Source organism: Streptomyces sp. LaBMicrA B280 (assembly GCF_049222185.1).
In the GTDB taxonomy this organism is placed as follows: domain Bacteria; phylum Actinomycetota; class Actinomycetes; order Streptomycetales; family Streptomycetaceae; genus Streptomyces; species Streptomyces murinus.
Window position 1 is genome coordinate 114879 of the sequence record NZ_JBMJCT010000002.1, and the last position, 56735, is coordinate 171613.

Sequence of the window (56735 nt, forward strand, 5' to 3'; positions counted from 1 at the left end):
CCGCTCGGCCGGGTACCTCGGGTCCAGCGGCACATAGCAGGAACCGGCGCGCAGTACGGCCAGGACGGCGACGAGGAGGACGGGCGTGCGCTCGACGCAGACGCCGACCGGGACCCCGGGCCCCGCGCCCTCGGCGACCAGCCGCTCGGCCAACTCCCGGGATTGTTCGTCCAGTTCGCGGTAGGTCAGCACCCCGGCGTCGGAGTGGACCGCGGTGGCGTCCGGGGTCTTCCCGGCCTGTTCGATGAACCTGGTGTGCAGGGTCTGGGTCACTGGTCCGTCCCCTTGGCCCGGTCGCCCGGCGCGATGTCGTCGAGTGCCAGGTCGGGGTGGGCGATCGAGTCGAAGAGCACGGTGCGGTAGAGCGCGAGCAGTGCCGTCACGGTCCGCTTCTCCAGGTAGCTCGGTTTGTACTGGACGTGGCCGACAACCTCGCCGCCGATCTCCGCCATCGAGATCTCCAGGTCGAACTTGGCGAGGTGCCTGCGTACCGGCAGCGGCTCCAGAGGCAGCGCGCCCTCGGGCGCGATGGTGTCGCCGATGCCGTGGAAGAGCTTCACGGAACGCGGGAAGGCGTCCGCGGAGAGCCAGTTGAGGACGACGTCGAACCACGGCGAGCGGCCCTCGGCCCGCGGGGGCTTCAGCTCGGACGCCAGCAGGTCGAGCGGGTAGTTCATGTGCTCGAGCAGGCCGAGCGAGAACGCGTGCACCTCGCGCAGCAGCTCCCGAAAGCCCCGGTCACCGGCCGGTTTCGCCCGTACCAGCACCGTGTTCAGGTAGTAGCCGATGGCGGACTCCCAGCCGGGCTCCGCGCGTTGGGCGATGGCGGTGGCAAGCACGGAGTCCTCGACACCGGCCGCGCGGTTGAGCGTCGCGAAGAATCCGGCCAGCACCACGGTGCTGATCGACACCCCCTCGCGCACCGCGAACTCCCGCAGCGTCCGCGTCTCTTCGGCGCTCCAGCGGAACGTGAGGTCGCGGCCCTCGTAGGTGACGCCGGGCGGGCGCTCGACGGGGGACAGGTCGAGATGGGCGGGCGGGTCGGCGAGCCGCCGCGACCACCAGTCCAGTGCCGCCTCGGCCGCCGGACCGGCCAGCCACTGCCGCTCCCACGCCACGAACTCCGTGTAGGGGGCGACCGGTTCGGCGGCCGCCGGATCGACGCCCTCGTAGAACTCCTGGAGTTCGCGGATCATCACATCGGCCGACGCCGCGTCCGAGGCGATGTGGTGCACGAGGACCAGCAGATAGTGGTCGGCGGGCCCGCGGGTCATCAGGACGACCCGCACCAGCGGCCCGTTGTCCAGGTCAAGCGGCATATGGCCGTACACGGCGAGTTCCTCGCGGGCCTGCTCGTCGTCCAGGTGGGTGCTGTCCGTGACCAGGAACTCGTACTCCGGTTCGTCGAGGATGACCTGGTACGGGCTGCCGCCCGCCTCCACGAAGATCGTGCGCAGCGCGGGATGCCGCCGCAGCACGGCCGCCACGGCACGCTCCAGGGCCGGTGCGTCGACCTCGGCCCGGACCCGGGCGGCCACCATGAAGTTGTACGGCACGGCGTCCGGGTCGATCTGCTGCATGAACCACAGCGAGGACTGGCCGTGCGACGCCGGTGCCAGCTCGAACCCGAGCCCCTCGGCGCGGAGTTGATCGAGGGCGGGGGCGTCGGTGGGTTCGAGGAGACCGCGGGCGGCCAGCTCCTCCAGAAGCTCCTCGGCGTCCAGTTCGGACAGGCCGGACAGGCCGGACAGGCCGGAGAGGCCGGAGAGGCCGGAGAGGTTGTCGAGGGGGGTGCGGGCCGGGCCGGGGGAGGCGGCGGGCGAGGGGGAGGGTGAGAGTGAGGCTGGCGCGGGCAGTGGTGTCGCGGGCGGGGCCTGGGTGGGCCGGGCCTGGGCGGGCGGTCCCTGGGTGACCGGTGCCGTCCCGGCCGCCGCGCCCGCGTCCGTCCCCGCGCTCTGCCCGCCGACCATCTCACCGAGGTGGCCGACGATCTCGGAGATGGTCCGCCCGTCCAGGAACACCACCGGCGACACCCGCTGCCCGAAGAGCGACTGCACCCGGTTGACCAGCCGGATCGCCAGCATCGAGTCGAGCCCGAAGTCCCGCAGGCTCGACCCCGCGTCGAACCGGTCCTCCGGCACGCCCAGCACCTCGGCGATCTCACCGAGGACCAGCTCCTCCACCGACCTGCCCGGCACGGCCGTACCCACCGGCTCGGCCGCGGCCTCCGCGGCCTCCGCGACCGCCACGGGCGACGTGGCTGACGCGGTTGACACGGACGGCACACCCGATGCGGCGGCCCCGGCCTGTACGACCGTGGTCGCCAGGGCACCGTCGACGCGCGGCGCCGCATCCAGCCAGTAGCGCTCCTTCTGCCACTGCACGAGCGGGGTCTCCACGACCTCGACGTCGTCCGCGAACAGCGCCTCGAAGGTCAAGGGCACGCCCCTGACGTGCAGCGAAGCGGCCGCCTCCAGCAGACACCGCAGATCGCTCGCGCCGCGCCGCAGGGAGTTGACCGCGTGCACCCAGGCGCCCCGGGTCAGCGCGATCTCCTCGACCGCGCCGCGCAGCGTCTCGTGCGGGCCGATCTCCACGAAGGTGCCGATGCCGTCCTCGACCAGCGCGCCGATCGTCTCGGCGAACCGGACCTGATCGCGCAGGTTGCGCACCCAGTAGTCGACGTCCACGACCGGGTTCACCGCGCCGGGCAGTGCCGTCGAGTGGAAGTCGATGCTTCCGGTCAACGGGCTGATGCCGTCGATGAGTTCACGCAGCGGCCCGGTCAGCGGATCCATGCCGGGGCTGTGCACCGGCCGTTCGACCCGGATGTTCCTGGTCGAGATCCCGGCCGCCCGCAGGTCCGCCTCCAGGGCGCGGACCGCCTCCGGCGAGCCCGAGACCGCCGCGCTGGTGGGGCTGTTGACCACGGCGACGGCCGCGTGCTCGGCGTACGGCGCGAGCCACGGCAGCAGCTCCCGCTCCGGCAGGTCCACCGAGATCATGGCGCCGGGGGCCGCCTCGCGTTCGAGCAGCCGCGACCGCGCCACGACGACACGCGCGGCGTCCTCCAGCGACAGCGCCCCCGCGACACATGCCGCCGCGACCTCGCCCAGGCTGTGCCCGACGACGGCGGCCGGCTGGATGCCGAGCCCCAGCCAGACCCGCGCCAGCGACACCTGGAGGGCGAACAGGACCGGCTGCTGGAAGTCCATCTCCTCAAGGCGGGCCTCGGCCTCCGGGGCGTCGAGCTGTTCGAGCACCGAGCAGCCGCCGGCCGCGCGCACGGCGGTGTCGCAGGCGTGCATCCAGGTGCGGAACCCGGTGTGCGTGCGCAGCAACTCCCGTCCCATGCCCACCCATTGGGTTCCGCCGCCGGAGAAGACCAGTGCCACGCGCCGGTCGGCGTTGCCCGAGACCGTGCCGGTGACGACCTCGGGGTGCGGTCGCCCGGCGGCGACCCGGGCGAGCCCGTCCAGCACGTCCTGACGGCTGGTGGCGAGCAGCGCCACCCGGTGGTTCTGATGGGTGCGCCGGGTAGCGAGGGTGTAGGCGAGGTCGGACACCCGCAGACCCGCGTCGCGTTCGACATGGTTGGACAGCGCACGGCAGGTGTCGGCCAGCGCCGCCGCCGAGTGCGCGGACACCGGTACGAGACGCGGGACTTCGTCGTCCGCGGGGGCGCCCCGACCGGGTGCGAGGTGGCGTCCCCGGTCACCCATGAGGAACGGGGACGCCGTCACCGGGTGACCGGCGGCGTACAGCGCGCCGAGTGAGCCCAGCAGGGTCTGGGCCTCGTCGGCGCCGCGCCGCAGTGAGGGCAGGGTGGCCGCGTCCAGGAGCTGCGAGGCGGCCTTGAGCAGGAGCGGATGCGGGGAGAGTTCGACCACCGCGTCGATGTCGTGGGCGCGCAGCGCCGTCAGGGCCTTGACCATCTGGATCTCGTGCCGCAGGTTGTCCGCCCAGTAGTCGGGCCCGAGTTCCGCGCCGTCCACGCGCTCGCCGGTGACCGTCGAGATCATCGGGACGCGGGTCGTCCGGGGCCTGATGCCGTCGAGTTCGGCCCGCAGCGGGGCGAGGACATGGTCGACCAGGGGCGAGTGGGGCGCGTGGCCCATCCGTACCCGATGGGTCGTGATCCCCTCCTCGGTCAGCCGCTGGACGAGCGCGTCGATCTCCTGCGGGGTGCCGGTGACCAGCGTGGAGTCCGGGCCGTTGTGGCCGGACACCGTGAGCCGCCCGGTCAGATACGGCCGGACGGCGGCCGCGTCGGTGGTGACCACGATGCCTTCGCCGCGGCCGACGGCCAGCTGCTGGAGCAGTCGGCCGTGGCAGGCGGCCAGCCGGGCGGCGTCCTCGAAGTCCAGCGCCCCGGCGATGTGCGAGGCGGCGAACTCGCCGACGCTCTGGCCCACGACGACATCCGGCTCCACCCCCAGCGAGCGCCAGGCGTCGGCGAGCGCGACCTGGAGGCAGAACAGCAGCGGCTGGAAGACGTCCATGTCGTCCAGGCGGCCGTCGGCCGCGAGGAGTTGATCGACCAGGGAGAAGCCCAGCAGCTCCCGCATCCGCCGGTCGGAGCGCAGCACGGAGCGCCGGAACACGGGCATCCCGGCGAGCAACTGCCGCCCCATGCCCACCCATTGGGATCCGTTGCCGGAGAAGAGGAACGCCACTCGCGGCCTGCGCCCGTCCACCTCTCCGGCGCTGAGCCCCGAGACCGTCGTACCGGCGGCGAACGTGTCCAGCTGGAAGCGGAGTTCGCCCATGTCACGGGCGGCGGCCGCGAGCCGGAACCTTCCCTCACCGGGCTGGTGCCCGCAGACCTCCCGCAGATCGTGCTCGTCCCGCAGGGCCCGGGCCCGGTCGGCCAGCGCCTCGGGGGAGTTCTCGGCCAGCAGCAGGAGTCTGCCCTCGGGGCGCGGCAGTTCCTCGACGGCGACATGGCAGATCGCGCCGCCGAACCCGAACGAGCTGACGCCCCCGCGGCGCGCGTCGGACCGGCGCGGCCACGCGGTGAGCCGGTCCTGCACGGTGAGCCCGTACTCGTCGAAGAGGATCTGCGGGTTCGGCGCGGCGTAGTGCAGGCTCGGCGGCAGCACCCCGTTGCGGATCGACAGCGCCAGTTTGACCAGGCCGACGATCCCGGCCGCCGCCTCCAGATGGCCGACGTTGGACTTGACGGACCCGAGCCGCAGCGGCGCGGGCCGGTCGCCGCCCAGGACCGCGCCGATGGCGTTGGCCTCGATCGGGTCGCCGAGCGGCGTCGCGGAGCCGTGGCACTCGATGTAGTCCACGAGGGACGGCGCGATCCCGGCCCGCCGGTACGCGGTGCGCAGCATCAGCTCCTGCGCCTGGGGGTTGGGCGCGGTCATGCCGTTGCTCAGGCCGTCGTTATTGGCCGAACTGCCCTTGATCAGGCAGTACACCGGCAGCTCACGCTCCAGCGCCACGCTGAGCGGGGCGAGTACGACGACCCCGGCGCCCTCACCGCGGACGTAGCCGTCGGCGCGCGCGTCGAACGTCTTGCAGCGGCCGTCCGGGGCGAGCGCGCCCATCTGGTCCATGGCCGTGTAGTAGTCGGAGACGAAGCTCAGATTCACGCCACCGGCCAGCACCAGCTCGCTCTCGCCCATCCAGATCGACTGGCAGCCCAGATGCACCGAGACCAGCGAACCGGCGCAGGCGGCGTCGACGGCCATGCTCGGGCCCTGGAGGCCGAGGACGTAGGAGACGCGGTTGGCGATGATGCCGTCGTGCATTCCGGTCGCGGTGTGCGGGGTGATCTGGCTGTCGGGGCCCCGGTAGTGCGCGAGCGCCGCGTAGTCGCCCCAGCAGGAGGCCATGAACACCCCGGTGTCGCTGCCGACCAGGCCGAGCGGCGGTACCCCCGCGTCCTCCAGCGCCTCCCAGGCCAGCTCCAGGATCAGCCGCTGCTGCGGATCCATCTGGACGGCTTCCCGGGGCGAGATGCCGAAGAACAGCGGGTCGAACCGGTCGATGCCGTCGATGAACCCGCCCCAGCGCACCGTGTCGCCGAGCAGCTCGCGGCGCGCGGCCGGCACCGGGCCCACGGCATCGCGTCCCTCGGCCAGCAGTCGCCAGAACGCGGCGGGATCGGGGCCGCCGGGGAACCGGCAGCCGATGCCCACGATCGCGACGGGCTCGTACGAGGGCCCGCGGCGATCCCGGCCGGGGGCAGCCGCCTTCGGTGCGGCGGGCGGGCCCTCCACCAGGGCCCGGGACAGCTCGTCGACGGTCGGATATTGCCACATCCAGGTGACCGGAACCGGGCGGCCGAGGAATTCGGCCAACGCGGCGGCAAGGGTGGCCGCCTTGGCCGAATCCAGACCGTACTGGTGCATCGGCGCCCAGCGGTCCACCGCGTCCCTGGAAACGTCCAGCAGCTCCACGAAGCGAGAAAGCAGAAAATCTGTGACGGCGCGCACATCGCGCGCCCCGCGCTCTTGGGGCATTTCGCCTCCTCGGCAAGGCGGATGAAATGGGCCGGTCGCCGGCCCGAAAGCGGGAGAGGGTTCACGGACACAGAGGTACGTTCAGCCGCGCCGGGTACTCCGACGCGTCACCACACACGCGAAAGCGGCCAAGAGACGCTGATGAAAGAGGAGTTGGAGGAATGTCCGAGCGATCGAGCGTCCGTGGTCAGCGGATGCCTACCGGCTCGTGCTCGACGGATCGTGCGGCCCCGTGGTCAAAGGCGGAGCCGCCGCATACCGAAATGACTGCACTGAACCATGACTGCACTGAACCGCCCTCGTTGAGTCACCCGACAGAATCAGCTCACGGTCAGTTGCGTTGACTGTGGCGACGCACACGCGAAACCCCTCGCCCGCACGGCCACCGCCGATGGGAGTCACGGTCCGCTTTACCCGGACGGACCGTATGACGAGGTGCTCACCCCGATCGGCGAATGTCAGCCTGCCATCCGGTGATTGGTGGGGCAAGAGTGCCTGCTGGCCGGAACCCGCACTGGCAAGATTTGACTCCCGGGTGGCTGGTTCGCCGACTTGCGCGACGGCCGGACCATATGAACTGAGCCTTGTTTCAAGCCACTTGGAAGACGGGCGATTGACCTGGGTGGGGCGCGGTGATCGTCTTAGGGGGTTCGTGTCCCGGGGAGAGGAAGCAGCACCGCGATGCTCAACACATCAGCACAGGGGCGGGCCTTGTCGCAGCGGCCGGGCCTGGCGCTCGGGGTGCTGGCCGGGGCACTCGCACTGGATCTCAGCGGCATGGCCGTACTGAACGCGGCCCTGCCCTCCGTCGGGGCACGCTTCGATCTGCGCGACACCACGCTCCAGTGGGTCATGACGGCCTACTCCGTCACCTTCGCCGGATTCCTGCTGGTGGGCGGGCGGCTGGCCGATGTGTTCGGCAGGCGCCGGGTCTTCGAGGCCGGCGTCGCGCTGTTCACGCTGGCCGCGCTGGTCGGGGCGCTGGCGCCGGACGGCGCGGTGCTGCTCGGCGCGCGGGCGGTCCAGGGCATCGGCGCGGCCCTGTCCGGACCGGCGGCGCTCGCCCTGCTCACCGAGGTGTTCCCGGAGGGCCCGAGCCGGGGCCGGGCGCTGGGCGTGTACGCGGCGGTCGGCGCGGCCAGCTTCAGCGGCGGGATGCTGCTGGGCGGCGTACTGACCGAGTTCCTCGGCTGGCGGTCGGTGCTGTGGTTCTCGGTGGCGCTCGGCGCGATCGTGCTCGCGATCACCCGGTCCGGACTGCCCGACGGGGTGGGCACCAGGGTCCCGCTGGACATGGCGGGCGCCATATCCGGCACCCTCGGGCTCGCGCTGCTCGTCATCGGAGTGAGCCTCGGCGGGGTGTGGGCCTGGGCGCTCATCGCCGCGGCGGTGGTCTTCCTGGTGCTCTTCGCCGTCCGCGAACAGCGCACGCCCGACCCGCTGCTGCCGCTGTCCCTCTTCCGGATGTCCTCGGTACGGCTCGCCACCGCGGCGGCGTTCCTCCAGTACACCGCGTCGGTCGCGATCGTCTTCTTCGCGCCGCTGTACCTCCAGGGCATGCTGGGCTACTCACCCGTCGAATCCGGCCTCTCCCTCGTCCCGATGTCCCTGACGGTCTTCCTCACCGCCAACTTCGCCACCGGACGCCTGCTGGCCAGGTACGGCCCGCGCGCCCTGATGGTCACCGGACTGCTCCTGATCGGCGCCGGAACGGCCCTGTGGATCACCACCCCGGCCCACGGCGACTATCTGCTGCATGTGCTGCCCGGCCTGGTGATCAGCGGTTTCGGCCAGGGCCTGAACTTCCCCGCCATGACCACCTCCGGCCTCTCGGACGTCCCCCCGAAGCAGCACGCCGTCGCCGGTGCGGTCAACGTCGTCGCCCAGCAGATCGGCTCCAGCGCGGGCGTGGCCGCCCTGGTCCTCCTCGCCGCGACCTCCGGCGACCGGCTCAGCGGCTACCACCTGGCGTACCTGGTGGCGGGCATCGCCTGCGCGATCGGCGCCGGGGGCATCGCACTGGCCCGCCGACGGGACTGAGTGCCCGGGGGCCTTGGGCCACCACGTGAGAAATGCCGCGGGAATTCCGAGGCATGGAGTCCGGGGCCCGGGGTATGGGCGGCCACGTGAACGCAGCGCCAACGATCCGCACGGCGCCCCGGCCCCGTACCGGCGGCCGACGGCCCGTGCCCGCCGAACCGCCTGCCGCCGTCGCGGAGTTCGACGGAGACCTCGGATGCATCGCCCAGGCACGGCACCGGGCGGCAGGGTTCCTGAACCGCGCCCGGGCCGAACACGGCGTCGCCGTCTCCGCGCGCGCCCTCGACCTCACGCGGCTCGTCGTCAGCGAAATGGTCACCAACGCATGCAAGTACGCCCCGGGTCCGATCCGCATGGACCTGCGGCTCACCGGTGCCCGGACGGAAGACCCCGGGATCGAGATCTCGGTGCGGGACTCCGTCCCCCTTCCTCCGGTGGTCCGGGCCGCCGAACCCCGCCGGGTGGGGCAGCACGGGCTGGAGATCGTCCTGGCCGTCGCCGAGTCGTTCGAGATGCGGCCCGAGCCGCCGGGCAAGACGATCACCGTCCGGATCGCCCTCGCGGACGGCGGGGACGCCGGACGGGGCGCGGGCGCGGACCGGCGGTGCGCGCGGACCCGGCGCCCCGCACCGCGTCGTCGGCCACGCGCCGCCGACTGAGCCGCCGCTTTGAGCGGCCCCGCCGCCCGGTCACAGCCGCTGCCACCGCGCGCTGCACCACGAGAAGACCCCGAACGCCGCCAGGCCCAGCGCGATGAGGGCGAGCAGCCAGGGTCCGGCCGGCAGATCGCGGAAGGAACGCAGCGTGTCGTCCACGCCCTTGGCCTCGCCGGGCCGGTGCCGGGCGGCCGCGACGACGGCGAACCCGCCCGCCACGGCGAAGACGACACCCTGCGCCGTGCCGCCGACCACACCGAAGAAGTCCGTGATCCGCCTCGCCGGCGGCGACATGGCGTCGATCCGCAGGTCCGCGCGGAACTCCTTGCGCAGCGCCCGGACCGCCATCCACACCCCGATGACCACCACGGCGGCGCCGCCGACGCCCACGAGCCACTGCCCGCCCGGCCAGCGCAGGGCCGTCGCGGTGACATCCTGCGTGTCCCGGTCGGAGGATCCGCTGCCGCTGCCCCGGGAGCCGACCGCGTAGGCCAGCACCGAGAAGGACAGGAAGACGTAGAAGACGCACTGGGCCGCCGCCCCCGCCCGCTTCGACGGCTTGCCCGCCCGCGGTCCCGCCCCGCCGAACACCGCCTCCGACAGCCGCCACAGCGCCATACCGGCGAGCGCGGCCCCGACGACCCAGAGCAGCGCCACCCCGAGCGGCCTCTCGGCCAGTTCCTCCAGGGCGCCGCCCCGGTCGGCCTGCTGCCGCCCGCCGTCGCCGCCAAAGGCGATCCGCAGCGCGATGACGCCCACCAGGACGTGGATCAGCCCACGAGCGGCGAAGCCGGACCGGGCCGCCACCGCCATCGCCGTACCGTCCGCGGCCCGGCGCGCCTCGCCGCGTCCCCGTGGCGCCCATGACCGGGCCCATGACCGTGCATCCATATTCCGCCGATGCCCCGGGGAACCCGTCCGACACCTCGGCGAGCGGGCACACCGGAACCTCGCGGGCGGCGCGGCCGACGGCGGGTCAGCGGCGGCTGGTGGCGAGGGCGTGCAGATGATCGAGGGCGCCGGCGACGGTGCCCCGGTGCCAGATCAGCCAGCGGGCGACCTGGCCGCCGAGGTCGTCCAGGGCGTTCACCTGGGCGTCGGTGAGGTCGTCGAGGGTCCTCTCGTGGTGGGAGGAGATCATGCCGACCACGGCACCCTTCGGGCTGACCAGGGGAACACTGTGGCAGGCGCGGCTGCCGGTCTGCAGGATCGCCTGCCGGGAGCCCTCGTCGAAGGCGTCGGAGGCGGCGACGTCCTTGACGGTCACCTGGCGCGCCTCCTCGGCGGCCCGCGCGCACGAGGTCGTCGAGGCCTCCACGAAGGTGAAGTAGTCGGTGAAACGCTTGTTGAGCCCGGTGTGCTTCTCCATCCGCAGCATCCCGTTCTCCACCAGCTGCACATTGCCCATCTCGGCCCCGGTGATGTGCAGGGCGCGATGCAGGGCGGCCGTGAGGACCGCGCCCTGGCCGACCGGCTGCCCCTCGCCGCGCAGCCCGGGCAGGGCGGGCGCGGCGCCGCGCGGCCCGCAGCCCGGGCAGGGCGGGCGCGGCGCCGCGCGGCCGGCCCGGCATCCAGCTGCGGGCGTTCCGCTCCGGGGCGGGCGCCTGGACCGCGACGTCGGCGAGCGTGTGCAGCTTGACGTTGAACCGCTGGGAGGTGCGGCGCAGCAGGTCGAACGCGTCCTTCCGGGACGGGAGCCGGTAGCGGGAGACCAGAAGATCCTCGGCGCGCGCGACACCGGCGTGCGCCAGCCGCTGGTTCCGCTCATCGAGAAGGTCGTCGAGGCCGGCGGTACGGCTCCCCGCCGCGCCGTCCGGTACGGCTTCCCTGTGTTCGGTGGGCGTCTCCTGGTCCGCGGTCACCGGCTGGCCTCCTTGTCCGACGCCACCTGCACGAGGTGGTCGCCTCCCGAATGAGTGACAACACCGTGGCGCCTGCCGGCCGAAGCACCTGCCCACACTGTATGCACACACATCGGGGCGACCGCCGGTCGGCCCCCCGCCGCGTCACCCGCCGGACAGCAGATGCAGACGCAGGGCGAGCTGGAGTTCCAGGGTCTGTTCGGGGGTGTTCCAGCCGGGGCCGAGCAGGGCGTGGACGCGGTCCAGGCGCTGCACGACCGTGTTCACATGGACGTGCAGCTCCTCCTTGGCCCGGGTGAGGCTTCCGCCGCAGCCGAAGTAGGCGCGCAGGGTGCGGACCAGCTGAGTGCCGCGCTGGGCGTCGTACTCCAGCAGCGGCCCCAGGGTGGCGGCGACAAAGCCGTCCACGTCGTGGTCGTCGCCCAACAGCACGCCCACGAAGCCGAGTTCGGCGGCGCAGGCGCCGCTCCCGTCCCGGCCGAGCACATGCATGGCCCGCAGACAGCGGACGCCCTCGGCGTGCGCGTCGGCGATCGCCCGCGGTCCGGCCGCGGGACCGGCACCGGCGACCGTGACCGCCGTCCCGGCCAGCCGTCCGAGCTGACCCGCGGGGGGAGGGGGAGGAGAGACCGGAGGGGGGGAGGGGGGGGGGGGCCCGCGGCGGCCCGGGCCGCCGCACCCGGATCGGTGCCGTCGCAGGGGAGCAGCAGCACGGCCGCGCCCTCGTGGACCGCGCTGACGCCGCCGCACCCGAACAGGTACTGCACCGCGGCGTCGGCGAGCCGCTCCCGGGCCGCGTCAGCGGCGCGGGCGACCAGCAGGAAGTGCGGGCGGTCGAGGTCGATGCCGAGCCGACGGCCGCGCGCCACCAGTCCGGCCGGGTCGCGGTCGGGCGCGGTGAGCAGATCGGTGACCAGGTCGCCGCGGACGCGGTTCTCCGTCTCCGCGACCGAACGCCGCAGCAGGAGCAGCAGCGAGGTGACGACGCCGCTCCGCTCGAACAGCCGCCGGTCGGGGTCGTCGAGCTCCGGCCGCCCGTACAGGACGAGACAGCCCAGCAGTTCCTGCCCCGCCAGTACGGCGCAGACCCAGCGCCCGTCCCGGAGCACCGCGTGGGCGGTCGCGCGCGAGCTCTCGGCCGCCGCGACCAGCGCGGCCGCCTCCTCGGCGGCGGCCGGGTCCTCCGTACCGTCCGTGCACCCGCCGCCCTGCTCGCCGGTCGCGGTGAGCGGCCACCCGGAGCCGTCGTGGACCGCGACCTCGCCCTTCAGCAGACCGGCCACGGCGGCGGCCACGTCCGAGACGTCGCCGCCGCGCAGCACCAGATCGGTGAGCCGGTCATGGGACTCCGCGGCCCGCTGCATGGCCGCGGAGTGCTCCCGGATCACGGCGTTGGCCTCGGCCAGTTCGGCCAGCGCGAGCCGTGCGTCGGCCATCGTCCGGGCGGTGTCGATGGCGATGGCGGCGTGGTCGGCCAGCGAGCACAGCAGGGCGACCTCCTCCGGGGCGAAGGTGCGGGGCGTACGATCCGCCGCGAAGAGCGCCCCGATGACCTGGCCGCCGCTGCCCGACCCCAGCAGCAACGGCACCCCGAGTATCGCGACCAGGCCCTCGTCGAGGACCCCGGCGTCGATGCTGCCGGTGTGCAGGAAACGGCCGTCGGTGCGGTAGTCCGGGGAGGCGTAGGGCCGGGCGGTCTGCGCGACCAGCCCGCCGAGGCCCTCGCCCAGTTGCAGGCGCAGATTCTGGAACAGCTCCGACACCGAGCCGTCGGTGACCCGCATATAGGTGTCCCCGGCCTCCTCGTCGGCCAGTGTGAGGTACGCCGTGTCGGTGCCCAGGAGCGTCCTGGCCCGCCGCACGATGGAGCGCAGTACGGCGTCGAGGTCGCGCAGGGCCGCCAGATCGCCCGCGGTGTCGAAGAGCGCGGTCAGCTCCGTCTCCCGGCGCCGGTGCTGCCGCAGCGTGTTCCGCACCCGCAACGCCGCCTCGATCGCCCCCTCCACCTCCGCGAGGTCCTCGGCGTCGACACCGCGGCGGCGCGCGTCGGCGGCGACGGCGCCGAGTTCTTCGGCCGGGGCGCCCGCGGCGAGGAGTTCGAACAGCCGGCGCAGCTGCGGGGCGGCGGAGGTGGGTCTGTGCGACATGGGGCAACCGTGGGGAAGTCGGGGGCACATGAGGGGCGAACGGCGAGCGGGTTCGAACGGCCCGGGAGCGCTCAGGTGGAGGCGGCCGTCCGCCGGTCCGTGGCGGTCCGCGCCACGTCTCCGTCCCCCGGTTCGATCGCGGCCAGATCCCTGCCGCGCGTCTCGCGGGCGGCGAGGACGGCGACGACGGTGATCAGTGCGGCCAGGCCGACGTACACCGAGATCGGGGTGGAGTCTCCGTAGGAGCCGAGCAGCGCGGTGGCGATCAGCGGGGCGGGGGCACCGGCCGCCACCGAGGAGAGCTGGGCCCCGATGGACGCGCCAGTGTAACGCATCCGGGTGGCGAACAGCTCGGAGAAGAACGCGGCTTGAGGTGCGTACATGGCGCTGTGGAAGACCAGCCCGACGGTCACGGCCAGCACCAGCGCGGGGAACGACCGGGTGTCCAGCAGCGCGAAGAAGGCCCAGGACCACAGGCCCACACCGACCGCGCCCACCAGGTAGACGGGCTTGCGGCCGACCCGGTCGGAGAGGGCGCCGAACAGCGGGATCAGGCAGAACTGCACGGCGGAGCCGATCAGTACCGCGTTCAGGGACGTCTGCTTGTCTATCTTGAGGTGCTCGACGCAGTACGTGAGGACGAAGGCGGTGATCACGTAGTAGGAGATGTTCTCCGCCATCCGGGCGCCCATCGCGACCAGGATGTCCCGCCAGTGGTCGCGCACCACCGCGACGAGCGGCGGCCGTTCGGCCCGCTGCTCGGCCTTGCGCCGCTCGGCCGCGGCCAACGCCTCCTTGAACAGCGGGGATTCGTCGACGGACAGCCGGATCCACAGGCCGACCATGACCAGCACGGCGGAGAGCAGGAACGGCACCCGCCAGCCCCAGGAGTTGAACGCGTCGTCGCTGAGCACGGTGGTCATCAGGGACAGCACCCCGACGGCGACCAGATTGCCGGCCGGTGCCCCGCCCTGCGGCCAGGACGCCCAGAACCCGCGCCGCCGGGCGTCCCCGTGCTCGGACACCAGCAGCACCGCCCCGCCCCACTCACCGCCGAGCGCGAAGCCCTGGATCAGCCGCAGGGTGGTCAACAGCAGGGGAGCCGCGACCCCGATCGTGTGATACCCGGGCACACAGCCGATCAGCGCGGTGGACAGCCCCATCATCAGCAGACTGATCACCAGGAGCTTCTTGCGCCCGAGCCGGTCGCCGTAGTGCCCGAAGACCACGGCACCGACGGGACGGGCCACGAACCCGATCGCGTATGTGAGGAACGACAGCAGCGTCCCGGTCAGCGGATCCGACTCCGGGAAGAACACCCGCCCGAACACGAGCGCGGCGGCGGAACCGTAGAGAAAGTAGTCGTACCACTCGATGGTGGTCCCGATGAGACTGGCGGCGACGATCCTGCCGAGTCCGGTGGAGGGCGGGGGAGCGGTGTTTCCTGCGGCCATGTGCGCCACTTCCTGGTGTGCGGTGGGGAGGGGGACGTGTCGGCACACCGTAGGAAGGCGCAGGTCGGGTGCACATGTGGCGGGGCACCATAGTTATGGGGTCGACTATGCGTCCAGCCACCATCCCGACTTACGGAGGGGCGGTTCAGGGGCTCGAAGGTACGGGCGGATCGAGGGCCAAACACCCCCCGCGCTCTCGGACATACGACCCAGATCGCTGCCGGGTCGCGGGGATCGGGGAGGATACCGTTAGTCGGCCGCAGCCTGCCTGATCGTCATCCAGCCGCCGATCGCTTCGTGGCCTCTCGCCGGCTCGTGTCCAGCGCGCGGGGGCAGCCAGGGGTCCGCGGGGGTCCCGTCGGGGTTCAGGCCGTACAGGACCAGCAGTCCCGCCCGGTTCGTTTCGCCGCACTTCTCGTACACCTCGGCCAGTGCCCCGGTAGCGAGGGACTGGCCCGCGTTGATCGCCGTGTGGCAGAGACGCTTGGCCTCCTCTGTGTCACCGGCCTCCAGGCGAGTCCGAGCGAGTGACAGCAGCGCGCGCGCGTAACCGCCGTCGGCCGCCCGCTGGTACAGCCGCTCGGCCTCGGCCCGGTCGCCGAACTGCGCCCTGCGCTGGCCGAGCCATGCCATGACATGCAGGTCACCCTCCTCCGCGGCGGCCCACAACACCGCCTCGCCTGCGCTCTCTCCCCCGGTTCGCAGGGCGTGGTCGGCGAGTACCGCGAGCCCTTGTTGACGGACCAGGTTCTCCCAGGTCGACAGGCGTGTCGTATGAGCTGGGGAGACTCCGCCGAGGTCGGCGGCCCGTCGTGCCATGCGGCATCCTTCGGCGGCGTCGACGTCGATCACGAGCTGGGCCATCATCCCCATGGTGAAGAAGTCACCCAGTTCGGCGGCCTGTTCCGCCGCGGCCACGACCGCCGCCACGTCGTGCTCGGCGAACCTCATCCGCGCGAGCTCGAAAGCGGCACTGTGGTCCCCCGCGGCGATGGCCTGGTGGAACAGCCCCTCCGCTGCCCCTCTGTCTCCTGTGACCAGGCGACGGCGGCCCAGGAAGGTCAGCGCCTCCGCCTCGCCGAGCTCCGCAGCCTTCCGGGCGTACCGTTCCGCATCCTCGTCATCGCCCATAAGTTCCGGGGTCTGCGCCAGGCACAGGAGGCTCTGCGGGTCCTCCGCGCGTGTGATCTCGGGGACCAACTGGAGCGCGCCGTCGAGGTCCTGGTCCTCCAGGCGCCACTGAGCGAGCATCGTCAGCGCACCGGTGTCGCCCGCGGCATGGGCCTTCTCAAGGAAGGCGACGGCCTCCAGGTGGCAGCCACGGTCCCTCCGGAACTGTGCCATTTCGGCCCAGGCGGGTGCGTGTCCCCGCTCCGCCGCTCGTCGTCGCAGGTCGTCGGCGATCCGGTAGCGGCTCCGCAAGGCCGCGGCGTCGGCGAGTGCGTCAAAGTCCGCTGCGCTGCCCGCGCCCTCTGCGGCCGCCGCCCAGAACGGCGCGCTGGGACACAGGTAGGAGCGGGCCGCACGGCCGTAGTGGTCGAGGTAGTCCGCAAGCCTGTGTGTTCCCGGCCGCGCTCCCATCCCGCTGGGGTCGGGCACGCTGCCGAGCGGTGCGACGACGCCCTTGACCCGGGTCCCGGCATGAGCCAGTGCCTGCCGGAACCAGTCGGGGGCGGCCTCGGCGCGCTGTGCCTCGCTCAAGTAGGCCTGGGCGGCGGCACGCAGGAAGGTCTCGGACAGCTCGGGTCCGTGTCCGAGGCGGCGGGCGTCCATCGCGGCCGTGACCACCGCCTTGCCGTAACAGGCCGGGACGGCGTCTGAAGACTCGTGGAACGCGACCAGTTCGAGAGCCGCCGCCAGGGTCTGGGTGAGTTCCCCGTCCCTGCTCGTCAGCGCGGCCGTGGACAGCGAGGGGTCGGCCGTCCGTCTGAGGTCCCGCATCACGTCGGCCGGGAAGGAGGCCGCGACGTGCATGGTCACCCCTGCTGTCAGCAGCGCCCGGGCCTGCGGGTGCGGGTCGTGCAGAGGTGCCTCGGGCCGGCTGAGCAGCGTCCTCCGGTGTTCCTGCCACATGGTCGCGAGCACCACGATCGGTCCGGGTAGCTCCAACAGTCCGCGCAGTCGAGCCGCGGCCTCCTCGCCCTGCTTCCCCGTCAGGAAGTCTTGCCCTTCGTCCAGCCACAGCACGCTTCGCGGACCGATCGCGTCCGCGGCGAGGAGCGCCAGAAGGCTCGTGGGTCCCTTGGGGAAGGCCAGGTCCCAGTCCGGCAAGCAGGCGCGCACCGCCTCGTACGCGGCCCGCGTCTTGCCCGTGCAGGACTCGCCCTGGACGACGACGAACAGTGTGTCCCCGCCGTGCGCAGCCCGGTCAAGGAGCGCCCGCAGCCGCCGGTCATGGTCGCGGGGAAGATACGCCGGCAGGACGAAGGCGGCACCGTGGTCGGGATCGTGCCCCCCGGAGATCGCCGGGTGCACGCCGAGGTCGCGTGGGCTCCACTGGGTGAGGGGGCGGGGCAGGTCCGGACAGCTCCGTCGCTCCTCGTGCCACTCTCGCGTCCGGCAGAGACTCGCGGCCCGCACCGTTTCCCCGGTCAGCCGAGCGCGCTCCTGCGCCACCGCCATGTGCAGTGTGCGCCAGGTGCCGTCGTCGAACAGGTCCCGGTCCGCTTCGTCGATCCTGCCGGGGTGCCGCATCGCGGCGGTGCGCAGGGCGTCGACCATGCCGAGCAGGTCCTCCAGCCGCTGCGGTAGCCGGTTGCCCTTCAGCCACTCGCCGACGGTCGTCTTTGCCCTGCCCCCGGCTGCTCGCGCGAGGACGGCGAGGCTCGGTTGCCCGGCGCGCCGCACGCGTGTGTGGAAGTCACCGAGCCTGCGCAGCTGGGCGAAGAGAGCGCCCTGTGCGCTGTCTTCGCCGGGCAATCCGTCCGGCAATCCGGCCTCCGCGTCCAGTTCGTCCAGTACAGAACGCTGGACACCTCCCCGATTCTAGGCCGCCCACCAGGCGTGATGTCCGCTGCGCGGTGGAACCGTTCCGGACGGTCGCGCAACGCCCCGTCGGACGAGGACGTTGGACCTGCCGAGCCAGCCGGCTCGGCAGCTGACCGGACCAAGTCCGGCGTCCGGCACGTCTCCCGGCAGCTCACGCGCCGCAGACGTCTGTTCGCCCGTGACACGGTCCTTCCGCACTGCTGGAGTCCGCATGACCGAAGTCGCCATCCAGGCCGTCACCTTTCTCACGCCCGTCGGCATCCTGGTACTACTGACCCTCCTCCTGGGGTTCGCCGGGGTGGTGCTCCCCGCGATCTGGTCGCACTATCCGTACCGGCGCGAGGCGGCCCACCACGTTCTCGTTCTCCTGCTCCGGGGCGCCAGGGAGGCGCTGCTCGCGGTGCGGGCGCTGCTGCCGCGCTGAGCCGAGAAGGGCTGCGCCGTGCCACCTCCAGGTCCTGTCCGACGGCATCACGGTATGGGTGAACGCAGGTCATGACGCCGAGGTCTTCGACAAGAACGGCGGCATGGTGCCGTGCGGGCACCAGCGCCCCGCAGAAGGCAGTGGCTGAGCTGTGTCCGATCGCCAGGTCCGTAGCCGGATGACCGCGGCTGCGGCGGATGCCTCGCCGTCGCAGGTACGCGCGGAGGGGGCCGTTGCTCCAAGCCTTGGCGGCCGCGAGGCTGTCGGGCTTCTTGCGTGGTCGGCCCAGGCCCGGTCTGGGGTGGCGGTCTGGGGGTGGCGATTGCCTGACGCCTACATCCACCCGCTCCCCCCGGTTCACCCCGCTGCCCGGCGGGTCCCGCCGCCGAGGTCGGCGAAACCGCCGCCGTCGGCCTCGTCGCCGCCGCGGCTGAAGCCCGGGTGGGGGCATGGGCCCGGCTGTCGTGTCCGGTACGGCCGTTGCGGTGAGGCGTCGGGGCGCCCTCCCGAGGTCTTTGCCGGGGGCCTGTAGACGAGTGGTATGAGATTCCACTACCCGCTGAGACCGCAGGCGGGCTCCTGTGCGCGCGCTGTGTCGAGGGCCGTGCTGGCCGCCGTGGTCACCGCGCTCTGCCTGACCGGGCTCACCGTCCCCGCCGCCGCCCAGTCCTCCGCGGGCCCTGTACTTGCCTGGGGCAACAACGGTTCCGGGCAGTTGGGGGACGGGACCACCATCGAGCGGTTGACTCCGGTCGATGTCCACCTGCCCGCCGGTACCGAGGTCACGGCCGTCGCGGGCGGCGCCGACTTCAGCCTGGCGCTGACCTCGGACGGCCATGTCCTCGCCTGGGGCAAGAACAACGACGGGCAGCTGGGCGACGGCACCACCACCGACCGCACGACGCCGGTAGCGGTGGATCTGCCCGCGGGCACCACCGTCACCGCCATCTCCGCCGGTATCGCCCACGGTCTGGCGCTGACCTCCGACGGCCATGTCCTGGCCTGGGGCAACAATGACTTCGGGCAGCTGGGCGACGGATCCACCACCGAGCGGTTGACGCCGGAAGCGGTGCATCTGCCCGCGGGCACCACCGTCACCGCCATCTCCGCCGGGGCCTATCACAGCCTGGCGGTGACCTCCGACGGCCATGTCCTCGCCTGGGGCTACAACCTCTTCGGGCAGCTGGGGGACGGCACCACCACGAACCGGTCGACGCCGGTGGAGGTGGATCTGCCCGCCGGTACCACCGTCACTTCCGTCGCCGGGGGCGGCTATCACAGTCTGGCGCTGACTTCCGACGGCCGTGTCCTGGCCTGGGGCTACAACCTCTTCGGGCAGCTGGGCGACGGGACCACCGCGAACCGGTCGACGCCGGTGGAGGTGGATCTGCCCGTCGGTACCACCGTCACCGCCATCGCCGCCCGCGAGCTGAACAGTCTGGCGGTGACCTCCGACGGCCGCGCCCTCGCCTGGGGCTTCAACGGCTCCGGGCAGCTGGGCGACGGCACCACCACCAGCCGGTCGACACCGGTCGAGGTGCACCTGCCCGCGGGCACCACCGTCACCTCCGTCGCCGCGGGTGACATCTTCAGCCTCGCCCTGACCTCCGACGGCCGCGTCCTGGCCTGGGGCAACAACAACTTCGGGCAGCTGGGCGACGGGACCACCACCGAGCGGCTGACGCCGGTGGAGGCGCATCTGCCCGCGGGCGCCACCGTCACCGCCATCGCCGCCGGCGACTTCCACAGCCTGGCGGTGACCGAGGCGGTGGAGAGTACGACGACGCTGACGGCGGACCCGACCACGGTCGCTCCCGGGCAGCCGGTCACCTTGAAGGCGCAGGTGACCTGCTCGGCCGGGACACCCACCGGTGAGGTCTTCTTCTACGACGGCGACACCCGGATCGGCACCGGCACCCTCGACGCCGACGGCACCGCCTCCCTCACCACCACGGACCTCGACCTGGGCGCCCACCAGATCACCGCCCACTACCAGGGCGACGGCAGCTGCCCGCCGTCGGTCTCCGAGCCGGTCGTGGTGATCGTCGAGCAAGCGCCGCAGCCGTCGCTCGGCCTGACGAAGCACGTGGAGTCCAGCGGTCCGTTCCACGTCGGCGACCCGGTCGCGTACACGTATACGGTCAGCAACACCGGGAACACCGTCCTGCACGACGTGACCGTCTCGGACGACCGGGCCGCCCCGGTCGTCTGCGACCTGACCGGCCTCACACCCGGCCAGAGCACCACGTGCCACGGCAGCCACGTGATCACCGAGGCCGACATCACCCCGTGCCAGCCGGACGCGGGCGGGTGCGCGCTCACCAACCTGGCCCAGGCCACCGCCTTCGAGCCCGGCGGTCGGGAAGTCGCCAGCGAGCAGGACGCCGCCACCATCACCGTCCAGCGGCCACAGCCGCCGACCGCCGAGCTGCACCTCACCAAGCGGGTCGCCTCGCAGGGGCCGTTCCAGGCCGGTGACCAGGTGCGGTACGCCTACACGGTCGCCAACACCGGTGACACGGCCCTGCACGACGTGACGGTGACCGACGACCGCGTCGCCCACGTCACCTGCGACGCCACGGCCCTCACGCCGGGGCAGAGCACCACCTGCCACGGCACCTACACGGTCGCCGAGTGCGAGACCGCCAAGGCGCGCGGCGGGGCCGACGGATACGGGGACGGTGACAACGGTGTGAGCTGCGAGATCACCAACACCGCCCACGCGACCGCCGCCGACCCTCAGGGCGTCCAGGTCACCAGCAACCGGGCCACCGCCACCATCCGGGTCAACTCCGGCAGCGAAGACGACCACTACGGAAAGGCCTCGTAACCGCTGAACCAGGGCCCCCTCCTCTGCACGCCACGGGCTGCCGCGCACGCCGTGCGGAGCGAGGGGGCCCCGCGGAACCACGCTCCTGCCCTGGGCCGCTTCCTGATCGCACGCTCCGCCGCAGCCCGCAGCCCGCAGCCCGCAGCCCGCAGCCCGCACACCGCCACCCTCGTCCGAGAACGTGCGGGGGGGGGACGCCCGACCGACCCGCCGCACGAAGGGACCCACCGGTGCGAAATACTCGTCCGATGAGTTCACGCACTTCCCCGATCGATCGGCAGATCACGATACGGAGGACCGTCGCCCGGGACGCCAAGCGGCTCACGCGGCTCGTGCGTGGCTCGGGCGCCTATACGGGTCAGTACGCGTCCGCGGTCGCGGGCTACCGGGTCGGTCCCGATTACCTTGAGGCCCATCGCAGCTTCGTGGCCGTCGGCGGCGAGGCGGACGGCGGCCGGGTCCTCGGGTTCTACTCGCTGATCCTCGCCCCACCGGAGCTCGACCTGCTGTTCGTCGCCGACGAGGCGCAGGGGCGGGGGATCGGGCGCCTGCTCGTCGCGCACATGCGGTCCGAGGCCCGGGCCGCGGGGCTCGACCGTGTCAAGGTCGTGTCCCATCTGCCCGCCGCGGACTTCTACCATCGCGTCGGCGCGGTCCGGACCGGGACCGCGCTCGCGAACCCGCCCGCCGTGCCGTGGGACCGCCCCGAATTCGAGTTCCGCATCTCTCCGGAATGACGGGGCGCGCGCCGGGCCGGAGCCGCCCGCAGGCCCGTCGGCGGCCCGCCCCTCTCCCGCCGCGGAGCGCCTCGCACGCGGTTCGGCGAAGGGCGGCGGACGAGCCCCACGCAGGGGCGCATAAACTCTGCTGTCATGTCGAAGCCTGATGAGCTGCTCGTCGCCATCTCCGCCGCGGTGGAGTCCGAGCGGAGCAATCAGATGTCGCTGACCGTGGTCGTCGGCGGCGCCGTCATCACCGGACGGCTGGCCCCCGAGGCCGTATGGAAAGAGCGGGTCGCGGAGGTCCTGAAGGACTCGGACCGCCTCGGCTCGTTCTCCGAGGTCTTCGCCCGCGGCCCGCGGGGCTACCGGCCCGGCCGCGGCGAGATGCCGACGCATCTGCACTTCCACCTCGCCCGGATCCTGCAGGGCAGCCTCGGGATCCCGGAGACGGGCGGGATGTACCGGGTCGCGATCAAGGACGTCAGCGCGTGGACCGTGGGCGATCTCAGCTACTTCGACCAGTGAGCCCCGGGATGCGGCTCACCACATCCGGGCCACTCGCCTAAAGGGGACAACAGGTGTCCGGTTTGGCTCCTAGTGTCGGCTTGTCGGTCGGCGAAAGGACACCAGGCCATGCGCATCGCGGTCACCACACCCACCGGGAACGTCGGACGTCACGTCGTCGCCCAGCTGATCCGGGCCGGGCTTCGGCCGTTGGTCCTCGCCCGTGACCCCGGCCGGATCGACCCCGGGGTGCGCCGCGAGGTCGACGCCGTCGCGGTCGACCAGCGGGACCCGGAGGCGGTCGTCGCGGCCACCGCCGGGGTCGACGCCCTGTTCTGGGTCGATCCCCCGACGACCGGCGCGGACCCGCTCGGCGACTACGCGTCGGCCACGGCGAGCGTGGTGAGCGCCGTACGGGCGGGCGGTGTCGAACGCATCGTCTTCCAGAGCAGCGTCGGCGCCGAACTGCGCCACGGAGCCGGTGAGATCGACGGCCTCGCCGGCACCGAGACCGCCCTCGACGCGCTCGGCGCCACGGTCACCCACCTGCGCTGCGGCTACTTCTTCAGCAATCTGGTCCCTCTCCTCGATGCCGTCCGGGCCGGCACGATCCCGGTGATCCTGCCGCTGGACCAGCCCCTCGCCTGGGTCGCGCCGCGGGACATCGCCGAGGTCGCCGTGGGGCGCCTGCTGACGACCCACTGGTCCGGCCGCCATGTCCAGGCGGTCCACGGCCCGGCCGATCTCACCTGGCCGCAGGCCGCGGAGATCGTGTCCGCGGCCATCGGCCGCCCCCTGTGCGTCGAACGCGTCGGCGACGACACGATGCGGCACCTGCTGCGCGCGTCCGGCATGACCGACGGACTGGTCGAAGCGGTCATCGGCATGTCGACCGGGCTGCGGGACGGCTTCGTACCGGAACAGCCCCGCACCGTGCGCACCACCACCCCCACCACCCTGGCGTCCTGGGCCTACGACGTACTCCGGCCCCTGATCTGACCCTTGGCGGCGTGCTGCGACCGGTACCGATCCGTGCCGTGCGTCGAGCGGACCTGGAACAGCCGTGGCTGGACGTCGGTCGCGAACTGCGCCGCCTGGTCCATGTGGACGCGTGCCTCGGGGTTGGCGAGCATCGCCCGGTAGTGGTCCTCGGACTCCCACTGGGCGTAGTTGATGACGCGTTCGCCGTCCTCGGAGGCGTGGAAGTTGGCGCAGATGAAGCCGGGTTGGTGCTTCATCGTCTCCTCGGTGGCGCGGGCGAGCAGGGCGATGAGCTCGTCCTGGCGCTCCGGGGTGACGGTGAAGACGTTGATGAGCGTGGCCACGGGGCGGGTCGTGTCGATGGTCGCGGTGACGGTCGTCATCGTGTCTCTCCTTTTCGCGAAGGCGTCACAGGGGCCGGGGCGCCAGGGCGCGGGCCGGATGGCGGGGGCCGAGGAAGACGACGACGCCCCGGCCGCCGGGGGAGGGATGCGTGGCCTGGGTCCAACCCTGGTGGCGGTAGAAGGACATGGCCCGGCCCGACCGCAGGGAGGTCACCAGCCAGGAGCGGCCCTCCGGGGCGTCCGCGGTGACCGTCTCCAGGAGACGGGCCGCGAGGCCGGTGCCCCGGGCGGCCCGGCGGACGGCGAGTTCGTCCAACTCGCGGGCGCCGACCAGCCATTCGGAGGTGCGGTCGGGGCCCAGTGCGGCGGCGGCCTGCGCGTGGCAGCGGTCGGCGGGGAAGGGGGCGGGGGTGGTCCAGGCCGTGGCGAAGCCGAGCATCTCGCCGTCCCGTACCGCTGTCGCGGCGATGAAGCCCGGCCGGTCGACGTCCACCCGCAGCCGCCCGGCGAATTCGGCGGCCCGCTCCTCGTCCTCGTCCCACGGCGGGGCGCAGAAGGCGTCGACGTAGACGGAGCGCAAGTCCTCGGTGTGCGCGAGGAGTCGGGCGTCCTCGTGGACACGGATCTCGGTGTGGACGCGGGTCTCGGTCACGCCGCCACCGCCCGCGCCGGGACCGGATGCAGCGCCGCGTACTCCAGCGGCGCCGACGGGTCGATCGACACGTCCAGCGGGGCGGGTTCGGCTCCGGCCCGGACGAGGAGGTCGCCGACGGCCGCGATCATCGCGCCGTTGTCCGTGCACAACTCCATCGGCGGCACGCGCAGTTCGACGCCCGCGGCCCGGCAGCGCTCCTCGGTGAGCGCCCGCACCCGTGAGTTCGCGGCGACGCCACCGACCACGACCAGCGTCCCCACGCCGTGCTCCGCGCAGGCCGCGACCGCCTTGCGGCTGAGCACATCGGCCACCGCCTCCTGGAGCGCGGCCGCGCCGTCGGCGACCGGCAGCTCCCGGCCGGCGTGGCCCTCGGCCCAGCGTGCGGCGGCCGTCTTCAGACCGGAGAAGGAGAAGTCGTACGACCCCGGCAGCGGACGCGGGAAGGGGACGGCGCGCGGATCCCCCGTACGCGCCGTCCGGTCGATGGCCGGACCGCCGGGATAGGGCAGCCCGAAGACCCGCGCGACCTTGTCGAAGCACTCCCCGGCGGCGTCGTCCAGGGTGTCGCCGAGGTGCCGGATCGGGTCACGGGCCAGGTCGCGGACGAGGAGCAGCGAGGTGTGGCCGCCGGAGACGATCAGCACCACGCAGGGGTCGGGCAGCGGGCCGTGGGCGAGGGTGTCCGCGGCGACATGACCGGCCAGATGGTGGACGCCGTGCAGCGGTACGCCGAGCGCGTAGGCGATCCCCTTCGCCCCGGCCAGGCCCACCTGGAGCGCGCCCGACAGGCCCGGCCCGGTGGTGACGGCGACCGCGCCGATGTCGGAGAGCCGCAGCCCCGCCCCGTCCAGTGCCTGGCCGAGCACCGGACGGAGCGCGTGCAGGTGGGCCCGGGATGCGATCTCCGGCACCACCCCGCCGAACCGGGCGTGCTCCGCCATGCTCGACGCCACCGCATGCCCCAGCAGCCGCCCGTCGCGGACCAGGCCGACGCCCGTCTCGTCGCAGGACGACTCGATGCCGAGCACGATCGGAGAACCCATCGCGGACCCTTTCTGCACATCACTCGTTGTTGCAACCAGTGTGCAATAAGAATCCCGGAGATGCGCACTCGGCCAAGAACACGCAGCTCAGCGGCCCGACATGAGCCCTGGGGGCGGGGTGCCCGGCGCGCCTCCTCAGCCCTCCGGGCGGAGCAGGCCGCGCTCGTACGCCCTCCTGAGGTGCTGGGGCACCAGATGGGTGGCGCCGTCGACGGTGACGGGGACCAGCGCCGGGGCGGACGCCCGCCACCGGGCGCGGCGGTGACGGGTGTTGCTACGGGACATCCTGCGCTTGGGGACGGCCATGACGGACCTTTCGTCGAAGGGGGGTGTCGAAGAGTTTCGAAGGGGGTTGTCGAAGGGTCGTAGAAGGGGTGGGGTGGGTGTCGTGGGGATCGTGGGGATCAGCGGCCGGAGTACGGCAGCAGGGCCATCTCGCGGGCGTTCTTGATCGCCGCGGCGAGCTGCCGCTGCTGCTGCCGGGTGACCCGGGTGACCCGGCGGCCGCGGATCTTGCCGCGGTCGGAGACGAACTTCCGCAGCAGGTCGGTGTCCTTGTAGTCGATGTAGGTGATCCCGGCCGCGTCGAGCGGGTTGGGACGGTTCTTGCGGGCGGGCGCCAGCTTGCTGGGGCGGGCCATGGGTCCTCCTCGGTACAGGGGTGGGGCGGGGTCAGGTGCAGGGGCGGGGCGGGTCAGAAGGCGGGGTCGAGCAGTTGGTCGAAGCCGGTGGGCCGGGGCCAGGCGGTGGGTCCGGACGCCAGTTCGTCGTCGGTGAGCAGACAGGAGTCGAGCAGCGTGAGCAGCCCCGCCCGGTCGAGGCCGGGGGAGGTGAAGACGAGGTGCTGGCCGCGGTCGCCGTGCTCGGGGTGCCAGTCCAGCGCGGCGGCGGTACGGCGCTCGGCCGGCATCAACTCCCAGGCCGCGTCCGGCAGTGCGGCCATCCACGGCCCGGCGTTCTCCACGCACAGCGCCCCACCGGCGGCCTCCCAGGCGAGCAGGCTGTCGGGCCGGTCCGCGAGCCAGAACCTGCCCCGGCTACGGGCCGCGGCGCAGCACAGATCCTCCAGCGCCGCGAAGAGCCGACCGGCGTGGAAGGGACGGCGGCGCTGCCAGACGAGCGTGCCGATGCCCTGCTCGTCGCAGTCGTGGGGGAGCCGGGCGCAGGCCGGATGCTGTGCGGCGGCGGCCGCCGCCACGTCGAACCCGGCGACCGCGGCCGCCCCCAACTGCCCCGAACCGACGGGGATCTGCCGTGCCAGGGGGTGCAACTGCCGCAGCAGCGCCAGGTCGTCGAGTCCGGTGGCGGGACCCTCGGCCACGGCGAGGACGGGAGCGTACTCCAACTGCCGTGCGAAGGTGTCGCCCACGGTGCGCCGGTCCGCCCGGGCCGCGGCGAGCCCGGCCTCGGCGAGGTCGTCGCCGTTGGACAGCGCGGGCAGGACGAGCGCGGGGTCCACGGCGGTCAGCACATTGGTGAGCCGGAAGGCGCCGTCGCCGTGGGCGGCGATGACCTCCGCCATGCCCCGGGGTTCCACGGAGTCCCACAGCTCGACGACCGCGAGACGGGTCAGGCCGCTGTCGGCCAGCCGCTCGAGCTCGGGGACGAGGTCCTCGCGCAGGGCGCAGCAGGCGCAGTCGTTGACCAGGGGCGTCTCGTCCCAGGCGGTCTCGCCCGTGGCGTCGCGGACGGTACGGCGCACGGTGCCCGCCGGGCCCGCGGACAGGTCATGGTGCAGGGCGACGCTGCCGGGCACCTCGCGCAGCAGCCGCTCGACCGCCTCGCGCCGGGCGTCGGCGTGCAGTCCGGCGACGATCACCACCGGCATCGGTCCTTCGGCGCTCATCGGCGGCCCCCCTCCCGCCCGTAGCGGCGCTCGAAGCGCTCGACGCGCCCGGCGGTGTCCAGCACGCGGGCGGTGCCGGTGTAGAAGGGGTGGCTCGCCGAGGAGATCTCGACGTCGACCACCGGATACGTACGGCCGTCCGTCCACTCGACCGTCTTGTCGCTGGTCATCGTCGAGCGGGTGAGGAAGGCGAAGTCACCGGCCTTGTCGCGGAAGACGACCGGGCGGTAGGCGGGGTGGATTCCTGGCTTCATGGTGTCTCTTCCCTGGTTCGGGGTGAGGGCGGGCGGGTGGCGGCCGGAGCGGTCAGCGTTCCTCGCGGAACTCGACATGGCGTCCGGCCACGGGGTCGAACTTGCGCAGCACCAGCCGGTCCGGGTCGTTCCGGCGGTTCTTGCGGGTCACGTACGTGTAGCCGGTGCCGGCGGTGGAGCGGAGCTTGACGATCGGGCGTACCTCGTTGCGGGCCATGAGGGGTAGCATACGACAATGATTTCCATTACCGATAAGCATCGGTGGCGAGAAAGGCAGCACCACGTATGTCCGCCCACTGCCAACTGACCGGCGCCCAGCCGGTGTTCGGCAAGAAGATCTCCCACTCGCACCGGCGTACCTCGCGCCGGTTCGACCCCAACATCCAGAACAAGCGCTACTGGCTGCCCAGTGAGGGGCGGTACGTCCGGCTGCGGCTGAGCGCGCGGGCCATCAAGGCCGTGGACGCCCTCGGCATCGAGGCCGCCGTCGCCCGGATCCGGGCCCGCGGGGAGCGTGTCTGATGGCGAAGAAGAGCAAGATCGCGAAGAACGAGCAGCGCCGGCGGATCGTGGCCCGTTACGCCCCGCGCCGCGCCGAACTCAAGGCCGTCCTGGCGTCCCCGCGGGCCACGGCCGACGAGAAGACCGCCGCGCGGGCGGAGCTCCGCCGCCAGCCCCGGGACGCGAGCGCGACCCGGGTCCGCAACCGCGACAGCCTGGACGGCCGCCCCCGCGGCCATCTGCGCAGGTTCGGCCTCTCCCGGGTGAACGTGCGGGCGCAGGCGCACGCCGGGTATCTGCCCGGGGTGACGAAGTCCTCCTGGTAGGCGAAGACCTCCGGTAGGCGAAGTCCTCCGGTAGACGAGGTCCTCCGGTAGAAGGAGTCCTTCGGTGGAAAAAGTCCTTCGGTAGGAGAGGGGCTGGGTGGGGGGCGGCGTGTGCGCGGCGTCCCCCACCCCACCGTGACGGCATCCCTCTCCCCGCCGCGCGGGCCTGCGGTGGTCACTCCCTGTAGCAGGGGTTCGCTCTGTGGCAGCTCCGCCGCCGACGGCGTCCTGTCCGGGGCCCCACGTGTTTACCCCGCCCTCTCCTGGACACGCGGCCTGGTGGGAACGGGGTGTCGTACACGAAAGGCAGACCCATGACGGAGATCCGACCCGCCACCACCAGCGATTCCGGCGCACCGGTCGAGAGCGACGAACACTCGCTCACCGTGGGCCCAGAGGGACCGATCCTGCTGCAGGACGCCTATCTGATCGAGCAGATGGCACAGTTCAACCGGGAGCGGATCCCCGAACGCCAGCCGCACGCCAAGGGGAGCGGCGCCTTCGGTCACTTCGAGGTGACGGGCGATGTCAGCGCGTACACGAAGGCGGCCCTGTTCCAGCCCGGCACCCGCACCGACCTGGTCATCCGCTTCTCGACCGTCGCCGGTGAGCGCGGCAGCCCGGACACCTGGCGTGACCCGCGCGGCTTCGCGGTGAAGTTCTACACCAGCGAGGGCAACTACGACATGGTCGGCAACAACACGCCGGTCTTCTTCGTGAAGGACCCGATGAAGTTCCAGCACTTCATCCGCTCCCAGAAGCGCCGCGCGGACAACAACCTGCGCGATCACGACATGCAGTGGGACTTCTGGACGCTCTCCCCGGAGTCGGCCCACCAGGTGACCTGGCTGATGGGGGACCGGGGCATCCCGCGGACCTGGCGCCACATGAACGGATACACCTCCCACGCCTACATGTGGATCAACGCCGCCGGTGAGCGGTTCTGGGTGAAGTACCACTTCAAGACCGATCAGGGGATCGAGTTCTTCACCCAGCACGAGGCCGACCAGATGGCCGCGGCCGACACGGACTACCACACGCGGGACCTCTTCGAGCACATCCGGGACGGTGACTTCCCCAGCTGGAGCCTGTACGTGCAGGTGATGCCGTACGACGAGGCGGCGGGCTACCGGTTCAACCCGTTCGACCTCACCAAGGTGTGGCCGCACGGCGACTACCCGCTCATCCCGGTCGGCCGGATGACGCTCGACCGCAACCCCACGGACAACCACGCCCAGATCGAACAGGCCGCGTTCCAGCCCAACAACTTCGTCCCCGGCATCGGACCGAGCCCGGACCGCATGCTGCTGGCCCGGCTGTTCTCCTACGCGGACGCCCACCGCCACCGCATCGGCGCCAACTACCAGCAACTGCCGGTGAACGCGCCCGTCGTCGACGTCCACACGTACTCCAAGGACGGCGCGATGGCGTACCGGAACACGACCGACCCCGTCTACGCCCCGAACTCCAAGGGCGGCCCCGCGGCGGACACCGAGCGTTACGGGTCCCCGCCCAGCTGGACGGCCGACGGTGAGATCACCCGCGCGGCCTACGTCTCCCATCCCGAGGACGACGACTGGGGGCAGCCCGGGACCCTGGTGCGCGAGGTCATGGACGACGCCGCCCGCGACCGGCTGGTCGACAACGTGGTCGGACATCTCCTCAACGGGGTGACCGAGCCCGTTCTCGAACGCGCCTTTGAATACTGGTCCCGCATCGACGAGACCGTCGGCAAGCGCATCGCCGACGGCGTCCGGGCCAAGGCGGACGAGAAGGACCCCAAGGCCGCCGAACAGGGCAACCCGGCGCGGAGTTCCATGCAGCACAAGGCGTGAGACCTCCGGGCCGGGCGGCTCCCCGACTTCAGCCGGACTGCCCCCGCAGCGCGTTCTCGATGCTGTCGACCACGCCCATGGCGTCGCTGTAGGAGCCGGGCAGGAAGTCGGGGGTGCCGACCACCCGGTGCTTCTTCGCGGCCGGCAGCTCCTTGAACGTCCGCAGCGCGAACAGCTTCTGGATGTCGTTGGCGGGGGAGCCGTCGTTGTTGGTGTAGTAGACGACGTAGTCGGCGTCCTTCAGCAGGTCCGCCCGCTCGTACGACACGGACTTGGTGTCGCCCTTGCCGACCGAGGCGGTGGCGGAGGCGAAGCGCACCCCCAGCCGGGAGAGGATGTCCCCGACGGGCGAGGCGGAGCTGTAGATCCAGTAGTTGCCGCTGTCGAAGCCGCCCTGGATCACGTCCCAGCTGCTGTCGGTCAGCTTCGGGCCGAGGGTCTTGCGCGCCGAGGCGATCCGGTCGTCGTACTTCTGCTTGAGCCGGGCCAGTTGCGCCGTGCCGTTGACGAACTCCGCCGTGTCCCGCGGGTACGCGGACCAGGAGGAGGACTCGCTGAAGGACGCGAACGCGGTCGGCGCGATGGCCGAGAGCCTCTTGTACGCCTTGGCGAGGTAGGGCACGTCGACGCCGACGATCAGGTCCGGCTTGAGCGCGGCGATCTTCTCGTAGTCGAGGTCGGCGCCCGTCGTCACCTTCGCCGCGGCCTTCCAGCGCTTCAGATAGCGCGGCGGGACGTAGTTGGCTCCGCTGTTCTCCACGCCGACGGGCTTGATGCCCAGGTCGAACAGCGACTCGGTGGACCAGGAGTGCACGGAGACGATCCGCAGCGGATGGGCGGGCACGGTCACCTTGCCGTGCGCGGTGGTGACCACCCGGGTCGCGGCGGCCCTGCCGTCCGGGCCGCCGGTGGCGGACGAGGACGCGTCGCAGGCGGTGAGGGCGAGCGCCAGCGCGGCGGCGGCGACGGCCGGGCGCAGCAGACGCGGGCGGGCGGAGCGCCGCCGGGCGGGGGAGGGTACGGAAGTTACGGCGATCATGGTGGATCCAGGGGTGGGAAGCCGGGCCGCGTGGCCGGGGAGGTGGAGGGGGTTCAGGAGGCGGAGTGCGGTCCGACGCCCGCGCGGGCGGAGTGGACACGGGTGGCCAGGCCGTCGAGCAGGACGGTGAAGTTCTCCCAGCTGTAGGCGTACCAGGAGGCCAGTTCGGGCTTCCACAGCTGTCCGGCGCGCACGGCGGGCGTGCGCTTCCACAGCGGGTTGTCCGGCAGCGGGTCGGACACCGCCCACACCAGCAGGTCGGCCGGGAGGGACGGGACGTTCTCCCAACTCAACGCCTGGCTGTAGGTGTTGGCGGAGCCGCCGGGCACCGGTACCAGGCGCATCCCGAGAGCGCTCACCGTCTTCAGCACGGCCCAGGTCTTCGGGTTCATCACGCCGAGGGTGTTCTTGTCGATGCCGAAGACGAAGGCGACCCGCAGCCCGCGGTTGGCGGCGACCGCCTTGCGCAGCCGGGTGCCGGCCTCCTGGTAGCGGGCCTTCGCGGCGTCGTCCGCGAGCCGGGCGCCGAGGCTTCGGGTCAGCCGGTCGGCGGTGCCCACGATCTGCTCGATCGACCGGTACGTGCTCAGCCCGACGACCGGGGCGATCTTGGCGACCTCCGGGAGCTGGGACGCCACCTGGAGGGTGCCGTCCGGCTGCACGGCGTCGATCAGGAGGTCCGGGCGGGCCTGGGCGAGCGCTTCGAGCCGTACGCCCTTGTCCGCCGAGTAGATCTTGGCGACACCGGACCAGTCCGGCCGGACGGCCGGGACGATGCCCTGCCCGGAGTCCGTGGCGGCGACCGGGTGCAGCCCGGCCGCCCACAGCGCGGCGCCGACGGAGTCGGTGAGGAACGCGATCCGCTTCGGCCGCCGGGGCAGTCGTACGGCATGGCCCCGGTCGTCGGTGAAGGACCACGCGGTGCCGCCGGAGCCGCCGTCGGCCGAGGTGGAGTTGCCGGTGCCGCACGCGGAGAGACCGAGGAGAGCGGCCGTTCCCAGTCCGCCGGCGAGCAGCCCGCGCCGGGTCGGGCGCGCGCCGGGGGCGGCGGGCGGCAGGTGCCGGGTGTCGTGGGAACGCTGGGGCATGGCGCTGGGCAGGGCTGGGTGCATGGGTGGGTCCTTGAGATGAGGGTGCGGCTCGCGGGGCCGTCGAGGAGGGGGCGGCGCCAAGGTGGCGGTACGGAGCGGGAGTTCACGAACCCGCGCGGGGTAACGCCTCGCGCGGCGGCGAAAGGAGCGGCCGCGGGCGCCGGTCGGTACGGTCGCCGTTCATGCCCTGCCCGCCCTGTGCCGTCCGACGAGTACCCGGCACAGATAGAGCCCGCCGAGCACTCCGGTCAGCGCGCCGACCGGCAACTCGGTGCCGGGCAGCACCCGTTGGGCGGCGAAGTCGCTCGCCGTCAGCAGCAGGGCGCCCATGAAGGCGGCGGGCACCACCGGCGCGCCGGGGGAGCGGATCAGCCGGCGGCACAGATGCGGGGCGGCCAGCGCGACGAAGGTGATGGGGCCGACCGCGGCGGTGGTGGCCGCGGCGAGGGCGGTGGCGGCCACCGCCAGCACGATCCGGGCGCGCCCCACCGGCACCCCCAGGCCCCGGGCGGTGTCCTCGCCGAGTTCCAGCCAGTGCAGGGCGCGGGCGGCGACGACGGTCACCGGCACCAGTACCGCCAGGGCCCCGGCCAGGGGCGTGACGACGGACCAGCTCGCGGAGTTGAGACTGCCGATGAGCCAGATCTGCGCGTCCTGCGCCTCGTACAGACTGGCCCGGGTCAGCAGATAGGCGGTCAGTGAGGTGAGCATCGCGCTGATGCCGATCCCGATCAGCACGACCCGGTGGCCGACGGCCGGACCCCGGCCCGCCGCGACCAGGCCCACGAGCAGCGCCGTGGCCAGGCCGCCGCCGATCGAGGCGACGGCGGTGGCGGACGGCCCGCCGTGGAAGAGCACGATCTGCACCACGGCACCGCACGCCGCGCCGCTGGTGAAGCCGATGACATCGGGACTGCCCAGCGGATTGCGGGACATGCTCTGGAACACCGCGCCGCTCATCCCGAGCGCGCCACCGGCCAGCAGGGCGCACACCAGCCGCGGCAGCCGCAGACCGACGACGATGAAGGACTCGGCTCCTGAGCCGTGGCCCAGCAGACAGGCGAGCACGTCCGACAGCGGGACGCGGTAGGTGCCGGTGGTCAGACCGAGCACGCCGATCGTGAGGCAGGCGGCGGCCAGCAGCAGGCAGACCACGACGGTGCGCGGCTGCCAGCGCAGCGATATCCGCCCGCCGTTGAGGCGCAGTACACGGCCGCGCAGGACGGTGCCGTGCCGGGCCCCGCCGAGGACGGCCGGGCGGGCAGAGGTTCTGGTGGTCACAGTGCGGCGATCCTGCGGCGGCGGACGAGGGCGATGAAGACGGGCGCTCCGGCGAAGGCCGTCACGATCCCGGCCTGGATCTCGCCGGGCCGGGCGACCAACCGGCCGAGGATGTCGGAGCCGAGCAGCAGACTCGCCCCGAGGACCATGGAGTACGGCATCAGCCAGCGGTGGTCCGGCCCGGTGAACGCCCTGGCCAGATGGGGAACCGCCAGGCCGACGAAGGCGATCGGACCGACCGCGGCCGTCGCCGCCCCGCACAAAAGGGTGACGGCGAGCATCCCGAGGACGCGGGTGCGCCGCACGGCCGTACCGAGCGCACGGGCCGTGTCGTCGCCGAGCGCGAGCGCGTTGAGCGCACCGGACAGGCCGAGGGCCAGCAGCGCGCCCGCGCCGAGGAACGGCAGGGTCCCGGTGAGGACGGACATCGGCTGTCCGGCCAGGGAGCCCACGCCCCAGAAGCGGAACTGGTCGAACACGTCCGGTCGCAGCAGGGTGACGACGGAGATCAGCGCGCTGAGCACGGCGCTGACCGCCGTACCCGCGAGCGCGAGCCGTACCGGTGGCGGCCCGGTCCGGCCGCGCGAGCCGAGCAACTGGACCAGCGCGGCGGCCAGTCCGGCCCCGGCGAACGCGAACCAGACCCGGACGGACGGATCGGCGGTGCGCCACAGCGCGATGGCGACGACCACGGCCGCCGAGGCGCCCATGTTGACGCCGAGGATGCCGGGGTCGGCGAGCGGATTGCGGGTCAGCGCCTGCATCAGCACGCCCGCGAGGCCCAGCGCGGCACCGACGGTGATGCCGAGCAGCGTCCGCGGCAGCCGCAGATCGAGGACGACCGCGCCGTCCACCGAGGCCGGTCCGTGGAACAGCGCGCGCAGCACCTCGCCGGGCGGGATGGCCTTGGCGCCGACCGCGACGCTCACCACGGTGACCAGGAGCAGCAGCGCGCAGGCGAGGAGGAGACCGAGCAGCCGTACGGCGAGCACGGCCGTGCGCGGTCTTCGGTCCGTGTCCCCGGCTCCTGGCACCGTATCGGTGGTGCTGATCGTGGTGGTGCCCATCGTGCTCCTCGGCGACATACCTGCCGATACAAGGAACCGGCGGGGGGAGTTAGCTTAGCCTTACCTAAGAAGGTAGAGGTCCCGCTTCAGGCCCGGCAAGCCGGTCGGACGCCACCTCATGTCGCCGATCCGCCACCCGGGACTCCCCGGTCCGCCGAGCGTGACCCCCTCGACCGGGCGAAATAGGCGGCGGGCGTGGCTCCGGTCACCCGGCGGAACGCGGCCACGAACGCACTGGGTGTCGCGTAGCCCACCCGCTCGGCCACCCGCCCGACGGGCCGCCCCTCGGCGAGATGGGCGAGGGCGGCCTGGAGCCGGGCGTGGGTCCGCCACTGAGTGAACGTCATCCCGGTCCCGGCCAGGAAGAGCCGCAGCAGGGTGCGCTCGCTGGCGCCGACCGCACGCCCCAGTTCACCCGGCCCGCGCCGGTCCGCGGGGTCCTCCAGCAGCAGCGCGGCGGCCGCCCTGGCCCGCGGATCGGTCGGCAGCGGCAGCTCGAACACGGTGGCCTCCGCCGGGCGCAGGACATCCAGGAGCACGGCCTCGGCGTGCGCGCGGCCCGCGGCCGGCAGTTCGCCTGCCAGGTGGTCGATCAGATGCCGGGCGAGCGGCGGGACGGCGAGCACGGTCGGCCGGGTCCAGGCCAGCGGGCAGGTCGCCGGGTCCAGATAGACGCCCTGGAGCACCGACGTCCGCAGCGCCCCGGTGGCGTGCCGGACGCCGCCCGGGATCCACAGCGCCAGATGCGGGGGCAGCACCCAGCAGCGGTCCTGGATGTCGACCATGACCACACCGGTGCTGGCCCAGGCGAGTTGGTGCTCGTCATGGACGTGGTGCTGGAAGGTCTGTCCACGGACCATCTCGAACCGTTCGAGACCGATGGTCTGCTCGTGTGCCATGCCCGGCGTTCCGCTCCTGCTCATATGTGCCCCTGCCCGCTGTCCATGGCCGATGCACGACATACGGTGGCGCCCTGCTGCGTTTACGACAAAAGTAAGGTGACCCTAACGTGGCCGGGTGACCGTTCCCGCCGCCGCCCCTCCCCGCCGCCCCGCCGCCCCGGCTCCCCGTTCCGCCGCCGCACCGGCCCCGGCCGCCTCGCCCGGTGCCCTGCTGTGGTGGTCCCTGGGCAACCGCCGACGGGACCTGCTGCTGGCGTCGGCGCTCTTCAGCACCCACCAACTGGGCGAGGCGCTGGTGCCGGTGCTCGTCGGCGCCACGGTCGGCGAGGCCGTCCGGTCCGCCACGCCCGCCTCGACCCTGCGCTGGCTCGGCCTGCTGGCGCTGGACTTCCTGCTGCTGTCCCTGTCGTACCGCTTCGGCGCGCGGGCTTCGGCGCGCGCCCGGCAGCACACCGAGCACCGGATGCGCATGGTCCTCGCGGAACGCGTGCTGCGCCCGGCCGGTGGGGTACGGCTGGTGCCGGGCGACCTGCTCAGCCGCGCGTCCGGCGACGCCGAGCGGGTGGGCTCCTTCGCCGGTGCCCTCGCGGGCACGGTCGCCGCGGTGGTCGTCCTGCTCGGCTCCACGGTGCTCCTGCTGCGCATCTCCCCCGGACTCGGCGCGCTCGTCGTGGCGGGCACCGCCGGGGTGCTGCTCGCGCAGAACCGCCTCTCCCACGTCCTGCGCCGCACCAGCGGCACCGAGCAGGACCGGCAGGCGCGGGCCACCGCCCTGGCGGAGGAACTCGTGCGAGGACTGCGGGTGCTCAAGGGCATCGGCGCCGAGCGCGCGGTCGCCGCCGACTACGCCCGGGGCAGCCGGGAAGCCGTACGCGCCGCGCGGCGCGCGGTGTCCGCCGAGGGCGCGCTGGTCTCGGTGGGCGTCCTGCTCACCGGGCTCTGTCTGACCGCCGTCGCCGCGGTCGGCGGCGGGCTCGCCCTGGAGGGCCGGATCGGCCTCGGCCGGCTGATCGCGGTGCTCGGCCTCGCCCAGTTCGTGAACGGCCCGATGCGGGTCGTCGGCGCCGCCCACGCACGCTACGTCCGCGCCCTCGCCTCGGCCGCGCGCGTCCAGGAGGTGCTCGGCACGCCACCGGCCGTACCGGAACCCGCGGCGGCCCGGCCCCCGCTGCCGCACGGGAGGCCGGCGGACCCCGAAGCGGACCGCCGTACCCCGGCCCCGCCGGACACCGGACCCGGGGCGTCCTCGGGCAAGGCGCCCGGCACCCTCGGCTTCCGCGGCGTACCGCTGCCGGGCGGGAGCCGGGCCGAGTGGACCGTGCCCGCCGGTGAGATGACCGGCCTCGTGTGCGCCGACCCCGCCGACGCCGACGCCGTCGCCCTGCTGCTGGCCCGCGAGGAGGACCCCGCGAGCGGGCGGATCCTGCTGGACGGCACCGATCTGACGGCGCTCCGGCTCGCCGCGCTCAGAGCGACCGTGCTGGTCAGCCACCACGAACCGGTACTGCTGCCCGGCACCGTCGCCGACAACCTGGCCGCCCTCACCGAGGACACCACCGCCGTGGCCGAGGCCGCCCGGGCCTCCTTCGCCGACGAGGTCGTACGCGCCCTGCCGCACGGCGCGCACACGACGGTCGGCGACCGCGGCGAGACCCTCTCCGGCGGCCAGCGCCAGCGCATCGCCCTGGGGCGCGCCCTCGCCGCCCGGCCGCCCGTGCTGGTCCTGCACGACCCCACCACCGCCGTCGACGCGGCCACGGAGGACGCCGTCGCCGACCGGGTCCGGCGGGTGCGGGAGCGCCGCACCACCCTGGTCATCACGACCAGCCCGGCCTGGCTCGCGCGCTGCGACCGGGTCATCCAAGTGCCCTCGACGGAACGGGTGGTGACGCCATGACGGCCCCGGTGACCGCGACGACGCTGCTCCCCGTCGCCACCGCCCGGCAGACCCGCGCCAGGCTGCGCGCCGCCCTGCGCGGCCGACGGCCCGCGCTGTGGGCGGCCCTCGCCGCGCTCGTCCTCGACAGCGCCCTGACCCTGGCGGGCCCGGTGGCGATCGGCCGGATCACCCAGGCCGTCGCCGACCATCGCGGCCCGGGCGCGCTGGTCGGGCCCGTCCTGATCCTGACCGCCGCCGCCGTGATCGGCGCGCTCACCGCATGGGCCGCCACCGTACTGCTCGCGCGGGTCGTGCTGACGGTGACGGGCCGGCTGCGCGAGGACGCCGTCACCGCGGCGCTCGCCCTGCCCGTGGACGCCGTGGAGGCGGGCGGCACCGGCGACCTGGTCGCCCGGGTCTCCGGCGACACGGAACGGATCGCGGACGCCGCCTCCGGGGCCCTCGGTGACTTCGCCGCGGCGGCGCTCGCAATTCTCGCCGCGCTCGCCGGACTGGCCGCCCTGGACTGGCGGTTCGCCGTCGCCGGGCTCCTCGCGGTGCCCCTCCAGGCGCACACCCTGCGCTGGTATCTGCGCACCTCCCAGCCGCTCTACGCGGCCGGCCGCACCGCCGAGGGCCGCCGCGCCTCGGCACTGCTCGGCGCGTTCACCGCCCTGCCCACCCTGCGCGCCCTGCGTCTTGGACCGGGCCGGTACGCCCGCGTGGAGGCGGCCTCCGAGGCGGCGATGGCGTACGAGTTCCGGGCGACCCGCGCGGCCACCCGCTTCTACGGCCGTCTCAACATCGCCGAGTTCACCGGTCTGAGCGCGGTCCTCCTCGTGGCCTGGGCCCTGGTCCGCACCGGGCGCGCCGATGTGGGGGCCGCGACCACGGCGGCCCTCTTCTTCGTCGGGCTGTTCGACCCGGTCAACACCCTGCTCGGCACCTTCGACACCGTGCAGCAGGCGATCGCCGCGCTCGCCCGGGTCGTCGGCGTCGGCCTCGGCGCGCCGGTGTCCGAACGGCACCCCGATCCTTCGCCTGGCCGCCCTGCGGAGGGGATCGCCGTGCGCGGTGTCCGCCACCGGTACGGGGACGGCCCCGATGTCCTGCACGGCATCGACCTCGACATCCGCCCCGGGCAGCGGCTGGCCGTCGTCGGCGCGACCGGCTCGGGCAAGTCCACCCTGGCGACCCTGATCGCCGGGATGCGCGCGCCGTACGCGGGCGGCGTCACGCTCGACGGCGTCCCCACCGCCGACCTCGCCCGCCCGGGCGAGCCGGGGAAGCGCGGGATCGTCCTGGTCACCCAGGAGCACCACCTCTTCCCCGGGACGGTGGCCGACAACCTCCGCCTCGCGTGCCGTAAGGCGTCGGACGAGCGGATCGCGGCCGCGCTCGCCGTCGTGGACGCGGCCGACTGGATCGCCGCCCTGCCGGACGGGCTCGACACCGCCGTCGGCCGGGGCGGTATCCCACTGACTGCCCGTCAGGTGCAGCAACTCGCCCTCGCCCGCGTGCTGTTGCTCGATCCGGAGGCGGTCGTGCTGGACGAGGCGACGGCCGAGGCCGGCAGCGACATGGCCCAGTCCCTCGACCGGGCCGCCCTGGCGGTGACCGAGGGCCGGACCGCGGTCGTGGTGGCGCACCGGCTCTCCCAGGCGGAGAGCGCCGATGTCGTGGTGGTGATGGAGCACGGCCGGGTGGTCGAACGGGGACGGCCCGGCGAACTGCGGGCCAAGGGCGGCGCCTACGCCCGGCTGTGGGCGTCCTGGACGTACGGCAGATGACCGGTCCGGTCAGACGCCCTCGCGGCGATCGTGCACCCGCCCCAGCTTGCGGCCCACCAGGAGGTAACCGAGCAGCGCGCCGGACGTGTTGAGGATGACGTCGTCCACGTCGAAGGCCCGCCCGGTGACCAGGGCACCCTGGGCCATCTCCACCAGCAGCATCACGGTCGCGGTCAGCAACAGCACCCGCCAGATGCCCCGGGCGCCCGGCGCGAGCACCGGCACCAGTATCCCGAACGGCACGCCCAGCAGGATGTTGCCGCCGATCTGCTTGACGGTGTCCCGCAGATCGGGCTGGTCCAGATAGGCCCGGATGGAGCGGCCCGGACGCAGATTGCTGTGCACCAGGGAGACCGAGGCGGGGGACGGCTCCAGGGTGATCTTGGCCAGGACGACGGCGAAGGCCACCATGAGGACGAAGGCGCACACCATCGCCAGCAGCCGGACCGGCAGGGGCAGAACGTGCCGACGGCGTACGGGCTTTGCCGCCTCGGCGCGCTCCGCCTCGGCGGCCTCACGCGTGCGGTCCGCCTTCGCGCGCCGGAGGGCGCCGCGGCCCCATCGCGCCCGCGCCTTCGCGAGGGGACTTCTCCGGGGCGCGCGGCCGGGCGAGGCCGTGCGTGTGAACAGAGCGGTGCGGGCCATCGGTCCTCCAGTCGTCAACGACCCTGAAACGAAAGGCGGTCACCCGTAGGAGACGTGTACGTCCTTGAAGCCGAGGGAGTGCAGCAGGCCCTCCAGCATGTCCGTGGTGTTGGTCTCGGCCCGCGCGGTCAGTCCGCTGCCCTTGGCCGCCTCGCCGATGTGGGACACGGCGAGCTTCTGCACGGCGTGCTCGCTGTCGGGGTTGTCCGAGAACAGGTCGCCCAGGCGGTCGAGCAGCCCGCGCTGCTTGGAGACGGCGTAGGAGTGGTCGGCGTCCAGGGCCGGCTTCCCCAGTCGCGCGTGCGGGAGCCGCAAGGTGGCCGAGGTGCGGTCCTTGTTCACCGTCACGTCCTTGTCGCCGACCTTACCGAGGTCCACGTACGCCTCCACGGTGCCGGCGCCGACGTACAGCGTGCGGGTGCCGCGGATCGCGTCCGGCAGGTACTTGGCGTCCTTCTCCAGGTCGACGACCACCTGGAAGTTGCCCGAGGCCGCGTCGTAACGGCTCATGTCGTCGATGGACTTGAGGAGAGCGGGACCCGAGCGGTCGTGCGTCTGGGTGCCGAGCAGATCCTTGATGCCCGGGAGCACGGCCAGTCTGATCCCGGCGAACAGCACCGCGAGCACCAGCACGAAGGCGGCCACCACCTTCGCCCAGCCGGGCATCCGTCGGGGCGGGCGCTTGAGGTCGGTCGACATCCGGCACCCCTCCTTCCTGGTGTCCGGATGCCCCCCGAAGCCCGTAACAGACACCGGAGTTGGCACAGGGGGCCACTCCGGCCCCGGGCGGAGGGACCCCGGCCGCGGCGACCGGCAGCCGATGGCTTACTCTCCCCTTTTCCAGAATCACAGGGGGGCATGACGCGGATGAGGCGTGCGCACAGACGGCTGACGGCGGCCGTGGTGACCGGTCTGCTCGGTGCGGCCGTGGTGAGTTGCGGGCCCGGACACCAGGGGGCCGCGGACGGTGGCGGGCCGCGGCAGGGGAGTGGTGTCGGGGGTCGTTCGACGAGCCGGACCGAGGCCGAGTACCCGGGGCTGGCCGACGTGCCCGAGAAGGTGGAGCCGGACGGCTCGACCGTTCTGGTGGGCGACCCCCGGGCAAGGATGACCGTGCGCCTCTACGAAGACCCGCGATGCCCGGTCTGCGAGGAGTTCGAGACCTCGGGCGGGGGCCCGGTCCTGACCAAGTGGGTGCTGCGGCACAAGGCCAAGGTCGAGTACACGATGGCGTCGTTCCTGGATCCGCGGCTGGGCGGAGACGGGTCGAAGAAGGCGGTCAACGCGCTGCGCGCGGCACTGGAGAGGGGGAAGTTCGCCGAGTACCACGCCGTCCTCTACCGGAACCAGCCCGCCGAGGAGGTGGACGGGTTCACCGACGCGCGCCTGCTGCAACTGGCGGGCAAGGTCAAGGGGTTGCGGAGCCCCTCCTTCGACGCCGCGGTGCGGTCCATGAAGTACCGGGGCTTCGTGAACTCCGCCGAGAGCGCCTACGCCGCCGCCGGCCGCGGCGCCGGGCACGCCGGGCCGGGCACACCGACGGCCGTGGTGAACGGGTATCAGATCCCCGTCGAGTCCAACGGGATGCTGTTCGACCCGGAGGTCTTCGACACATTCCTGACACGGGCGGACGGCCCGTCCGCGTAAGCCGCGAAAGCGCCCGGCGGCCGGTCCGTTCACCGGCCGCCGGGCGCCTCGTGGGACGTCCCCGAGGTCACAGGTCCGTCGCCTTCTTGGCCGCCGTCTTACCGGGGTTGGTGAGCACCAGTCCCATGCGGTCGATCTGCACCAGCGGCTTGTTCCCCACATGGTCCTTCGAGGTCAGGAGGGCGAACGCCGCGTCGAACTGCTCCTCCGTGAGCTGGAGCCGGCCGACCGCGTCGGACTTCTCGCCCGGGATCCGGAACTTGGGCGCGGCCTTGAGGGCCGCCATCACGGCCCGTGCGACCGGGTCGGTCTTCCACGCGGGAACCGCCGCCTCCTCCATCGCCTGGGCGGGCTGCGCGTCCGCCGCCGACGGCCCGTTGACCGGACCGGGGAGCGCGGGCGGATCGAGTTTCAGCTCCTCGGCCTTCTTCCAGTACCGCGCCGACTCCTCCTCGTGGTTCTTGCGGAACCTGTCGAGCGTGTCGGCGATCAGCTGGGAGTAGTCCTGGCCCGTCGCCGGGTTGCGCGGCGCCTTGTAGGGGTCGTAGGCGACACCGAAGTTGGCGGCCATGTCCATCACGAAGTGATAGCGGTGGATGTCCGTGAGATCGCGCCGGTAGTCCGTGTACCACAGGGCCAGCAGCGAATAGGCGATGGCCTCCTTGACCGCCGGGTCCGCACCGGTCGTGTCGGCCAGCTTCATCAGCTTGCCCGTCGTCCGCGAGGGCCCCAGCGACACCGGGTAGCCGAGCCGACCGGCGGTCCGCACCTGGTCGTTGAGCTGGTTCGGCGTCGCCATGGCCCCCCGGAACGTGTTGGCGACGGGCGTCCGCTCCAGATCGTCGACGCTCCCGCCCGCCCCGTCGCCCAGCGCCCAGGAGGGCGAGTTCCGCGGACCCGCGAGCTTCGCCGCGTCCTTGAGCACGTATCCCTTGAACTGCTCCTCGGAGACCGTGACATGCTGTTTGAGTTCCTTGATGTCGTAGAGGATCTCGGCGATGTCATGGATGGCACTGATGAGCGTGGCGAAGCCCTGCGCCTCGGGGTTGCCGAGGATCCCGTCCAGCGTCTTCTCGCCGAACTCGATGTACGGCAGGTAGAGCCGCCGCACCGGCGCCAGTTCCGCCACGGTCTTCGAGAGCATGTCGCCCAGTTTCGTCACCTGGGTCCGCTGCTCCCCGAGCCAGGGCCGCAGGGCGTTCGCGACGTACCCGGCCAGCACGCCCTTGATCTGCGCGTCGACGGCCACGTCATCGGAGATCGCCTTCTCCACGTCGGCGACCGGCAGGGCGTTGACCCGGTCGAGGACGGCGGAGGCCGCCTCGTCCATCGTCGCGTACGAGCGGGCGAGCGCGTCCCGCGGGCCGCGCTCGCCCTTCGCGGTGGCCTGGGGGGTGGACTGCTTCGGGGCGGTGATCCACTCGTCGAGCACCTTCATGATCGCCGGCTTGTTCCCCGTGTCCTCCCAGGCGCTGATCAGCTCCGGGTCCGTGAGCTCCGCCCGTATCGCCGCGTACGCGGGCTCCGCCGCCTTCGCCTCGCCCTTCTGCCCGAGGACCAGCAGCCGCTGGACGGCGGGCCGCCCGGCCGGCGTCACCCCGGAGGCGTCCGCCGGTCCGTGCGCCGCCGCGCCGCCCGGTGATCCGCGCAGCACCCGGTGCGCGGTCGCCTCCGCCTCCCGCTCGAAGCGGTCCGACGGATCGGACACCCGCAGCCCGTCGCCCGTCTCGGTGCCCGCGACCGGCCCTCGGCGCTGCTGGATGACATGGGTCAGCTCGTGCGCGAGGGTGTGGCGGTCCCCGCCGCCGTCGCCGATGACGATGTGGTTGCCCGAGGTGTAGGCACGCGCCCCGATGGCCGCCGCGGACGCCCGGGCCCGGGCGTCACTGTGCACACGGACGTCGGAGAAGTCCGCGCCCAGCCGCGCCTCCATGTCCGTCCGCACGCCCTCGTCCAGCGGCCGGCCCCCGGCGCGCAGGACGTCGTGGACGGCGGACCTCTGCACCTCGGCCCCACCGGCCCGGCGGAGCATCTGCACGACCGCCGCGTTGCCGACCGCGGCCTGGAGCCCGAGCAGCCCGCCCGGCCGGGTGTCCGGGGCGGAGTCCGCTCTGCGGGAAGAGGTACGGTCCCTGCCGATCCCGGTGGCTTTGGCGTCCTCGTGATCGCGCAAGGGGTCTCTCCTCCAAGATGTGTTGATCAACTTCTTTCTGGATACGTGTTCGGGAGCGTCGGCGCCAGGTACGAACGGGCAGGATGAGCGGCCCCTGCGGGCAACACGGCGGGGCCTCGGACCACCGGGTGGTCCGCCCCGCCGCCGGGGCGGACGCTTAGCAATGGGCCTCGTGGGAAGTCGGGGGGCACAACTCGCCTCCGGGGGACTGATGGGGCGGGGCGGTTTCCGGGCGCGGTTGCCGGCGTTCGGCCGTCACCTAGGAGAGCGCGTGACCGTTCGTATCGGAGTGGAAGAGGAATTCCACATCGTCGAGGTGGAGACGGGCCGGCTCGCCCCCCGGGCCGATGCCGTGCTGAAGGGTCTCCCCGGGCACGCCTTCACGACCGAGTTGCAGCAGGCGGCCGTGGAGACGAACAGTGGTGTGCATGAGACTCTCGCCGACCTGTACGACGATGTGACCAGCGCCAGACGCCGGCTCGACGCCGCGGCGAGCGCACACGGACTGGCCGTCGTGGCCGCCGGTACCGTGCCGCTGGCCCGCGCCGACGACACCCGCCCCACCCCCGGGCGCCGATATCGCCGTATGGTCGACGACTACCGCATGGTCGCCGACGAGCAGCTGATCTGCGGGACCCATGTCCATGTCGACGTCCCCGACCGGGACCTGGCCGTGCGCGTCATGTGCGAGGTGTCCCCGTGGCTGCACGCGCTGCTGGCCCTCTCCGCCAGTTCCCCCTTCTGGGCGAACGCCGACACCGGGTACGCCAGCTGGCGGACCATGGTCTGGCAGCGCTGGCCCACCGCGGGCCCGCCCGGCTGCTTCGCCGACGCCGCCGAGTACGACGCGGTGGTGCAGGGCCTGGTCCGCTCCGGCGTGATCAGCGACGTGGGGATGATCTACTACGACATCCGGCCCTCCGCCCACCAGCAGACCCTTGAACTGCGCATCTGCGACGCCTGTCCCCGCGCGGAGACGGTCGTACTGATCGCCGGGCTCTTCCGCGCCCTGGTGACCGACGCCCGCGCGCGACTGGCCGCGGCGCGGCCGCCCGGCTGCCCGGGCCGCCACGAATGGCTGCGCGCCGGACGGCAGGTGACAGGGCGTCCGACGGTGCCAGGAAGCGGTGGCGGTTCCGGCGCCGCCGCCTGGCGGGCCGCGCGGTCGGGCCTGGAGGGTGCCCTGATCGACCCCGGCACCCGGCGCGAGGCACCCGCGGCCCAGGTCGTCCGGGGGCTGCTGGGGCGGGTACGCCCGGCGCTGGAGGCCGCCGGGGACTGGCCCACCGTCCGGGGCCTGGCCGAACGCGCGCTCGCGGACGGCAGCGCCGCCCACCGCATCCGCCGTACGGCCCACCACGACGACCTGCTGGCCTGCACGGATCTGGCGATCGCGGAGACCCGGGGCGAGGAGCGCCCGCGCCCACGGCGCCCCGCCCCCGCCCGCCGGGTCGCCTCCCCGGGGCAGGCCGCCGCCTAGCCGCAGCGGTCCGGGCCGCACCGCACCCGAGCGCGGAGAGAGGACGGAAGAGGGCACACGCAGAACGTCGGTACCACCCGGACACCCCCTCGTCGCGAAGGAGAGACATCCCCGTGTCGACCAGCCCCGGCCACATGCCGGTGCGCGGCCTCCCGCGCACCTCACCGCCGCACTCGCCGTACCCGTCGTACGCGTCGTACGCGTCGCGCCCCCCGCGCGACCCCTCCGCGCACCGGGGAGGTGGTCGCGGATGTGCGGCCTGAGCGGGGAGATGCGCTTCGACGGCACCCGGCCCGATCTGGCGGTCGTGCAGCGGATGAGCGACCGGCTCGCCCCCCGGGGCCCCGACGGGCAGGGGGTCTGGACGCGGGACGCCGTGGCCCTGGGGCACCGCCGTCTGAAGATCATCGACCTCTCCGAGCGCGGGGCCCAGCCGCTGACCGACACCACGGGAGAGGTCACCGGCGTCTTCAACGGGTGCATCTACAACTACCGGGAGCTGCGGGCGGAGCTGGTCGCCCTCGGCCACCGGTTCCGGTCCACCTCCGACACCGAGGTCGTCCTCACGGCGTACCGGCAGTGGGGCACCGCCTGTGTCGACCACTTCCACGGCATGTTCGCGATCGCCCTGGTCGAACACCGGAGCGGCCGTCTGATCCTGATCCGCGACCGGCTCGGCATCAAGCCCCTCTACCTGGCGCGGACCGCCGGGCGGCTGCGCTTCGCCTCCTCGCTGCCCGCGCTGCTCGCGGCCGGCGACGTCGACACCTCGCTGGACCCGGCCGCCCTGCACCAGTACCTCAGCTGGCACGCGACCGTGGCCGCGCCGCGCACCGTGCTGGCGGGGGTGCGCAAGCTCCCCCCGGCCACCGTGCGGGTCGTGGAGCCGGACGGCACCCACCGGGACCACCGCTACTGGCAGCCGTCGTACACCCGCCGCCCCGAGCACCTCGGCATGAACGCCGCCGAGTGGCGGGACGCGGTGCTGGACGCGCTGCGCACCGCCGTGCAGCGGCGCATGGTCGCGGACGTCCCGGTCGGTGTCCTGCTGTCCGGGGGACTGGACTCCAGCCTGATCGTGGCCCTGCTGGCGGACGAGGGGCAGCGGGACCTGGCGACGTTCAGCGTGGGCTTCGAGGCGGAGGCCGGTGACGCGGGGGACGAGTTCTGGTACTCCGACCTGGTGGCCCGGGAGTTCGCCACCGACCACCATCAGCTGCTGGTCCCCTCGCGGCGCGTGTCGACGGCCCTGGACCGGGCGGTCGCGGCGATGAGCGAGCCCATGATGAGCCACGACGTGGTCGCCTTCCATCTGCTGTCCGAGCAGGTCTCGCGAAGCGTCAAGGTCGTCCAGAGCGGGCAGGGCGCCGACGAGGTCTTCGCCGGTTACCACTGGTACCCCCGGCTGGCCGACGCGGCCCGCGAGGAGGAGCCGCAGCGGTACGCCGAGACCTACTTCGACCGGCCGCACCAGGACCTCGCCGCCATCCTGCGCCCGGAGATGCTGCCCGAGGACGACGTGTCCGGCCGGTTCGTACGGGAGCACATGGCGGCGCCCGGGGCCGAGACGGCACTCGACGCCGCCCTGCGCCTGGACACCCACGTCATGCTGGCGGACGACCCGGTCAAGCGGGTCGACAACATGACCATGGACTGGGGCCTGGAGGCCCGGGTGCCGTTCCTCGATCACGAGTTGGTCGAACTGGCGGCCGCATGCCCGCCGGAGCTGAAGCTGGCCGACGGCGGCAAGGGCGTCCTGAAGGAGGCCGGCCGCAAACTCCTGCCGCCCGAGGTGGTCGACCGCCCCAAGGGCTACTTCCCCGTCCCGGCGATCACCCATATGGCCGGACCCGTGCTGGAAAAGGTGCGCGACGCGCTCAGCGCCCCCGAGGCGAAACGGCGCGGCGTCTTCCAGGACTCCTACGTCAGCGCGCTCCTCGCCGCCCCCGACCGACACCGCACCAAGCGCGGAGCGAACGCGCTGTGGCAAGTGGCTTTGCTGGAGATATGGCTTCAAACGCACGGAATCTGACCGCAGCGGACACGACCGCACGGGATCCGGCCGCGGCGTCCGTCGCGGAGCGCCCGCCCGACGCCGGCACGGCCGGTGCCGGACGGCCCGCCGCCGCGCGCCCGGCGGGCTCCGACGGCCTGACCGCCGCCTTCGCCGCGCCCGCCCGCATCCCGCTGCCGGACGCCTCCGGGCCCCGCGACGCGCCGACGCGGCTGATCGCGCACGGCTGCTGGTACCCCTCGGCCGACCCGTCCGGCACCCGGCTCGCCTTCATCTGCGACCGGGGCGGCGTACCGCAGCTGTGGACGGGCCCCGCCGACGGGGAGCCCGTACGACTGCTCGACGACGGTCCGGACCCGGTACGGGAGGTGTCCTGGTCGCCCGACGGCCGCTGGATCGCCTACACCACGGCGCCCGGCGGCGGTGAGCACACCCGGGTGCTGTGCGTCCGCCCCGACGGCGGCGACCGGCAGATCCTGGCCGGCGCCGAACCGGGCAGCTCCGCCCATCTGGGCTGCTGGGCGCACGACGGATCGGCGGTCACGGTCACCGTCGCGGTCCCCACCGGGCCGCCCGCCCCGCCGTCCCCGTCCGGTGCGGACACCACTTCCGGCGACGGCCCGTCCGGCCCCGGCACCGGCCGTGGCCTGGGCCTCGACCTCGGCCTCCTCGACGGTCGTCTGCCCGAGCACTGGCGGGGTCGCGCGGGCGAGACGGAACTGCTCGGCCCGGCCCCCCACACGGACCGCGGCCCGGCCCTGGCGTCGCCCGCCGGCACACTGGAGACGACGCCGATCGGCGCCCCGGGCGGGACCCTCCCGGCCACCGGCTTCGGCGACGGGCTGTCGGCGTATCTGGTCGACCCCGACGGAGCCGCCGCCCCCGTCCTGATCGCCGCCGTGCGGGACGCGGCGACGCTGCGCGTGTGCGACCTCAGCCGCGACGGGGCGCTCGCCCTGCTGCGCCGGGGACCGCGCGGCCGCCGCGAGGCGGTCGTGCTGCGCACCGCGGACCATGTGACGACCTGTGTGATGCCGGTGGCCGACGGGGACCCCTGGATCGGCAGCTTCTCCCCCCGAGCGGACGTCCTCCGGCTGCGCAGCAACGCCCACCGGGAGTTCGCGGTCCTGCTCACCGCCGAACTCGGCCCGGACGGAAGCCCGCTCGGCTGGTCGACCGTCGCCGCGCGCGAGGGCAGCGACCTGGAACTGCTGCGGTACACCCGGGACGGCGCCACCGCCGTGCTCGCCTGGAACGTCCGGGGCATGAGCGACGTGGAGATCCTGGACACGGAGACGGACACGGGCACGGAGGGGGAGAGGGAGACGGAGGGGGAGAGGGAGATGGGGACGGGGGCGGACGCCCGGCCGGACGGGGGGAGCGGTGCCGCGTCCCGGCACATCTCCCTGCCCCACGAGGTCGTCACCCGCGTCACGGAGGCCAACTCCCGTCTTGTGCTGGCCCTTTCGGGATCCCGCCGCCGCCCCGGCATCTGGTGGCTGCCCGACGGCGCCACCCCGGTCCGCACCCCCTGGTCCTCCCGGGACGAGGACGCCGTGCCGCCCGGCCGCCCGCCCGTACGACCGGTCCCGCTGCGCCCCACCGCCCGCGACGGGCTGCCGTTGAACGGCTGGTACTACCGCGCACCGGGGCGCGCGCCCGGCGAACCGGCGCCCTGCGTCATCCATCTGCACGGCGGCCCCGAGGACCAGGAACGCCCCGTCCTCAACCCGCTCTACCACGAGATCCTCGGGCGGGGACTGGACATCTTCGCGCCCGATGTACGCGGATCCTCCGGCTACGGCCGGTCGTTCGTCGACGCCGACCTCGGCAGGGGCCGGTTCGCCGCCCTCGACGACGTGGCGGACTGCACCGCCCACGCCGTACTGGCCGGTCCGGCCGACCCGTCCCGGCTCGCGGTGATGGGCCGTTCGTACGGCGGCTACCTCACCTTCGCCTCCCTGGTCTGGCACCCGGACCTCTTCCGCACCGGCGTCGCGGTGTGCGGCATGTCGGACCTGGCGACGTTCTTCGAGGGCACCGAGCCCTGGCTCGCCCAGTCGGCGGCCCACAAGTACGGCCACCCCGAACGCGACCGCGAACTGCTGCGGGAGCTGTCGCCGATGACCCGTATCGACGCGCTGCGGGCACCGGTGTTCGCGGTGCACGGGGAGCACGACACCAATGTGCCGCCGGGGGAGTCGGAGCAGTTCGTACGGGCGGCACGCGAGCGCGGGGTGCCCGCCGAACTCCTCACCCTGCGCGAGGAAGGACACGACTTCCTCCGCGCCGACAATCGCCGGCTCTTCCGCCGCGCCGCCGCCGACTGGCTGCAACGGCACCTGAACGGCTGAGGAGTTGGCGGCCGGCCGGCTACGACTCCCCTTCTACCGGCGCGGATCCCAGGGGCTCGGGCCCGTTCCCTCGCGCCATGCCTCCAGTTCCTGTCCGTCCACGCAGACGATGCCGCACTGCCGCGCGTAGTCGAGCGCGGGCGTGGTGAACTCGCTGGTGGTGACGACCGCCGCGACGTCGGCCTCGTGGATGGTGAAACAGGTGCCGCCGAAGCGCTGCATGTCCTGCGAGCCCACCTTGTTCGTCTCGCCGTACTGCTTGCACTGGATGACCACCCGCAGGCCCTCCGCCGTGACCGCGACGACGTCCGCCCCCAGATCACCGGCGCCGCCCACCACCTCCACCTCGCCGCAGCCCTCCCGGACGCACAGTTCGGCGATGGCCTCCTCGAAACCGTCGGGGTCCAACTCGGCATAGGCGTCAGGGGAGTCGAGGAGAAGCGTGGGCTCCTCACCGTCCCCGCCGGGCACGGCGGTCGTGGTCGGCAGCACGTCCGTGGGGAGACATTCCCCGGCGTCCGGTACGGCGGTCTCGTGCGCCGTCGTGAGATCGAGACTGCCGGACGCCGCCTCGGCCCCCTCCTCCAGCGCGCGGGCGGCTCGCCTCGCGTACCTCCCGGCGGACAGCCTCCCGCGACCCGGCCGCCAGAGCAGGACCCCGGCGACCGCGAGCACGGCCAGGACGGCGGCCCACAGCGGACGACGCTCGACGACACCCGCCGCCAGACGCACCACCAGCGCCAGCAGGCACAGGACGACCGCGAGCAGGACGAAGAACCAGGTGGTCGTCCGCAGATCGAACCGCCGGTCTCGGCCCACACGCCGCAGAGGGCGCACCGGTATCGTCATCTGGCTCTCTTTCGGGCAGGGAACGGAGATCGAAGACATACGGATGCCCGAGAGTGCCGACCGCGCTACGGCTCCCGGGCTTGGTCAAGCGGCCAGTGCCCGGGTCCCCTTGGCGGCCGTGCGGCGGTTCGCCCGGAGCCGGTCCAGGAGCGTGTCGGCCGCGGCGAGCGCCTCGTCCACCGTCCGGGTGCCGGTCATCGCGCGGAGCGCGGCGGAGGTGTCCTCCAGCTCACGGCTCGAACGGCCGGTGGGCTGGAGATCATGACGGAAGCGGGCCTCCGCGAACCGGGCGAGCAGCGCGCGCACTTCCTTCTCGGCGGGCAGCGACACGGCGAGGTCCTCCCTGACCTGACGGTGGATGGGGAAGCTTCTTCCCCCGGCCTCCCGTCTGCCCCCGCCGGGTCACCACATGCCCCCTCCGGTTGAATTTCCGCACGTCATCGCGCCGACCGGCCGGCCGCCGTCCGCACATCACCGCCCCGGGCGCGCAGCCGCACGCCCGCCTCGCCGAGCAGACGGTGCACGAAGCCGTACGACCGGCCGTGCGCCTCGGCGATGGCGCGGATCGACCGCCCCTGCCGGTACTCCCCGGCGAAGGCGTCGGCCAGCTCCTCGCGCGCGCCGCCCGTGATCCACTGTCCCTTGTTCACGATGATCTCCTTCTCGTCATGTCGAGACGTGATCACCGATTGCCCCCGCCGCCGCGGCCCATGCACCCGAGCCGCAGGGCGCCAACGGGTATGTCAGTCGGTGGGGTTGAGTTCCGTGTACACCAACTCCACCAGTTCCTCGGCCTCATGGGTGCGGGGATCGCCGGAGACGCGGTAGTAGCCGCCCAGGGTGGCGATCACGTCCGACTGCGAGTCGTCGTACTCGTGGCCGCGGTCGCCCTGTTCCCCGGCGGTCCCGGAGCCGGTCGTCCGCCACCACCACACCCGGCTCCTGATCTCGTCCTTCGACAGGCCCCCTTCCAGGGTGATGTCCCGGCCCTGGACCTTCCCCGTGATCCTCGCTGAGTTCGCGTCGCTGGCCATCCGCCATGGCTCCTTTCGCCGAAGGGGGACGCGCGCGGTGCCGCGTCCCGATCTCGGCTGCGGATACCCCAAGACGTCCGCTTTCCACGGTTCCGGCAGGTCAATGGCTTGAACTGGTGAAGGGGGCACAGGCGTTGACGGACGTCAGTGCGCGGTCCAGCCGCCGTCCAGGGGGATCGAGGCGCCGGTCAGATGGGCGCTGCGTTCCGCGCACAGCCACAGGGCCGCCTCGGCGACCTCCACCGGCTCGATCAGCCGCTTGATCGCGGTGCGGGCCAGGAACACCTGGTCCAGCACCTCTGCCGCCGGGATGCCGTGGGCGCGGGCCTGGTCGGCGATCTGTCGCTCCACCAGGGGCGTGCGGACGTACCCGGGGTTGAGGCAGTTGCTGGTCACCCCGTGCGCGGCGCCCTCCAGGGCGACCACCTTGCTCAGCCCCTCCAGTGCGTGCTTCGCCGTGACGTACGCCGACTTGTACGCGCTGGCCCGCAGCCCGTGCACCGAGGAGATGTTCACCACCCGGCCCCACGCCCCCGCGTACATATGGGGCAGGGTGCGGCGCAGGATGCGGAACGGCGCCTCCACCATGACCCGTTGGATCAGCGTGAAGCGGTCCGGGGGGAACTCGTGGAGCGGCGCGATGTGTTGCAGGCCCGCGTTGTTGACCACGATGTCCGCGTCGCTGGGCAACGCGTCGACTTCCTCGGCCTCGGAGAGGTCGGCCACCACGGCGATGCCGCCGATCGCCCCGGCCACCTCCTCGGCCGCCTCGGCTACCCGGTCCACCACATAGACCTCGGCACCGGCCGCGGCGAAGCCCTCCGCGCAGGCCCGGCCGATCCCGCTGGCCGCCCCGGTGACCAGAGCCTTGCGGCCGGCGAGGAACCGGGTCGAGACCGGTCCGGCCGCGGCGGCACCGGGCCCGGGATGCTGGGGCGTCTTGGCACTGTCCATGGTCGAACACCGTAGGGAGGAACCCCTGGCGGAGACACATGGATCACCGACACATTTCCGCACCTCGGGATGGGCGCCACCACCATGCGCCGACGACCCGACGGCACCGGGGACAGCCCCACCTGCCCCACCGGCCCAGCGCGGTCCGGCCCGCCGTATGCCACAGCGCCCCGGCCCGCACCATGGCCGCGCGAGCCACGCCGGGCGCCGCCGCCCTGGCCGCCACGCACATGGCGCGCCCGGACCGGCGGTCGTACGTTCCGCTTCCAGCAGTCCGGTACGACGACTTCCAGCAGCCCGGTACGACGCCGCGCCCGGCGCCGCCGCGCCCCCCACCCTCACTCATCGGAGTCGCACCATGCCCCACACCCCCTGGCGCGGATTCCTCCGGCGCACCGCACAGGCCGCCGTGCCGGTCCTGCTCGCCGCGGGCCTGACCGCCCTCACCCCCCTCGCCGCCGACGCGGCGGCCACCGGCACCCTCCAGCAGGTCACCGGCTTCGGCTCGAACCCCGGCAACCTGGCGATGTACGCGTACGCGCCGTCCGACCTGCCCACCGGCGCGCCCCTGGTCGTGGCGCTGCACGGGTGCGGCCAGTCGGCGAGCGACTACCACACGCACTCCGGCTGGCAGAAGTTCGCCGACCAATGGGGTTTCGCCGTGGTCTACCCGCAGACCAGCACGGCCAACAACAGCCTGTCCTGCTTCAGTTGGTTCGACTCGGCCAAGGACGCGCGGGGCAAGGGCGAGGCGGCCTCGATCGTCCAGATGGCCGACACCGCGGCGGCGCGGTACGGCTCGGACCGCGCCCGTGTCTTCGTCACCGGCCTGTCCGCGGGCGGCGGCATGACCGCGGATCTGCTCGCCGACTACCCGGACGTGTTCGCGGGCGGCTCCGTGGACTCCGGCCCGCCCGCGCAGTGCGCCACCACCCTGACCGGGGCCTCGGGCTGCCAGTACGGGAGCCAGAACCTCACCCCTGAGCAGTGGGGCGACAAGGTCCGCGATTCCGCTCCGGGTCACTCGGGGCCGTGGCCGCGGGTCGCCGTCTGGCAGGGGACCGCCGACACCACCGTCGTCCCGGTCAACGGCACCGAGCTGCGCGACCAGTGGACCGATGTCTGGGGCATCGGCCAGACCGCCTCCAGTACCCGGAGCCTGCCCGGGGGTACCACCGAGAGCCTCTACGACGACGGCACCGGCAGACCCGCGGTCGCCCTGTTCTCCGTCTCCGGCATGACACACGGCCTCGCCGTGGACCCCGGCTCCGGCGCCGACCAGTGCGGCAGCACCGGGGCGTACTACCTCGCCACCATCTGCTCCAGCTACTACACCGCCAAGTTCTGGGGATTGGACGGCGGCGCCGGGCAAGGGGGCGGCACCGGTTCACTGCCCGCGCCGACCGGGCTCACGGTGACCGGCACCACCGACACCGGCGCCTCGCTGTCCTGGAACGCCGTCAGCGGCGCCGCCTCGTACGCCGTCTACCGCGAGGGCACGAAGACCGGCACCACGACCGGCAGCACGTACACCGACACCGGTCTGACCGCCGCCACCGCCTACCACTACACCGTCGCCGCCGTCGACTCCTCCGGCGCCGCCGGTGCGCCCTCTGCCTCGGTCACCGCCACCACGACCGGATCCGCGCCCAAGTGCTACACCGACAACAACTACAACCAGGTACAGGCCGGACGCGCCCACCAGAGCGGCGGCTACACCTACGCCAACGGCTCGAACCAGAACATGGGCCTCTACAACGTCGCCATCACCCACACCCTGAAGGAGACCCCTACGGGCTACTTCGTCATCGCCGACTCCGGCTGCTGAACCGGGCCCCGGCCGACCCGAGCCGTACCCGCCGAATTGTTTCGCGCCGCCTGCCGTGTGCAACGGCAACATGTCGACCTCATGGCACCAACGGGCAAAGCCTGGTGCCACGGTGACGCCCGGGACCAAGCTGACGTGTGCATATCCATGCAGCCCTTCCGTACCCCGAGAAAGCGTCACCGCGCATGCATTCGCCCTGTCTCCCCGGTGCTCCAGCAGCACGCGTCCCGTGTGTGGCGAGGAGGTGCCGCGCATGGTGCGCTATGTGATGCGCAAGGCGGCTGGCTGGCTCCTGATGATCGTGGTGGCGACCAACGCCACCTATTTCCTGGCCAGTTGGTTCCTGGATCCGCGCTCCAACTTCAAGGAGCTGCGGCCCGTGCGCAGCGAGGCACAGATCGACCGGGCCCTCGCGCCGTACGACCTTGACCCCCGGGTGCCGTTGGTGCACCGCTGGTGGGACTGGCTGACCTCGGTGCTCCTGCACTTCGACTGGGGAAAGTCCCCCACCGGCGTCTCCGTCAACGGAGAGGTGGGCTACCGGGCCCTGGTCAGCGCGGAGTTGGTGGTCGTCGCGACCGTGCTGTCCGTGGTGGTCGGCGTCGCGCTCGGCGTCTACACCGCCGCGCGCCAGTACGGCTGGGCCGACCGGGTCTCCCAGGCGGTGTCCATCGTGGTGTTCAACGTCCCCACGTCCGTCGCCGCCCTCGCCGTGGTCTTCGTCGCCATCTGGCTGAACCAGCACGCCGGACTGCACTTCCTCTATGTCGCGGGCGAGAACTCCCCGGGCGTCGACGGGCTGTTCCCCACGATCCTCGACCGCCTCCTGCATCTGATCCTGCCGACCCTGACACTCACCCTGATGGGATATGTCGGCTACCACCTGACCCAGCGTTCGCTGCTGCTCGACACGCTCAACTCCGACTTCGTGCGCACCGCCCAGGCCACCGGGCTCACCCGCGCCCAGGCCATCCGCAGGCACGCCCTGAGGGCCGCGCTCATCCCGACGGCCGCCTCCGTGGCGTTCAGCGTCCCGGCCGTCTTCACCGGCGCCGTCATCACGGAGACGATCTTCGGCTGGAACGGCATGGGCCGCTACTTCATCCAGACCATCAGCAAGAACGACGTACACGGCGCGGTCGCCACGGCCGCCTTCGCCGCCGCGCTCACCGCGATCGGCGCGATCCTCGCGGACATCGCCACGGTGTTCCTCGACCCGAGGGTGCGGGTGAGCTGACATGACCATCGACGCACCCGCCCACCCGCCCGCGGAACTGAGCCCCGAACCGGCGGCCACCGCGCGGCAGCAGGCGAACCACGGCCTCGGCCGGCTCTATCTGCGGCGCTTCCTGCGCAACCGCCTCGCCGTCGCCGGAGTGGTCATCCTCGTCCTGCTGGTGCTGTTCGCGGCCTTCGGTGACCGGCTCACCACCTTCACCTACACCGACACCGACTTCACCGCGCTCACCCAGCCCCCGAGCGGCCTGCACTGGTTCGGCACCAACCAGGGCGGCAACGACATCTACGCCTGCGCCGTGCACGGGCTCCAGCGCTCCCTGACGATCGCCGTGAGCGTGTCCGCGCTGACCATCGTCCTCGCCGCGATCATCGGCTCCGGCGCCGCCTACTTCGGGGGCCGCGTGGAGCGGGTGACCCTCGCCGTCATCCACTTCCTCCTGATCGTCCCCTCGTTCCTCATCCTCGCCCTGGTCTCCCACCGGCTGGCCGGCGACTGGCGGGTCCTGATCGTCGTGCTCACCGTGTTCGGCTGGATGTCCACCGCGCGGGTGATCTGGTCCGTCTCGACCTCACTGCGCGAACGCGACTATGTGAAGGCGGCCGAGTTCATGGGGGTCGGCCCGCTGCGGATCATCCTCCGCCACATCATCCCCAACCTCGGCTCCCTGCTGATCGTCAATCTGACGCTCGGCGTCGTGGCCACCGTGCTCAGCGAGACCGCCCTCTCGTTCCTGGGATTCGGCGTCCAGACCCCGGACGTGTCGCTGGGCACGATGCTCGCGGACGGCGCGAGCACCATCACCAGCGCCCCCTGGCTCTTCGCCTTCCCCGCCGGACTGGTCGTGCTGCTCACCGTGTCGATGACGCTCATCGGCGACGGCCTGCGCGACGCCCTCGACCCCACGTCGGTGACCTCGGCGGGAGGCCGACGATGACCCTCGCGACCCCCCTGCCCGCCCCGGCCCCGGCCCTCGGCCCGGACCCCGTCCTGTCCGTGCGGGACCTGCGGATCTCCTTCCCCTCCGAGGCGGGCACCGTCGAGGCGGTGCGCGGGGTGAACTTCGACCTGCTGCCCGGCCGCACCCTGTGCATCGTCGGCGAGTCCGGCTCGGGCAAGTCCGCCACCGCGATGGGCGTCATGGGGCTGCTGCCGCCCACCGCCGACCTGCGCGGCCAGGTGCTGCTCGGGGGACAGGACCTGATCGGCCTCGACGACCGTGCCCTGTCCAAGGTCCGCGGCAACTCCATCGGCATGGTCTTCCAGGACCCCCTGTCCGCCCTCACCCCGATCTTCTCGGTGGGCAGGCTGCTCTCCGACGCCCTGCGGGTCCACCAGGACCTGACGAAACGGGCGGCCTGGGAACAGGCCGTACAACTGCTCGATCTCGTGGGCATCCCCGACCCGCGCGGCCGGGCCACCGCCTTCCCGCACGAGTTCTCCGGCGGCATGCGCCAGCGCGTGGTCATCGCCATGGCCATCGCCAACCGGCCGTCGGTGCTGGTGGCCGACGAACCCACCACCGCGCTCGACGTCACCGTGCAGGCCCAGATCCTCGACGTACTGCGGCTCGCGCAGCGGGA

47 protein-coding genes and 1 pseudogene (2 of these 48 cut by a window edge) are annotated in these 56735 nt (G+C 72.9%); 20 read left to right on the plus strand and 28 right to left on the minus strand.

From position 1 onward, the window contains the following. Both ACLF5H_RS01800 and ACLF5H_RS01805 read right to left on the minus strand, forming a co-directional pair. On the minus strand, positions 1-273 hold the 5' portion of the coding sequence (locus ACLF5H_RS01800; RefSeq protein ID WP_421674308.1) for a non-ribosomal peptide synthetase. It extends 1542 nt beyond the left edge of the window; only the first 273 of its 1815 coding nucleotides appear in the window; it begins with the start codon at positions 271-273; its stop codon lies off the left edge, out of view. Then, positions 270-6476 (minus strand): acyltransferase domain-containing protein, encoded by a 6207-nt coding sequence (locus tag ACLF5H_RS01805; RefSeq protein WP_421674309.1) that lies wholly within the window; start codon positions 6474-6476, stop codon positions 270-272. Before ACLF5H_RS01805 ends, ACLF5H_RS01800 begins: the two co-directional genes overlap by 4 nt. Before the next feature lie 681 nt (positions 6477-7157). On the opposite strand from ACLF5H_RS01805, the gene ACLF5H_RS01810 reads away from it, so the two are divergent. Then, positions 7158-8516 (plus strand): MFS transporter, encoded by a 1359-nt coding sequence (locus tag ACLF5H_RS01810; RefSeq protein WP_421674310.1) that lies wholly within the window; start codon positions 7158-7160, stop codon positions 8514-8516. Between the two features lie 86 nt (positions 8517-8602). Next, positions 8603-9175 (plus strand): ATP-binding protein, encoded by a 573-nt coding sequence (locus ACLF5H_RS01815; RefSeq protein ID WP_421674311.1) that lies wholly within the window; start codon positions 8603-8605, stop codon positions 9173-9175. A gap of 30 nt (positions 9176-9205) precedes the next feature. Here ACLF5H_RS01815 and ACLF5H_RS01820 read toward each other — a convergent pair whose 3' ends face one another. The 5 genes and pseudogenes from ACLF5H_RS01820 to ACLF5H_RS01840 form a co-directional block, all read right to left on the minus strand. Beyond that, on the minus strand, positions 9206-9985 hold the full coding sequence (locus ACLF5H_RS01820) for a DUF1206 domain-containing protein (protein WP_421674312.1): 780 nt from the start codon (positions 9983-9985) through the stop codon (positions 9206-9208). Between the two features lie 163 nt (positions 9986-10148). Further along, the gene (locus ACLF5H_RS01825; RefSeq protein WP_421674313.1) at positions 10149-10580 is read right to left on the minus strand and encodes a GAF domain-containing protein; all 432 of its coding nucleotides are present in this window, start codon (positions 10578-10580) and stop codon (positions 10149-10151) included. A 598-nt stretch (positions 10581-11178) separates the two neighbouring features. Beyond that, a pseudogene (locus ACLF5H_RS01830) lies at positions 11179-13181 on the minus strand (helix-turn-helix domain-containing protein). A gap of 71 nt (positions 13182-13252) precedes the next feature. Further along, positions 13253-14635: an MFS transporter gene (locus tag ACLF5H_RS01835; RefSeq protein ID WP_421674314.1), complete on the minus strand. Its 1383-nt coding sequence runs from the start codon at positions 14633-14635 to the stop codon at positions 13253-13255. Between the two features lie 249 nt (positions 14636-14884). Continuing rightward, positions 14885-17566 (minus strand): hypothetical protein, encoded by a 2682-nt coding sequence (locus ACLF5H_RS01840; RefSeq protein WP_421674315.1) that lies wholly within the window; start codon positions 17564-17566, stop codon positions 14885-14887. 268 nt (positions 17567-17834) lie between these two features. On the opposite strand from ACLF5H_RS01840, the gene ACLF5H_RS01845 reads away from it, so the two are divergent. The 5 genes from ACLF5H_RS01845 (at position 17835) to ACLF5H_RS01865 (ending at position 23102) form a co-directional block, all read left to right on the plus strand. Next, on the plus strand, positions 17835-18047 hold the full coding sequence (locus tag ACLF5H_RS01845; RefSeq protein WP_421674316.1) for a hypothetical protein: 213 nt from the start codon (positions 17835-17837) through the stop codon (positions 18045-18047). Positions 18048-18588: 541 nt separating this feature from the next. Continuing rightward, the gene (locus ACLF5H_RS01850; protein WP_421674317.1) at positions 18589-20877 is read left to right on the plus strand and encodes a DUF7507 domain-containing protein; all 2289 of its coding nucleotides are present in this window, start codon (positions 18589-18591) and stop codon (positions 20875-20877) included. A gap of 248 nt (positions 20878-21125) precedes the next feature. Then, the gene (locus ACLF5H_RS01855) at positions 21126-21614 is read left to right on the plus strand and encodes a GNAT family N-acetyltransferase (protein WP_421674318.1); all 489 of its coding nucleotides are present in this window, start codon (positions 21126-21128) and stop codon (positions 21612-21614) included. Between the two features lie 135 nt (positions 21615-21749). Beyond that, entirely contained in the window at positions 21750-22124 is a 375-nt protein-coding gene (locus ACLF5H_RS01860) for a hypothetical protein (protein ID WP_421674319.1), read from the plus strand. Between the two features lie 108 nt (positions 22125-22232). After that, positions 22233-23102 (plus strand): NAD(P)H-binding protein, encoded by an 870-nt coding sequence (locus ACLF5H_RS01865; RefSeq protein WP_421674320.1) that lies wholly within the window; start codon positions 22233-22235, stop codon positions 23100-23102. Here ACLF5H_RS01865 and ACLF5H_RS01870 read toward each other — a convergent pair. From ACLF5H_RS01870 to rpmG, 8 genes are all read right to left on the minus strand, one after another. Then, entirely contained in the window at positions 23075-23467 is a 393-nt protein-coding gene (locus ACLF5H_RS01870; protein ID WP_421674321.1) for an antibiotic biosynthesis monooxygenase family protein, read from the minus strand. The genes ACLF5H_RS01865 and ACLF5H_RS01870 overlap by 28 nt on opposite strands. Before the next feature lie 25 nt (positions 23468-23492). Next, complete coding sequence (locus ACLF5H_RS01875; RefSeq protein WP_421674322.1) at positions 23493-24080, minus strand: GNAT family N-acetyltransferase; 588 nt, start codon at positions 24078-24080, stop codon at positions 23493-23495. Further along, positions 24077-25126, minus strand: a complete 1050-nt coding sequence (tsaD, locus tag ACLF5H_RS01880; protein WP_421674323.1) for a tRNA (adenosine(37)-N6)-threonylcarbamoyltransferase complex transferase subunit TsaD — start codon at positions 25124-25126, stop codon at positions 24077-24079. The genes ACLF5H_RS01875 and tsaD overlap by 4 nt, the downstream gene beginning before the upstream one ends. Before the next feature lie 135 nt (positions 25127-25261). Continuing rightward, positions 25262-25432, minus strand: coding sequence for a 50S ribosomal protein L32 (rpmF, locus tag ACLF5H_RS01885; RefSeq protein WP_421674324.1), 171 nt, complete (start codon positions 25430-25432; stop codon positions 25262-25264). 98 nt (positions 25433-25530) lie between these two features. After that, positions 25531-25767, minus strand: a complete 237-nt coding sequence (rpsR, locus tag ACLF5H_RS01890) for a 30S ribosomal protein S18 (RefSeq protein WP_421674325.1) — start codon at positions 25765-25767, stop codon at positions 25531-25533. A gap of 53 nt (positions 25768-25820) precedes the next feature. Beyond that, complete coding sequence (locus ACLF5H_RS01895; protein WP_421674326.1) at positions 25821-26972, minus strand: GTP-binding protein; 1152 nt, start codon at positions 26970-26972, stop codon at positions 25821-25823. Continuing rightward, positions 26969-27226, minus strand: coding sequence for a type B 50S ribosomal protein L31 (locus tag ACLF5H_RS01900; protein ID WP_421674327.1), 258 nt, complete (start codon positions 27224-27226; stop codon positions 26969-26971). The genes ACLF5H_RS01895 and ACLF5H_RS01900 overlap by 4 nt, the downstream gene beginning before the upstream one ends. A 52-nt stretch (positions 27227-27278) precedes the next feature. Continuing rightward, positions 27279-27443 (minus strand): 50S ribosomal protein L33, encoded by a 165-nt coding sequence (gene rpmG, locus ACLF5H_RS01905; RefSeq protein ID WP_085567822.1) that lies wholly within the window; start codon positions 27441-27443, stop codon positions 27279-27281. 68 nt (positions 27444-27511) lie between these two features. Here rpmG and rpmB point away from each other — a divergent pair, with 68 nt between their 5' ends. The 3 genes from rpmB to ACLF5H_RS01920 all read left to right on the plus strand — a co-directional run bounded on the left by rpmB (position 27512) and on the right by ACLF5H_RS01920 (position 29888). Then, positions 27512-27748: a 50S ribosomal protein L28 gene (rpmB, locus tag ACLF5H_RS01910; RefSeq protein WP_421674328.1), complete on the plus strand. Its 237-nt coding sequence runs from the start codon at positions 27512-27514 to the stop codon at positions 27746-27748. After that, positions 27748-28053, plus strand: coding sequence for a 30S ribosomal protein S14 (gene rpsN, locus ACLF5H_RS01915; RefSeq protein WP_421674329.1), 306 nt, complete (start codon positions 27748-27750; stop codon positions 28051-28053). Before rpmB ends, rpsN begins: the two co-directional genes overlap by 1 nt. A gap of 314 nt (positions 28054-28367) precedes the next feature. Continuing rightward, positions 28368-29888, plus strand: a complete 1521-nt coding sequence (locus ACLF5H_RS01920; RefSeq protein WP_421674330.1) for a catalase — start codon at positions 28368-28370, stop codon at positions 29886-29888. Positions 29889-29916: 28 nt separating this feature from the next. Here ACLF5H_RS01920 and ACLF5H_RS01925 read toward each other — a convergent pair whose 3' ends face one another. From ACLF5H_RS01925 to ACLF5H_RS01945, 5 genes are all read right to left on the minus strand, one after another. Beyond that, a complete protein-coding gene (locus ACLF5H_RS01925; RefSeq protein ID WP_421674331.1) occupies positions 29917-30927 on the minus strand; it encodes an ABC transporter substrate-binding protein in 1011 nt (336 codons plus the stop codon). A gap of 53 nt (positions 30928-30980) precedes the next feature. After that, the gene (locus ACLF5H_RS01930) at positions 30981-32039 is read right to left on the minus strand and encodes an ABC transporter substrate-binding protein (protein WP_421674332.1); all 1059 of its coding nucleotides are present in this window, start codon (positions 32037-32039) and stop codon (positions 30981-30983) included. A 159-nt stretch (positions 32040-32198) separates the two neighbouring features. Then, the gene (locus ACLF5H_RS01935; RefSeq protein WP_421674333.1) at positions 32199-33299 is read right to left on the minus strand and encodes a FecCD family ABC transporter permease; all 1101 of its coding nucleotides are present in this window, start codon (positions 33297-33299) and stop codon (positions 32199-32201) included. Further along, positions 33296-34366: a FecCD family ABC transporter permease gene (locus ACLF5H_RS01940; RefSeq protein ID WP_421674334.1), complete on the minus strand. Its 1071-nt coding sequence runs from the start codon at positions 34364-34366 to the stop codon at positions 33296-33298. Before ACLF5H_RS01940 ends, ACLF5H_RS01935 begins: the two co-directional genes overlap by 4 nt. A gap of 116 nt (positions 34367-34482) precedes the next feature. Further along, a complete protein-coding gene (locus ACLF5H_RS01945; RefSeq protein WP_421674335.1) occupies positions 34483-35265 on the minus strand; it encodes an AraC family transcriptional regulator in 783 nt (260 codons plus the stop codon). Between the two features lie 118 nt (positions 35266-35383). On the opposite strand from ACLF5H_RS01945, the gene ACLF5H_RS01950 reads away from it, so the two are divergent. Both ACLF5H_RS01950 and ACLF5H_RS01955 read left to right on the plus strand, forming a co-directional pair. Next, the gene (locus tag ACLF5H_RS01950; RefSeq protein ID WP_421674336.1) at positions 35384-37165 is read left to right on the plus strand and encodes an ABC transporter transmembrane domain-containing protein; all 1782 of its coding nucleotides are present in this window, start codon (positions 35384-35386) and stop codon (positions 37163-37165) included. Continuing rightward, a complete protein-coding gene (locus ACLF5H_RS01955) occupies positions 37162-38937 on the plus strand; it encodes an ABC transporter ATP-binding protein (RefSeq protein ID WP_421674337.1) in 1776 nt (591 codons plus the stop codon). The genes ACLF5H_RS01950 and ACLF5H_RS01955 overlap by 4 nt, the downstream gene beginning before the upstream one ends. A gap of 9 nt (positions 38938-38946) precedes the next feature. Here the strand turns inward: ACLF5H_RS01955 and ACLF5H_RS01960 are convergent, their stop codons facing one another. Both ACLF5H_RS01960 and ACLF5H_RS01965 read right to left on the minus strand, forming a co-directional pair. Next, the gene (locus ACLF5H_RS01960; protein ID WP_421674338.1) at positions 38947-39582 is read right to left on the minus strand and encodes a VanZ family protein; all 636 of its coding nucleotides are present in this window, start codon (positions 39580-39582) and stop codon (positions 38947-38949) included. A 39-nt stretch (positions 39583-39621) separates the two neighbouring features. Then, positions 39622-40281, minus strand: a complete 660-nt coding sequence (locus tag ACLF5H_RS01965; RefSeq protein WP_421674339.1) for a DUF4230 domain-containing protein — start codon at positions 40279-40281, stop codon at positions 39622-39624. 168 nt (positions 40282-40449) lie between these two features. Between ACLF5H_RS01965 and ACLF5H_RS01970 the strand changes: the two genes are divergently transcribed. Further along, complete coding sequence (locus ACLF5H_RS01970) at positions 40450-41229, plus strand: DsbA family protein (RefSeq protein ID WP_421674340.1); 780 nt, start codon at positions 40450-40452, stop codon at positions 41227-41229. A gap of 67 nt (positions 41230-41296) precedes the next feature. Here ACLF5H_RS01970 and ACLF5H_RS01975 read toward each other — a convergent pair whose 3' ends face one another. Continuing rightward, entirely contained in the window at positions 41297-43402 is a 2106-nt protein-coding gene (locus tag ACLF5H_RS01975; protein ID WP_421674341.1) for a DUF4157 domain-containing protein, read from the minus strand. Positions 43403-43673: 271 nt separating this feature from the next. Between ACLF5H_RS01975 and ACLF5H_RS01980 the strand changes: the two genes are divergently transcribed. The 3 genes from ACLF5H_RS01980 to ACLF5H_RS01990 all read left to right on the plus strand — a co-directional run bounded on the left by ACLF5H_RS01980 (position 43674) and on the right by ACLF5H_RS01990 (position 49250). After that, a complete protein-coding gene (locus tag ACLF5H_RS01980; protein ID WP_421674342.1) occupies positions 43674-44882 on the plus strand; it encodes a carboxylate-amine ligase in 1209 nt (402 codons plus the stop codon). A 250-nt stretch (positions 44883-45132) separates the two neighbouring features. Next, a complete protein-coding gene (locus ACLF5H_RS01985; RefSeq protein WP_421674343.1) occupies positions 45133-46914 on the plus strand; it encodes an N-acetylglutaminylglutamine amidotransferase in 1782 nt (593 codons plus the stop codon). After that, positions 46890-49250 (plus strand): S9 family peptidase, encoded by a 2361-nt coding sequence (locus ACLF5H_RS01990; RefSeq protein WP_421674344.1) that lies wholly within the window; start codon positions 46890-46892, stop codon positions 49248-49250. Before ACLF5H_RS01985 ends, ACLF5H_RS01990 begins: the two co-directional genes overlap by 25 nt. A gap of 33 nt (positions 49251-49283) precedes the next feature. Here the strand turns inward: ACLF5H_RS01990 and ACLF5H_RS01995 are convergent, their stop codons facing one another. The 5 genes from ACLF5H_RS01995 to ACLF5H_RS02015 all read right to left on the minus strand — a co-directional run bounded on the left by ACLF5H_RS01995 (position 49284) and on the right by ACLF5H_RS02015 (position 52087). Next, positions 49284-50099, minus strand: coding sequence for a restriction endonuclease (locus ACLF5H_RS01995; protein ID WP_421674345.1), 816 nt, complete (start codon positions 50097-50099; stop codon positions 49284-49286). Positions 50100-50183: 84 nt separating this feature from the next. After that, positions 50184-50429 carry a DUF5133 domain-containing protein gene (locus ACLF5H_RS02000; RefSeq protein WP_421674346.1) on the minus strand — a complete coding sequence of 82 codons (246 nt, stop codon included), beginning with the start codon at positions 50427-50429 and terminating at the stop codon, positions 50184-50186. Positions 50430-50536: 107 nt separating this feature from the next. Continuing rightward, complete coding sequence (locus ACLF5H_RS02005) at positions 50537-50749, minus strand: helix-turn-helix domain-containing protein (RefSeq protein ID WP_421674347.1); 213 nt, start codon at positions 50747-50749, stop codon at positions 50537-50539. Between the two features lie 93 nt (positions 50750-50842). Beyond that, entirely contained in the window at positions 50843-51133 is a 291-nt protein-coding gene (locus tag ACLF5H_RS02010) for a hypothetical protein (protein WP_421674348.1), read from the minus strand. Positions 51134-51277: 144 nt separating this feature from the next. After that, positions 51278-52087, minus strand: coding sequence for a 3-hydroxybutyrate dehydrogenase (locus ACLF5H_RS02015; RefSeq protein WP_421674349.1), 810 nt, complete (start codon positions 52085-52087; stop codon positions 51278-51280). Positions 52088-52445: 358 nt separating this feature from the next. Between ACLF5H_RS02015 and ACLF5H_RS02020 the strand changes: the two genes are divergently transcribed. From ACLF5H_RS02020 to ACLF5H_RS02035, 4 genes are all read left to right on the plus strand, one after another. After that, the gene (locus tag ACLF5H_RS02020; protein ID WP_421674350.1) at positions 52446-53915 is read left to right on the plus strand and encodes a PHB depolymerase family esterase; all 1470 of its coding nucleotides are present in this window, start codon (positions 52446-52448) and stop codon (positions 53913-53915) included. Between the two features lie 253 nt (positions 53916-54168). Next, positions 54169-55152 (plus strand): ABC transporter permease, encoded by a 984-nt coding sequence (locus ACLF5H_RS02025; protein WP_421674351.1) that lies wholly within the window; start codon positions 54169-54171, stop codon positions 55150-55152. A 1-nt stretch (position 55153) separates the two neighbouring features. Beyond that, positions 55154-56089, plus strand: a complete 936-nt coding sequence (locus ACLF5H_RS02030; RefSeq protein ID WP_421674352.1) for an ABC transporter permease — start codon at positions 55154-55156, stop codon at positions 56087-56089. Continuing rightward, positions 56086-56735, plus strand: partial view of a dipeptide ABC transporter ATP-binding protein gene (locus tag ACLF5H_RS02035; protein ID WP_421674353.1) — the beginning only. The gene runs 1435 nt beyond the window's last position; 650 of the gene's 2085 nt are visible here — the first part of the coding sequence; its start codon is at positions 56086-56088; the stop codon falls past the right edge of the window. The genes ACLF5H_RS02030 and ACLF5H_RS02035 overlap by 4 nt, the downstream gene beginning before the upstream one ends.

Excerpts from the sequence above, each read along its gene's own strand:
- ACLF5H_RS01805 (WP_421674309.1), bottom strand. The coding sequence starts at position 6,476 with ATGCCCCAAGAGCGCGGGGCGCGCGATGTGCGCGCCGTCACAGATTTT.
- ACLF5H_RS01810 (WP_421674310.1), top strand. The coding sequence starts at position 7,158 with ATGCTCAACACATCAGCACAGGGGCGGGCCTTGTCGCAGCGGCCGGGC.
- ACLF5H_RS01820 (WP_421674312.1), bottom strand. The coding sequence starts at position 9,985 with ATGGCGGTGGCGGCCCGGTCCGGCTTCGCCGCTCGTGGGCTGATCCAC.
- ACLF5H_RS01825 (WP_421674313.1), bottom strand. The coding sequence starts at position 10,580 with ATGGGCAATGTGCAGCTGGTGGAGAACGGGATGCTGCGGATGGAGAAG.
- ACLF5H_RS01835 (WP_421674314.1), bottom strand. The coding sequence starts at position 14,635 with ATGGCCGCAGGAAACACCGCTCCCCCGCCCTCCACCGGACTCGGCAGG.
- ACLF5H_RS01845 (WP_421674316.1), top strand. The coding sequence starts at position 17,835 with ATGACCGAAGTCGCCATCCAGGCCGTCACCTTTCTCACGCCCGTCGGC.
- ACLF5H_RS01850 (WP_421674317.1), top strand. The coding sequence starts at position 18,589 with ATGAGATTCCACTACCCGCTGAGACCGCAGGCGGGCTCCTGTGCGCGC.
- ACLF5H_RS01855 (WP_421674318.1), top strand. The coding sequence starts at position 21,126 with ATGAGTTCACGCACTTCCCCGATCGATCGGCAGATCACGATACGGAGG.
- ACLF5H_RS01860 (WP_421674319.1), top strand. The coding sequence starts at position 21,750 with ATGTCGAAGCCTGATGAGCTGCTCGTCGCCATCTCCGCCGCGGTGGAG.
- ACLF5H_RS01865 (WP_421674320.1), top strand. The coding sequence starts at position 22,233 with ATGCGCATCGCGGTCACCACACCCACCGGGAACGTCGGACGTCACGTC.
- ACLF5H_RS01870 (WP_421674321.1), bottom strand. The coding sequence starts at position 23,467 with ATGACGACCGTCACCGCGACCATCGACACGACCCGCCCCGTGGCCACG.
- tsaD (WP_421674323.1), bottom strand. The coding sequence starts at position 25,126 with ATGGGTTCTCCGATCGTGCTCGGCATCGAGTCGTCCTGCGACGAGACG.
- rpmF (WP_421674324.1), bottom strand. The coding sequence starts at position 25,432 with ATGGCCGTCCCCAAGCGCAGGATGTCCCGTAGCAACACCCGTCACCGC.
- rpsR (WP_421674325.1), bottom strand. The coding sequence starts at position 25,767 with ATGGCCCGCCCCAGCAAGCTGGCGCCCGCCCGCAAGAACCGTCCCAAC.
- ACLF5H_RS01895 (WP_421674326.1), bottom strand. The coding sequence starts at position 26,972 with ATGAGCGCCGAAGGACCGATGCCGGTGGTGATCGTCGCCGGACTGCAC.
- ACLF5H_RS01900 (WP_421674327.1), bottom strand. The coding sequence starts at position 27,226 with ATGAAGCCAGGAATCCACCCCGCCTACCGCCCGGTCGTCTTCCGCGAC.
- rpmG (WP_085567822.1), bottom strand. The coding sequence starts at position 27,443 with ATGGCCCGCAACGAGGTACGCCCGATCGTCAAGCTCCGCTCCACCGCC.
- rpmB (WP_421674328.1), top strand. The coding sequence starts at position 27,512 with ATGTCCGCCCACTGCCAACTGACCGGCGCCCAGCCGGTGTTCGGCAAG.
- rpsN (WP_421674329.1), top strand. The coding sequence starts at position 27,748 with ATGGCGAAGAAGAGCAAGATCGCGAAGAACGAGCAGCGCCGGCGGATC.
- ACLF5H_RS01920 (WP_421674330.1), top strand. The coding sequence starts at position 28,368 with ATGACGGAGATCCGACCCGCCACCACCAGCGATTCCGGCGCACCGGTC.
- ACLF5H_RS01925 (WP_421674331.1), bottom strand. The coding sequence starts at position 30,927 with ATGATCGCCGTAACTTCCGTACCCTCCCCCGCCCGGCGGCGCTCCGCC.
- ACLF5H_RS01930 (WP_421674332.1), bottom strand. The coding sequence starts at position 32,039 with ATGCACCCAGCCCTGCCCAGCGCCATGCCCCAGCGTTCCCACGACACC.
- ACLF5H_RS01940 (WP_421674334.1), bottom strand. The coding sequence starts at position 34,366 with ATGGGCACCACCACGATCAGCACCACCGATACGGTGCCAGGAGCCGGG.
- ACLF5H_RS01945 (WP_421674335.1), bottom strand. The coding sequence starts at position 35,265 with ATGGCACACGAGCAGACCATCGGTCTCGAACGGTTCGAGATGGTCCGT.
- ACLF5H_RS01955 (WP_421674337.1), top strand. The coding sequence starts at position 37,162 with ATGACGGCCCCGGTGACCGCGACGACGCTGCTCCCCGTCGCCACCGCC.
- ACLF5H_RS01960 (WP_421674338.1), bottom strand. The coding sequence starts at position 39,582 with ATGGCCCGCACCGCTCTGTTCACACGCACGGCCTCGCCCGGCCGCGCG.
- ACLF5H_RS01965 (WP_421674339.1), bottom strand. The coding sequence starts at position 40,281 with ATGTCGACCGACCTCAAGCGCCCGCCCCGACGGATGCCCGGCTGGGCG.
- ACLF5H_RS01970 (WP_421674340.1), top strand. The coding sequence starts at position 40,450 with ATGAGGCGTGCGCACAGACGGCTGACGGCGGCCGTGGTGACCGGTCTG.
- ACLF5H_RS01985 (WP_421674343.1), top strand. The coding sequence starts at position 45,133 with ATGTGCGGCCTGAGCGGGGAGATGCGCTTCGACGGCACCCGGCCCGAT.
- ACLF5H_RS01990 (WP_421674344.1), top strand. The coding sequence starts at position 46,890 with ATGGCTTCAAACGCACGGAATCTGACCGCAGCGGACACGACCGCACGG.
- ACLF5H_RS01995 (WP_421674345.1), bottom strand. The coding sequence starts at position 50,099 with ATGACGATACCGGTGCGCCCTCTGCGGCGTGTGGGCCGAGACCGGCGG.
- ACLF5H_RS02010 (WP_421674348.1), bottom strand. The coding sequence starts at position 51,133 with ATGGCCAGCGACGCGAACTCAGCGAGGATCACGGGGAAGGTCCAGGGC.
- ACLF5H_RS02015 (WP_421674349.1), bottom strand. The coding sequence starts at position 52,087 with ATGGACAGTGCCAAGACGCCCCAGCATCCCGGGCCCGGTGCCGCCGCG.
- ACLF5H_RS02020 (WP_421674350.1), top strand. The coding sequence starts at position 52,446 with ATGCCCCACACCCCCTGGCGCGGATTCCTCCGGCGCACCGCACAGGCC.
- ACLF5H_RS02025 (WP_421674351.1), top strand. The coding sequence starts at position 54,169 with ATGGTGCGCTATGTGATGCGCAAGGCGGCTGGCTGGCTCCTGATGATC.
- ACLF5H_RS02030 (WP_421674352.1), top strand. The coding sequence starts at position 55,154 with ATGACCATCGACGCACCCGCCCACCCGCCCGCGGAACTGAGCCCCGAA.